We start from the raw sequence: 44818 nt of genomic DNA on the forward strand, positions 1-44818 counted from the left end.
TACATCCTGTAGGCCCGAAGCCGTGCCCGCAGAAAGGGAGTATATTTCCTTTGTGGGTATGTGATAAACCTACACATTCTAACATCATTCGTATTTGGAGAGCATATTTTTGTTATGTCCCGGCCTCTTTTCGCGGAAACGGATAGGTCCTCATAAGGATTTGATTAGTCTTTTATCTCTTTAAATAACTCATATGCTTTTTTCTTTGCTTCTTCTAATACCCCTTCACCTAACTCAGTAATAGTGTAGTATTTACGTACTTTTCCGTGAATGGTTCGGTTTTCCTTCTTTAATAATTTTTTTTCTTCCATAGTGTGTAAGATCGGATAAAGTGTACCTGGACTCATATCATATCCATGTTCCTTTAGCTCTTCAATCATCCATGCCCCATAGAAGGGCTCCTCTTTGGCATGATGAAGAATGTGAATTTGAATGAATCCGAGGAAAAATTTTCGTAAAATTTGTTCTTGCATTTTGCATACTCCTTCGATAAGCTCTATACATAACTATCGATATCGAATTTCAATATCGGTGGTGATGATGTATATTTATCATAGCTTAAAAACAGAGAAGAATCAATGAAATAGCGAAGGGGGTAGGGGAATGAAGGCATTAAAACAAAACAAAGGGGAAAGCACAAACTGGGGATCATTTTTATGGAATATATTTATTTGTTCATTAGGTGCTTTTGGTGGTCCTGAAGCACATTATGGTATCTTTACCGATCAACTTGTTATAAAAAAACAGTATTTAACTGAAGAAGAGTTAGTCGAATTAATTGCTTTATGTAGTATCTTGCCGGGTCCATCAAGCACGCAAACAATTGTTGCTGTTGGACATAAAAAAGGTGGGCCATTACTAGCACTTTTGACGATGCTCGTTTGGTCACTGCCGGTTTTAACGTTGATGACACTTTTCTCATTTCTATATGTGTTTTTGGATCGTATGCAACTTTCACAAGATGGATTGCGTTATATCGGTCCGATGGCAGTCGGTTTTATTACGGTGGCTGCATTTAGGATCGGTAAAAAAGTTACTTCAGATCGAATCACCGTCAGTTTACTTATCTTTGGTGCGGTGATAACTTACTTTTTCAGACAAGCTTGGGTATTTCCATTTGTTTTGATTATTGGAGGTTTAGTTACGGTATTGACGTCTAAACAGAAAAAAATTTGGTATCGTGTGAAATTGAATCCGCCCTGGATTTATCTCATTGCTTTTATAATTATTGCTGCTGGATCAACTACTCTGGCTGTTTTCACTAACAGCACGTTGCTAACAATTTTTGAAAGCTTTTATCGTTATGGTTATCTTGTTTTTGGCGGTGGACAAGTTGTTATACCGTTTATGTTTAGTGATTTAGTTGAGCTTAATGGTTTGATGAGTGGAGATGAATTTCTAACAGGTTATGGATTGGTTCAAGGCATGCCAGGTCCCATGTTTAGTTTTAGCGCCTATGCAGGTGGGCTTGCAGGTCGAGGTGCACCGTTATATCAAGTTGCTAGTGCGATCGCCGCTGGGATAGGAATATTTTTACCGGGGCTACTCCTGATTTATTTTGTTTATCCTGTTTGGGAAAACCTAAAAAAAATTCAAGGGATAAAAGTATCCTTGAAAGGTGTAAATGCTGTTGCTGGAGGGTTGATCGCTGCTTCTGCCCTTATTATTATGCAAAGTAATGGTTTTTCAATTGATAATTTAATGGTGATGGTGGCCACAATTGTGACGTTATACACAAAAAAAATCCCTGCTCCATTACTTGTGTTAGCTGTTATCTTAATCGGTTATCTAGTATAGGGCTTACTTCTTAACAAGTGCCTTTTTAAATAAAAATCCCTTCTTTTGCAAAAGCTACTGGCGAAAGGAGGGATTTGATCATGTCTAAAAGAGATGATGCCTATCGAAATCAACCGGTAAATGATCAGCAAGCGAAGAAACAAACAATGTCTCGTCAATTTGATCATGAATTTGCCAATGAGCCGGTTAGCGAGATGGAGAAACACCATAATAAAAAAACAAAAAAGCATAAGTAAGATAGTTAAAAGAAATAAGCCGAGATAAATAGTCTCGACTTATTTCTCTATCCATATATATCATAGCTTTTTAACCATCAATAGCTAAGTCGATACTGACGTTATAAAGTTCGCCAGATTCGCTATTAATAAACTGTCCCCTCACTTGGTTGAAGGTTTTCTCCTCATTATAGTAACCGAGTTCTTGAATCGTTTGCTCTTGGTGGTTAAATCGTAAAAAATAATCAGGATAGGGAATATCAAGATTATCAGTTGAAGCTGATTCAGACGTTTCCAGTTGCCCAGTCAGTTCTGCTATCAAATCAGGGTCTGTTAATTCATCGACGTGCTCTTGATCATCCCATGTTAAAATGTCAATCGATGTTATTTCTTGATCGAAAAGCTCATGCTGTTGACAACCTATTAAAACCAAATTTAGAAAAACAAATAATAGTGCATAACTTAATCGTTTCATAAAAGCGGTCTCCTTTCGTGTTAGTTAACTATTTCCTATTTGTGCAGTTGATAAACAAATAGCGTTAGGTTTAACTTATACGAGGGGAGCGCTTAACGGTTGCGTTAAATCCCCATATTTGTTGAATGGCTAGCAAATGCCAGTTTTTCTAAAAACATAACTTACTTTATCGTAATCCATTTTCTCTTCGTAAAAACGATGGGCGTCCGTGCGCTGTAACCCTGATGATAATGCGACCGATTGGTAGTGATTATCTTTTGCCCATTGGTGGACAAATTGAAGTAATCTTTCTCCATAGCCTTTTGAACGGTGGACTTGATCAGTGATGAGATCACAAACCCAAATAAATCTCCCATAATACAAGGTAGTCATCGGTTTGAACCCAACAACAGATAAGACCTCTTCTCCATTAATTAAAGCAAATAGGTAATAACGATCCTTTTCTTGTGCTTCTTTAACAAGTTCAAGGTATGTTTGTTGATCCAAATGTTGACGAAGTTGTTGCATAATAGGGAAAGCACTAATGATTTCCTGATCAGTAATCAGCGCTTTCGTCTGTATATTATTGATAAATATCAGCTCCTCATGTTTATTTTTTAGTAAGTCAACTTTCTTATCTGAATTTTCAGGTTCAGCAAAAATAAGGGTAACCCTCATATTAGATATAAGAAGGGTTTGGCAAAGTGGATCTCAAGCTCACGCTACTCCTACAGGAGGCTACACATATCGCATCTGCTAAATAGTAACATCTATCTTAATGGATGTGCCGCATGCGCCTTTCTCATACGTTCAGAACGCTATTTCGTTCCGAAAAGCAATGGATTCGCTTTTCGCGGGGATGGCTTCGGCTAAATTGAGTCGCAAAGATCATGCCTCAAGTGGATCTTCAGCTCATCCTATTCCCGCAGAAGTCTCGCCCATTGCTTATCTCCACTTAGACTGGTGGTTCATACTGAGTAAGCCCAATCGCATGAAATAAAGCGGAGAAGATGTGACACTACTAAAGTTATCACGTCTGTTTAATTGTTAGTAATTCAAGTTTAACGACGTCTTTTTTCTACAGATTTAAGTTTACTTAGACGTGTTTGGCTGAATTGTTATAATCAATACTAACATAAGAGAGTAGGTGGTATGTTGAAGGATTTATTACAAAATGAACGGCTAGACTTGCTTTTGCTGTTCAACCCGATTATGATGAAATGGATTATCCAACGATTTATGCATGGCCTCATTTCAAGACAGTTGAGGTACTAAAGAAAAATAATAATGCATTGGCAATGTATATGAACAGATTACCTGAATATTTATAGTAAAATGATAATGGTTAATAGCTAATCATAGTAGAATATGTACATTCCAGTAGGGAATGATCTGATCAAGTTGACAGGTTAATGGAGGTTTGCTAGAGTTATAATCATTAAAATAAAACGCTGTTAGCTTTGCCGACGGGTAGAGCAAACGAAGCACGAAGCACGATACCTTTAGGCCGAAGTAGGTATCTGCTTGGTGCTTTTTACATGCATATTAGAAAATGTAAAAAGGTTAACAAAGAAGTACCAATGTATTATTGAGAAATTAACAGATTCGCTAGGAATGCGAGGCGAAAGTGGGGAACAAGTATGGAAGTTAGAGGTGATTTTCAGACCTTTTTTAAGTATGTCAGCATGAATGTGATTGGAATGATTGGCTTATCCGTCTATATTTTAGCGGATACAATTTTTATTGCCAATGGTGTCGGTGAATCTGGTTTAGCGGCACTCAATTTGGCCTTGCCAATCTTTACATTAGTATCTGGATTTGGCTTGCTTATAGGTATTGGTGGAGCAACTTGGTATACGATTTTACGCGCCCAAAATAAACCTCAAAGTGCGGCAAGTGTTTTTAATCATGCATTAGCTTTAGGTGCGATCTTAAGTTTACTTTGTATGCTCATTGGATTTATCGGATCAGATTTCTTAGCAAGTGCTCTTGGAGCTGATGAAGAGATATTACCAATGACCAGTATTTATTTGAAAGTCATTATGCTCTTTGCCCCTTTTTTTGTGTTTAATAATATGTTGGTTTCCTTTATTAGAAATGATCAAAATCCAAAACTAGCGATGACAGGGATGTTTGTTGGAAGTTTTGCGAATATTGTCATGGATTACCTGTTTATTATCGTATTAGATATGGGAATGCTGGGTGCAGCTCTAGCAACAGGGGCAACGCCGTTAATTAGTCTAGCTTTGCTAGCGTTACATTTTAAATCAACCAAAAACACATTGGTATTGCAAAAAATCAAGTGGAAAACAGCTGTTTTTGGGAAGATTGTCACACTTGGTATTTCTGCATTTGTGACTGAAATATCTACTGGTGTAGTGATTTTAATATTTAATATGGTGATTTTAAGATTGGCAGGAAATACCGGCGTCGCTGCGTATGGTATTATAGCCAATATTGCTTTTGTTGTTATTGCGATTTATACCGGAATGGCACAAGGGATTCAACCGATCGTTAGTCACTTGTTTGGCTCACGAAAATACAGCGAAATGAAAAAAATGCTAGCTTACGGTGTAGGCGCTGCCTTGTTGTTAGCGTTGATTATTTATGGCGTGGTCACGATGGGTTCGACATCGATTATCGGTATTTTTAATCGTGATAACAGTGTGGCTTTAGCTGAGATGGCAGAATCCGGTCTAAAGATTTATTTTATTGGTTTCTTTTTTGCTGGCTTTAATATTATTTCAATCGCTTATTTAAGTGCAATTGAACGTGCTGGTTTGGCATTTAAATTATCAATTATTCGAAGTTTCGTTTTAATGTTTCCTATTATTTTACTTTTTGCCTATCTTTTTAATATGACGGGTGTTTGGCTATCGTTTATTGCGACAGAAATGATTACAACCGCAATAATCGCTAAATCACTTTCGTGTGAATGCTCATATGATCGTAACTAATGATAGCGCAAGACAGGTATTTTGATTTTCAAAAAAAGGTGTTGATTTTAAATGAATAATATAGAAGTAACAGGTTGAAACTGAAGTGCTAAGTCTAAGAAAATGAATCCATTTGAGTGAATGTGATTTTTTGATCGCTTCTTTGTCATAGATAGCGCGATGACAAAGAGATGACTATAATAATAGAAGGAAGTATTTTTTTGTAGAAGGAGCAGAACTAATGACGCTCGGACAAATTCTTTTATTAGCAGTTTCTTCAAACCTAGACGACTTGGGTGTAGGCTTTTCATTGGGATTAAAAGAACGTCTTTGCAATCGAAGTATCACTGTCATTGCACTGATATCAGCTGTTACAATGATGGTCGGCTTACTTTTGGGAGAACAAGCATCTGCATTTTTAACAGCAGATACAGCAGCCTATATTAGCGCGTCTGTTTTTATATTATTAGGTGTTTGGTTCATTTGGCAGGGGACAAAAGCAAAAAACACAACATTCGATATTAAAACAGCTGTAAAAAGGGGCACGATCAAAAGAGCGATCGTTTTAGGTGTTGCTTTAGGCATCGATTCGCTGACCTTAGGCGTATCTGCGGGACTTGTTCATTACCCGATCTTTTTAACTAGCTTATTTGCAGGGATAACAAGTTTTTTGTTTATTTGGGCGGGGGCTAAATTTGGAAATAAAGTTTCAATAGGATTTATTAGTGAAAAGTCAGATTTCATAGCTGCGTTATTATTATTCTTTCTTGGCTTATCTCACCTTTAGCATGAAGTCAATTAAGCCTAACTAATCAGCTAATAACATTTATCGAATGTCTTTTATGGCGGATAACCGCGGGTAAAACCCTCGCTTCTAAATAGATAGTAGCGCCCATCTATTTTGGCATGAGCTAACGGGTGGCGCTCATATCCTCACGCACGCAACGACCCATCAGTGGAGAAGAACGAAAACGCCCACTGCTGGGTCGTTTTATTAAGTTTTTGTAAATTAGTTTTAAATGTTTGTCACTATATAGATAATCATTTATATTATATATAGATAATAATCTATGTAAGGGTGATGATATGAATAATCGGTATCAAACTTTCGCTAAGCTATTTAAGACGTTAGCTGATCCAAATCGCTTAAAAATCATTGATATCTTATCATGCGGTGAAAAGTGTGCTTGTGATATTTTAGAGGAATTCCAGTTTACACAGCCGACGCTATCACATCATATGAAAGTATTAATTGACAGTGGCTTAGTAAACAGTCGTAAGCAAGGTCTATGGCATTTCTATCGATTAAATCCTGAACGAAGCCATCAAGTGAAACAATTTTTAACGGAGCTTATCTCAGAAACAGATGCTTGTATTTGCCATGAGCAGGCGGTCTGCTCCAGTTTAGAGCAGGTACGTTGATGCGTATAGTGAATCTGTGATGAGATGATTTCTTCAGAAAAAGGAGTGTAATAATGAGTAGAATGGTGATTTTTGAACCAGCAATGTGTTGTGATACGGGAGTTTGTGGTCCTTCTGTTGATCAAGAATTATTAAGGCTATCAACAGTCCTTAACAATTTACGTGGAAATGGCGTCTTAGTCGAACGTTATAACTTGACGAATAATCCACAAATCTTTGTTGATAATCAAACGATTCATGCGATTCTTCATCAAGAAGGTGTTGAGGCGTTACCCGTGACTATGGTAGATGGCGAAGTGGTGAAGAAAAAGGCGTATTTGAGTAATGAAGAAATTTGCCAACATTTAAATCTGTCAACGTCACACTTGCAAGCGAAATTTAATGTAATATCTGATGATTGCGGTTGTGATGATGGCTGTTGTTAAAACATTGGAGGATCGATAACATGAAAGCTTTTAATCCAGCAGATTTGCATTTGACAAAATACATCTTTTTTACCGGAAAAGGTGGCGTTGGAAAAACATCAACAGCTTGCGCAACAGCCGTTACTTTGGCAGATGCCGGAAAAAAGATTATGCTGATTAGCACAGATCCCGCTTCAAATCTCCAAGATGTATTTGAAACAGAACTGAATAATAAAGGCGTGACGATTAAAGCTGTTCCTAACCTTGTTGTTGCTAATTTTGATCCTGAACAAGCCGCTAGTGAGTATAAAGAGTCGGTTGTCGGACCATATCGAGGTAAACTTCCAGATGCGGTCATTCAAAATATGGAAGAACAATTATCAGGTTCGTGTACAGTAGAAATTGCTGCCTTTAATGAATTTTCAAATTTCATTACTGATGAACAAGCAGCCAAAGAATATGATCATGTTATTTTTGATACTGCGCCAACCGGTCATACGTTAAGGTTGTTGCAATTGCCTTCTGCGTGGAGTTCCTTTATTAGTGAAAGCACGCATGGGGCATCTTGTTTAGGCCAGTTGTCAGGCCTGGAGGGAAATCAAGTGATTTACCAACAAGCAGTCGAAAATTTAGCCAATCAAGCTTTGACAACACTAATTTTGGTTACAAGACCGGAGTTAGCTCCATTGAAAGAGGCAGAACGAGCGGCGAAAGAATTAGCGGAAATTGGGGTAGTCAATCAGTGGTTAGTCGTTAACGGGGTATTAACTGACTATCAAGATCAACTATCGATTGCCCTTTTTGAAAAGCAACAAAAGGCACTCAAACATATCCCTAAGCAATTGAAAAGCCTCCCGATTTTTCAAATTCCATTACGTTCATATAACGTAACCGGTTTAGCGAATGTTCGTGCCCTATTAACTAAAGATCAAACTGAGGATAAGAAGGTAGAAGTCTCAATTGAAGTACCGCATTTGGAGAGAATAATAGAAGATTTAGCAAATACAGATAAGCAGGTTATTTTTACGATGGGAAAAGGTGGGGTAGGTAAAACGACCATTGCTGCCACGATTGCTTTGGGCTTAGCTGAGCGTGGTAAGAAGGTGCATTTAACAACAACAGACCCAGCTGCACATCTGCAGGATGTGATCGAAGAAAGTGATGATATCCGCTTAAGCCATATTGATGAACAAGTTGAATTGAAAAAGTATCAGGAAGCGGTTTTAACGAAAGCACGTCAAACGATGAAAGATGACGATCTTGCCTACATTGAGGAAGATTTACGCTCACCTTGCACTCAGGAAATTGCTGTATTTCATGCATTCGCTGAGATTGTTGATCATGCTGAAGACGAGGTGGTCGTTATTGACACTGCACCAACTGGTCATACGCTGTTATTGCTTGATGCAACGGAGAGTTACCATAAAGAAATTGAACGGACGCAAGGTGATACCCCTCCATCTGTTAGCCGTTTATTACCAAAATTGAGAGATCAAGCACAGACGGCTGTTGTAATTGTGACATACCCAGAGGCAACCCCTGTCTATGAAGCAACACGATTATCTGACGACTTGAAGCGTGCGGGAATAACGCAAAAATGGTGGGTCATTAACGCAAGCTTTCAAGCTACTCAGACCACCCACCCCATTTTGAAAGCAAAAGCAGGCAGTGAATTAAAATGGTTTAATCAAGTGGCTAAGCTTACTGATGGACATTATGCAGTGGTGAAATGGTTTGCTGATGATCTTAAAGGGGAACAACTAAAGCAATTGTTTAACTAATCGCAATAATGGGAGGATGAAACATGAAGTTAATTGTAATTGGTGCTGTAGCCGCGGGCACTTCGGCGGCTGCAAAAGCACGCCGGAATGATGACAATGCAGAGATTATTGTTTATGAAAAAGATCAAGATATCTCATATTCAGGTTGTGGTCTGCCATACTATATTGGTGGAGAAATTGAAGATATTGATGCGTTAACCCCAAGGGACCCCATTTTCTTTAAGAAAAAATACAACATCGATATTTTTACAAGGCATGAAGTTGTAGCAGTTGACCCAAGTGAAAAAAGGGTTACCGTTAAAAATCTTGCGACTGGTGAACAGTTTAATGATGCTTATGATAAGCTCGTGATTGCCACTGGGGCCTCACCGGTGATGCCACCAATCGAAGGTGTTGATCGTGACCATGTCTTTGCCCTGCGCCACGTTCAACACGCTCGTGATATTCGCCGATTTATTATAGATAAACAACCGAAATCGGCAGTTATTGCCGGTACAGGGTTTATTGGTTTTGAAATGCTGGAGAATTTAAGGGCTGAAGGCATTGATGTCACCATTGTTGAGAAAATGCCAAAGATTACGCCAAATCTCGATCAAGATATGGCTGAATATTTGGAAGATCAATTAAAGAAAAAGGCTATCACGATTAAAAAAGAAGCGACGATCACGGAAATTACTGAAAACCAAGTGTTATTGGAAGACGGACAAGCGTTTGATGCAGAGTTAGTGATTATGGCGACTGGTGTTAAACCAAACGTAAAAGTTGCAGAGCAGATGGGCGTAAAATTAGGGAGCACGGGTGCTATTCAAGTAAATACAACGATGCAGACAAATGTGCCGGATGTCTATGCATGTGGTGACTGTATTGAAACATTCTCAATGCTAACGGGTAAGGCTGTTTATCGTCCACTTGGATCGACTGCGAATAAAACGGGGCGGATTGCTGGTGACGTCTTGTCGGGAGGCACGCTTGAATATCGCGGCAATCTCGGTACAAGTATTTATAAATTGTTTGACTTGACGATTGCTAATACGGGCTTAACTGAACAAGAGGCTGAAGATGCGGGGTATAATGTAGTGGTTTCCCATAATATCAAGCCAGATAAACCTGCCTATTTTAATGGACAAGAGATGTGTATTAAATCGATTGCTGATCGTGAGACGGGTCGTCTTCTTGGTGCACAAATTGTTGGGCGTGAAGGTGTCGATAAGCGAATTGATGTGCTTGTGACACTGATCACATACGGAGCAAAGGCTGAAGATCTTTTCCATTTAGACTTGGCTTACGCGCCGCCATATTCAACAACAAAAGATCCCATTCATTACAGTGGCATGATTTTAGATAATGCAATTAGCAAAGGTAGACCAATCAGGACGTCAAAAGATATTCAAGCACAAATTGATCAACAACAAGATATTCAGGTCATTGATACGCGCGTAACGAAGCAATATGATACGGCGCATGTCGATTCAGCAGTCAATATTCCACATGCAGATATCCGTGCGAAGCTAGCTGAATTAGACAAACATAAACCAACGATTACGTATTGTAATAGTGGGACAACAGGTAATGCGGTGCAAAACATTTTATTAAATCATGGTTTTACAGATGTTTCGAACTTGTCAGGTGGTCATAAATTTTATCGAGCGACGAAGAAGGATCGTTAAATGATCGATCGGTACCTCATTTTGCCGCATCACGAACGTTTTGATCAACTTTAACTTTCAATCAGTAGGAAGGGGTTCTTCTCCCATTGTTGGGGCGTTGCATGGATCAGGGCATATGTGTCTGTTAGCTTTCACCTAAATGATTTACCCTGCTTGTAGTTTTATGGAAGCAACGATAAATAGTTAGCATAGGGACTCGTATTTGCTTACAAACGGCAAATACGGGTTTTTAAATCGTTGGGAATGGTAAAGCTACAAATGATGAAGTTTCTTTAAGTGCAGTCGCAAAAGGAGATGACCAATTTGACAGTTTATATAAAACCACATCAAATCCAAGTCGATCATATTGATCATGTGATTGATTTACTTTACTCGACAGATCCTCAGCTACACCAACTTGGCTTTGGAAAGAAATCAAGAGCAATGCTGGCTCAATGTATTGAGAAAGGTTGTAGTTATTTCACATCCAAATATTTATATACGGTGAGGATCAATCAGAAGTTTGTCGGTATTACGATTTTTTATCCAATTGAGATCGCTCCTGTATTAAATAAGCTTAATTATGCTGTTGTAAAGCAGGTATTAAGTAAATTTGATTATTATAGTAAAAAGCGTTTGAACACTAAAATATCCTATTTATTTTCAGGTGAAATACCAGACGATTACTATTACATTCATTGTTTAGCGATAAATCCGCAATTCCAAAGACAGGGGATAGGCTCTAAAGTTCTTCAATCCTTAAAACAAAGATATGCTAGATTAGCATTGTACGTCAATGCATCCAATGAACAAGCGATACGATTTTATCTGAAAAATGGGTTTAGATTTGCTTATCACGCACAGATGAGACATCGAGGTAAAAGCTATGGCGTCTATTTAATGTTGCTAGAATAATATGAAGTTTTTTTCCTATCGTTATTTATCACAGATAAATGTCCGCAAAACACTACTAATTAAAGTTTCATGTTAATTGATGATAGGTTATATTAAATACCGAATGATCAGACATTCGGCGTTTCTGTTGGTTACTTGCTTATTATCATCCTCTAAATCAGTGTTATCTCAACCAATGTCTTGCTTCATTCTCTTCTTCTGGTGAGAAGGTTTCAAGTTCCATATCTGTTAATGGGTCAACCAATTGTTTAACTGCTTTAGCAATTTTCATATCAGTGACGACCGCATACCTTTCAATTTTGTCTAAATGTTCTTTTGCAAAGACAAGTCGATCTTTTAGACCAGATGCATCAGTTAATGGGATATCATCTAACTTAACTAACAATTTGACTTCACCAAATTTATCAATGGTATGCTGAATATCCCTTAATAGCATATCATTTTCGGCTTTGCTGATATTCCCTTTAATATGGTACTCTAAAATGTTTGCTTCACTTGTGTCTAGTTTTTTTAACATAAATCTCATTCCTCCTTGCTCACTAAAATACCCAGATATAAATAAGTTAAAACATCGCTTATTTTTCATGGGTTTTTGCTCTGCTTTTTTATGTTTTATTTGTAACCGCTTTCTGTTACAGTATTATATAAGTGAATAATTGGGAGGAATAACCATGGTGAATAAATATCTAGGTATACCGCTAGAAGGATTTGCTCATTTTAGTCGAAAAGTTGCTGCTGACGGTGCAGTGTTGTTGAAAAATGAAAACCAAACATTGCCGATTGAAAATAACGAACGTGTCGCTGTGTTTGGTCGCGTGCAAAAAGATTATTATCGGAGTGGAACAGGGTCTGGGGGGAGTGTGAACGTCAATTATACCACCAATCTTATTGATAGCTTAAGAGAGAAGGCGTCAGTTGTCGTTAATGAAGAATTAGCAGCGTGCTATCAATCATGGATTGACCAAAACCCCTTTGACGATGGAGGGGGAGGTTGGGCTGCGGAGCCTTGGTATCAAAAGGAGATGCCTTTATCAGAAACGATAGTAGCAAAAGCAAAAGCGACATCAGAGAAAGCGCTTATTGTTATCGGGCGTACGGCTGGGGAAGATCAAGATAACGCCAATGCCCCGGGAAGTTATTTATTGACTGCAGATGAGAAGCGCATGATTCAATTGGTCACCAGTTATTTTGATCAGGTTGTGGTTGTGTTGAACACATCTAATATTATTGATATGAGTTGGCTTGATGATAACCCCGTACAAGCTGTTATCTACAGTTGGCATGGTGGGATGGAAGGTGGACATGCGATAGCTGATCTGCTAGTTGGAGAAGTGACGCCAAGTGGTAAGCTCACGGATACGATTGCTCATTCGATTGAAGATTATCCATCTCATATCAATCATGGTAACGATACACAAAATATATATCAAGAAGATATTTATGTAGGCTATCGTTATTTTGAAACATTTGCACCAGAAAAAGTGCGCTTCCCATTTGGATTTGGTTTGTCTTACACCACATTTGAAACGTCAGATCAGTCTGCCCGTATCATTGATAAAGAGGGAATTGAACAGATAGAAGTTGAAGTTACCGTTAAAAATACCGGTCATCGTTTTGCAGGTAAAGAAGTGATTCAAGTGTATGTCGAAGCGCCTCAAGGGAAGCTTGGTCAACCTAGTCGATCGCTAGTTGCTTTCAAAAAAACAAGACGATTAGCACCTGGTGAAGCAGAGAAACTGCTTATTTACTTTCGAACAGATGCCTTTAAATCCTATGATGATACGGGAGCAACCGGTTATCGATCCGCATATGTATTAGAACCGGGTACTTACTTTTTGCATGTGGGCGCAAGTGTTCGTGATACGAAGCGGATTAATATTAATGATGAAAAAGGTTATCTTGTAGAAAAACTTCAAATCATTGAGCAATTGGAAGAAGCGATGGCACCTGTTCAGTCGTTTCAGCGAATAAAACCAAGTCAAGAAAGGTTAAACGGTAGCTTTCAAGAAGAATATGAACAGGTTCCAGTTCGGCAAATCAGCATAGCTGATCGGATTCATGCACGGCTGCCCAAAGCGCTGAAGCAAACCGGTGATAAAGGATTTAAGCTGGAAGATGTCAAGCAAGGACGTGTAACGCTAGAAACCTTTATTGCCCAACTATCAAATGCTGACCTAGCGACTATTGTGCGTGGTGAAGGGATGAGTAGTCCCTTTGTGACACCAGGAACCGCCTCAGCATTTGGCGGTGTCAGTGACCAATTGCTTCATTATAATATTCCAGTAGCTTGTACAGCTGATGGTCCTTCAGGCATACGAATGGATAGTGGACATAAGGCGACGCAAGTCCCAATTGGTACCCTCCTAGCAGCCACGTGGGACGAAGAACTGGTGGAGGAACTTTATATATTAGAAGGTAAAGAGTTGGTTCGAAACCACATTGATTTGTTACTCGGGCCTGGTTTAAATTTGAGGAGACATCCATTAAATGGGCGGAATTTTGAATACTTCTCTGAAGACCCACTCGTAACAGGTGTATTTGCGGTAGCAACGGCCAGAGGAATCAGAAAAGGTGGCGCACATGCGACAGCTAAGCACTTTGCTTGTAATAGTCAAGAGCACCAACGAAACAAGGTTGATGCACTGGTATCAGAAAGAGCATTAAGGGAGCTATATTTAAAAGGGTTTGAAATGGTGGTGAAGCAGGGCGAAGCACTAGCAGTAATGACAGCTTATAACCCGATAAATGGGCATTGGTCTGCTTCGAACTATGACTTGAATACGACAATTTTACGGGGCGAGTGGGGTTTTACAGGCATTGTGATGACAGATTGGTGGGCGCAGATGAATGATCCGATTGATGGGGGGGAACCTGATCGGAAATATACCCATCATATGATTCGTGCACAAAACGATCTCTATATGGTGGTTAATAACTACGGTGCAGAAGTGAATGCGAGTCAAGATCATACCTTGCATGGACTAGAGCACGGACAACTGACACTTGGAGAATTACAACGTTCTGCCGCTAACATTTGTCGTGCTCTAATGGAACTGCCTGTAATGAAGCGTGAACACGTATTAGAAGATACGGTAGGGATGATCGCACCTATTCATATAGATACAAATACTAGTGATTTGATTCACTTAAACACAGATGGAATGGTAGAGTTCAAGTCAAAGTCGTCAATTCCTGTGAAAATCACAGCTCCGGGAACGTATCGAATGTTTACATGGGTAAAATCGTCTGGAACCGATTTGGCTCAAACGGCTTGTCATATCATTATAAATCACCAAACGGTTACGACCGTTCAAACCAATGGCACTGATGGAAAATGGTTAAAGCAAAAACTACAGAAAATTGAGCTAGAAGCAGGTTATTATCAACTCGAGCTTGAATATATCAAACCAGGAATCGACGTTAGGGCAGTTCAATTTAAGTATATGTAATATGTAAATACGATAGATTAAAAGAAAAGTAGGACGTTTAAAGTCCTGCACATAAGAAATCTGAGAATGGTATGATCATATACAAAAAGCCTTCTTTTAAGTGTTCTTACTTAATCAAGAGGACTTTTTCTGTTTCTAGTTCAAATGTCTTATGACGATGGAATTCGCTTAAATATCAGTCTTTAGTTTGATAAAAAAATGCATCTATTAAAAAATAGTAAGAAAATAGCATATAAAAAATCAATTTTTATGAACGATTAGTCCTAAAAATGAATACTGGTCTGGTTTGAAATTCCTGTTTTTGCTATATTCTATTCTTTTTCGCGAGAATTCATGTAAAATAGAATCGTATAAAAGGAATTATATGTATTGACATTGAAAAGGAGTGGATAATATGGCAGGAATGATTCGCGTTACGCCAGAAGAATTAGTTAGCATGTCTAATCGTTATAGTAGTGAGAGTAGTCAAGTCGGTGAACAAATTACCAGATTAGATAATATGATTCAAGAATTAGAAACGATGTGGGAAGGGCAAGCGAGTCGTGCTTTTAGTGAGCAGTATCAATCACTACGACCTTCGTTTACTGAAATGCAACAATTGTTAGAAGACATTTCATTACAATTGAACAGCTCTGCTAAAGCGTTAGAAGATGCTGATCAGCAAGTCGCAAGTCAAATTCGCAGCTAAAAATGAATGAAACAGTGAAGGAGCGCTTATCTTTGATGAGGGCTCTTTCCTACATTGAGGTGTTTTAAATGTATGTTGAAATTACAGTTAGTTTAAAACCATTTGATCAACCTGAACTTGATATTCGTTTATCGGATTACCATACCGTTAAGAAGGTGATCGAGATCGTCGGTCAAGCGATGGATTCGTTAGATAAACCCAATCCTACATCTTGGATAAGGGTATTGAATAAGGATAAGGTGATCACCAGTGATATCAGATTGGTTGATGCAGGAATTACAACAGGTGATTGTATCGAAATAATTCCCAATCAGAATGAGCCAATGAAGCAAAACCATTTGGTGATGGGATTAAACGGTGATCAATAAGGAGAATAATCATGAATGATGAGAACAGAAGCTATCTTGAAGAGAGAATACAAGCAAGCATTGATCAAAAACAAGATCAAGTTGTTTTTTCTTTTCAAAAAGAAACGATAAAGCTTGATCAAGTAGCTGAAATTAATTTTCTATCATCGATCGATGATAAGGTTAATCGGCAGATTGATATGGGTCAAGATGAATTACAGATTACTTATCAAATCAAACCAGGAAGTTACTATAATCATGACTGTGAACGTTTGACAAGAAAAGAGAGATGCGTGGTTGGCTATCAATTGATTGATAAAATTAACAATCATCATATGTCCAGACTTCATCTCGTAATCAGTCCTGAAAATTTAGTGATTAGCAAAGGATTATCACCGTATTTTCTTCATTATGGTGTGCAGGAGAGTTTACCGCCATATGAGAAAGAAGATGAACAGTGTTTGTTAGAAACAAAGGCAATGCTTGCTTATCTGGTTGATCCAAGCTTTACCTTCGAACGTTACTTAAAACATTATCAAACATTAAAGTTGTCAAAAGAGGTTAAGGATATCTTCGCTGCCAGTACATGGTCTGATTTAGAATCCATTCTTGAACTGGTGATGAAGCAAGAGGATCAGCAAGCAGGCAAAGTGAAACAAGTCCCGCTTAAAAAGTGGAAGGGCTATCGCTACGGGTTATGGTTAACGATAATATTACTCATACCGGTCTTAATTTATTCATTCTATTCTATTTTTATTATCGGACCTAGACAAGCCAATATTACCGAGGCACATGGTCGCTTTTTGAACCAATCATATAGTGAAGTTGTTTCGACATTACAATCCTATCAAATCGATCAATTACCAAAGATTACGCAATATCAATTAGCGTATGCTTATGTGATGACGGAATCTTTAACAGAAGATCAACGGCAAAATATTCGCAATACAATCACCCCACAATCTGATCAGCTCTATTACGAGTATTGGATTAATATCGGTCGTGGGGCGTCAGAAGAAGCACTTGAAACGGCACGCTTTATTGAAGATCGCGACTTGATTTTGTATGCACTTATTAAACAGCGAGAGTTAGTCAGAGCTGATCAATCATTGGCAAGTGATGAGCGCCAACAACAATTGAATGAAATTGAAACAGAAATTGACGCCTATCAACGTGAAATAGAGGAACAACAGGAAAGTGATATTGAATTAGACCCAGAAGAAGAACTGACCGAAGATGAGTCAAGTTAGGAGGTGTGACATGGGGATTGTATCAATATATGACCAAGACAAGTTCACCTACTACCCGATAAAAGTTAAACAAAAAATAACTGTAGGTCCAGAGTTGGAACATGCGGTGACTTTGACGGAATTAAAGGACGAAGATGCCTTTTCATTAATATGTACAGACCAAGGGCATTTAATGATTGAGTCATCAAGCTTAGCAGAAACAGTTGAGCTCGAACATGGACAAGAACAGACGCTACCATGTATCAATGGGAAGTTATATGTTTATTGGGAAAATGAATGGCTAACGAACGCTAGTTACTATGTCGATCCACTTAAGGAAATTCACCTCATAGAGAAGGGATCGACTGAGCAACAAGCAATCGTTAAACAGACGTATGATTCAACAGCTCCTTTTACCATTTATCCGAAGCAACAATTGATTCAGCTGCATAACGATGATGCTTATCTTTATTTAAATGGGAAGAGATGTGCTGACCAGATCCATTATCAAGTTGGTGATCAGATCGTATATAAACGCTTCCACTTAGCTTTTGTTGAAGAGGATGTACTTGAAATAAGACATCCTCGTTTCGTCGATGTTGAGTTAGAAGAGATGGTTGTTCCGCAGTCGGAAATGCAGAAACGCTACCCTGTTTATCGTCGAACACCTCGGATGATCTATGAGTTACCTGATAATAAGGTGAAATTTTCATTACCAGGGCAAGAGCCCGATCATACAGGCAAAAGTTTGTGGATGATTGTGTTACCGCCGTTAATGATGTTGATCATTATGTCATTAATTGCGATTTTGATTCCGCGTGGGATCTTTATGTTAGTGTCCGTTGTTATGTTTATGACGACATTAGTCACATCAACGGTACAATATTTTAAAGATAAGAGGCTAAGAGCAGAGCGAGAAGAAAAGCGCAAACGGATTTATTCTAACTATTTAGAAGAGAAACGAACAGAATTAGAAGCTGTCTCAGACAAGCAACGCTTTGTCATGCAATTTCATTTTCCTACGTTTGAGCGGATGAAGTATTTGACAGCACAAGTATCTGATCGGATTTGGGAACGAACACTCGACAGCAAAGACTTCCTTCAATTCCGATTAGGGACAGGAACTGTACCATCTAGTTACCAAATAACGGTTAATGCCGCAGATATGTCAAATCGAGAGATGGATGAGCTATTAGAAGAATCACAATTATTGGAACGTACATATCGTGAACTGAAAAATTTACCTGTCACGGCCAACTTAGCTGATGGAGCGATTGGTTTAATTGGTAAAGAGTCGGTATGGAAACGAGAATTGCATCAGATTATTGGTCAGCTTGCTTTCTTCCATAGTTATCATGATTTACGCTTTGTATTGGTTTTTGATGAAAAAGACTACCCAGAGTGGAAGTGGCTAAAACGTTTGCCACATTTCCAATTACCACAGTCTTATGCTAAAGGGTTTATTTATGATGAACGAACGCGTGATCAATTATTGACATCTATCTACGAGTGGATTCGCGAACGCGATTTAGAAGAAGATAAGGAAAAGATCAGATTTAAACCACATTTTCTATTTATTGTTATTAATCAAGAGCTCATTAATGAGCACGTTATTTTAGAATATTTAGAAGGTGAGCATCAAGATTTGGGCTTATCTGTTATTTTTGCAGCTGAAGCGAAAGAAAGTTTTTCAAATCATATCGATACGTTAATTCGTTATATTAATGCGAATCAAGGTGATATTTTGATCGAGAATAAGCGTGCTGTACAAATCCCATTTACACTCGACCAACACCAATTAAAAGATAATGAAACGTATGCACGCACATTAAGAACACTCGATCACCAAGTTGGGATGACGAATTCAATCCCAGAACGCGTCTCTTTTTTAGAAATGCTTGATATTCAAGATATCCACGCATTACCGATTAAGGAAAATTGGCTGACCAATGCGTCTGCTAAATCATTAGCCACGCCCATTGGACTAAAGGGAAAGAAAGATACTGTTTCACTTAATTTGCATGAAAAAGCCCATGGGCCGCATGGTTTATTAGCGGGAACAACAGGGTCAGGTAAAAGTGAGTTTTTGCAAACGTATATTTTATCATTAGCCGTTCACTACCATCCCTATGAAGTCGCGTTTCTATTAATTGACTATAAAGGGGGAGGAATGGCACAGCCGTTTCGTCATATTCCCCATCTATTAGGGACGATTACTAATATAGAAGGAAGTAAGAACTTTAGTGCACGTGCACTTGCGTCTATTAAAAGTGAGCTAAAAAGACGTCAGCGCTTATTTGATCAATACCAAGTTAATCATATCAATGATTATACGAAGCTATTTAAACAAGGCGAAACACGTGAACCTTTGCCACACTTGTTCTTGATTTCTGATGAATTTGCTGAGTTAAAGACAGAAGAACCCGATTTTATTCGAGAACTCGTTAGTGCCGCCCGAATTGGGCGAAGTTTAGGCGTCCATCTCATTTTGGCGACACAAAAGCCAGGCGGGGTGATTGATGATCAAATTTGGAGCAATGCCCGTTTTCGAGTGGCCCTTAAAGTGCAAAATGCTGAGGATAGTCGAGAAATATTAAAAAATGCTGATGCAGCTGCACTGACAGTGACTGGACGTGGCTATTTACAAGTAGGGAGTAATGAGGTCTATCAATTGTTTCAGTCTGCTTGGAGTGGTGCCCCTTATCAAGATGAGAGCTCAGCGAATGAAGATGAGGTCGCATTAGTCACTGATCTGGGACTCGTACCTTTGTCAGAGCTTTCAACTACCCAAGGGTCTGGTCATGAAGTGCGAACAGAAATGGATTTAGTCGTTGATAAAATTGAAGCTGTTCATAAGGAAATGGGCTTTAAACAGTTAGCGAGTCCATGGCTACCGCCGTTGGCTGAGCGATTATACTTTGATAACATTGAGCAACCTTCGACGCAAGAGGAGTTGATCTTTGCTATCGTTGATGAACCAGAAAAACAAAGTCAAACGCCAATCGGCTATCAACCTATGGCGGATGGAAATATTGGCATCTTTGGTTCTTCTGGTTATGGCAAAACGTATACGATTTATACGCTACTCTTGCAATTCGCTCGTCTTTACCGACCAGATCAATTGCACTTTTACTTAATGGACTTTGGTAATGGCGGACTTTTACCTTTTAAACAATTGGCTCACACAGCAGATTATTTCTTACTTGATGAAGAAAAGAAATTAAATAAACTCGTTAGCTTAATTCAAAATGAAATGAGTAGAAGGAAAGTACTATTTCAAGAGTTTGAGGTTAGCACGATTAAGATGTTCAACCATTTGTCTGAGGAGCCAATTCCGCTATGGTTTATCACGATTGATAACTTTGATGTTGTTAAAGATGAACTGCAAGATTTAGAGACTCAGATCAATCAATTTGCACGAGATGGTCAATCACTAGGGATATACTTTATTATCTCTTCAACGCGTGTCAATGCCGTAAGACAAGCATTGATGAATAATTTGAAAACTAAAATTGTTCATTATTTACTCGATCCGACTGAAGGTTATGCGATGCTAGGTAGGGTGCCATTTGCCTTAGAAAATGTACCTGGTCGTGCGATCGTAAAAATGTCAGATCCTTATTTAGCACAAGTGGTCTTACCTGTTGATGGAGAAGATGATTACCAGCAATTAGAGGAATTGAAGGCTGAGATTAAACAGATCAATCATAGTTATCACGATGCTGTTCAGCCAGATCCGATTCCAATGCTTCCGAAAAACTTAACGACAGAGCATTTCAAAGATTTCGTTAAACAAGACGATCGACCAGGCGTCATCCCAATTGGTTTACATGAAGAGCTCGTGAAGCCAATTATGCTCGATTTGAATAAAATCAATCATTGCTTGGTGATCGGCGGGAGCCAAAGTGGTAAGACAAATGTGATGCGTCATATCGTTAATCAGCTACTTACTACGACGTCAGATCGATTAACATTATTTGATTCAATCGATCGTGGCTTCTCTTATTTGGTTCAACATGAAAAAGTAAATTATATTGAGACTAAAGAAGCGATTGAGCAGTGGTTAGATGAAACAGAAGCAATGTTTAAAGAGCGAGAACAAGCTTATCTGTCAGCGGTGAGCTCGGGACAGCCATTGCCACAATTTGAAGCGTCTGCTTTTATTATCGATGGCTACGCTCGATTTTTACGGATGGTTGATAATCGTGTTCAAGAACGGATCGTACAACTGCTCAAATCTTATAGTCATTTAGGTTTCCAGTTGATTGTCTCCGGAAATAACAACGAGTTAACGAAAGGCTTTGATCCTTTAACTGTTGAAATAAAACAAGTTCGTCAAGCGATTTTATTAATGAAAAAGACAGATCAAACGTTATTTAATTTAGCATATGAACGGAAAGAACCGGATTTCCAAACAGGCTACGGTTACTTTGTAGAGAATGGCAAAGAAGTCCGGCTCCAAATTCCATATGTTTCGATTGAAAGAGAGAAGGTGAGTATATCCTAATGAAAAAGGACATGATTAAATTAATTGCTGCTTTACTTGTGATTATTGCGGCACCCGTTAGTTATTTTATGATAATCGGTGACAACCCGATGCAAGAAAGGCAAAACGCAACGCAAACCATTGCAGTTGTCAATGAAGATGGCGGTCTGGAAACAGACAGTAGTGAGATTCGATTAGGTGAGCAAATACTTAGTTTATTTGAGGAAGAATCTTCGTATGAATGGCGTGTTTTAGGTAGAAGTGCTGCTGAAAATGGTTTGCAATCACAGGAATTCGACGCGATTGTTTACATCCCGTCAGATTTCTCGGCTAATGTGATGCGTTATGACGAAGCAAACCCAACAAAAATAAATTTTGATTACCGTCTCCAAGATCAATTGAACACCGTGAACGCCCAACGCGCGCAACGTGAAGTGGAACGCGTCATTAACCGAACCAATGATAGTATTACCGAACTGTATTGGTACTACGTGTCAGCTGATATGGAAGACGTTCGGGACCAATTTGATCGGATCTTACAGGCAGAATTAGATTTCCAAGAGACCATGCTTGCTTTCTATCAGCCAAGTTCTGAAGATTTAGCTACTCAAATTACAGAACAACAAACGATGATCAATGGATTACAAAGTTCAATTGAAGACATGAGCGGGCAACAAAATGATCAGGAACAGCTAATTGATCAAGTGACTGATCAATTAACGCAATTTATTGACTATGTTAATGCATATGAAGATTATCAAGAACAGCAACAGCAATTACTAACTGATATCCAAGCTGATGCTATTGCACAAATTGATACAGCGACAGAAAACCAATTACCAACCTTTCAACAAGAGCAACAATTATTAAATGATCATCAAACAGAAATGATTGGTGATATGGGGACATTGGAAGATAATATCAAGAAAAATAAGGAAGTATTTTCGAATTTAGAGTCTTACCGGTACCAACATGTCGGTGACCAAACAGACGATCTTTTTAACCATCAAAGCCGTGTTTTGGATTATTATCAACAACTTGTCGATACAACCGCGCTAAATCGCTATCAAGATGAGATTATTGGCTTGCGCACAGTATTAGGTGAGGATGAGCAATTATTGATCCTTGATCCTCCTGATGACAATCCAATTTTCGAAGAAGATGAAGAAGACCAAAATGGTGAAGAGCAAGAAACGGAAGCAGGACAGGAACAAGATGAACTTGAAGATCCAGATTTGCCATCTTTTGAAGATGAGCTAGCGATGCTTGAAGATATTGAAGAACAGATTGAGTTGATGCTTGATATAATTGACAATCAATCTGAGCCCTTGTCTGATCCTTTACTTGAACTGCAAGGTCATTTAGAGGCGATGTTAGTCGATATACAACAGATTCAAACGACGTTAACAGAAAAAGATGATGCGCAACTACTTGTGTTGCAACAAATTGAATCACTTACACGAGCAAATCAAGCATTAGTAGATGAGTTGGAGCAATTAAGTGGTGCAGAGGAAAGTTTACTTGAAGAAAAGCAACGCTTAACAGAATATGCTGACGCGTTACTTGATGTTAATCACCAATTACGTGAACAACTTGACTATTATGTCAGTGGCTTAACAGATATTATTGAAGAAATTGAAGCGAAAGAAGCGTCGATTTTAAGATCGAATCAATTGTCGAGTCGTAGACGTGAAGCATTGAGTGATCTATTCGATCAACCATTGTATACAGGCCAAGTTATTGATCTATTAAGCTACTATGCATACCTTGATCAATATGAAGCGGTTTTAATCCGGATGGAGAATGATAATGAAATTAAAACACGCGTCATGGAACATTCAGGTTTAAACAACCAAATGGAACAGATCTTACGGGTAACGAATAGAGAACAGCGGTACTGGGATACGCTGTCTGATGATTTACCGACGACACGTGATGGTTTGTTGGCACTAGAAGATCGCTTCACGCAATTTATGGCTGACTATCAACTTGTGATCGAAGAAAATCAAGCTGATTTGACAGAAAGTTTAACAGAGGTAAGAACAGATGCTGAAGCGATTTTACAACAAATTCAGCAGCCAGAGACACAATTAGGTAGTCAAACACCTACACCAGAAACAGGAACAGCGCATGAACCGATTGTTCAAAATCAAATGCAAATTAATGATCAATTTGGCTCGATTCATACTTGGTTAGATGTGACTGAAGATAGTCAATCAACGATTACATCATACACGGATGACTTGCAACGCGAGGTCGCTTCGGTTCAAAGTGATGCAGATACATTAAATCAAAAGTGGTCATCTAATGTAGAAACAACTGAATATGTTCGAGATGATGTGTTTTCAGTATTAGGAAATACATTTGTTGATGGACAATCAAACGATGATGTCTATGATTTTCTAGCGCGTCCGCTAGAATTGACGAATTCAACAACGACTCAGCGGACAGAATCCCGTGTCCCACCAGTGGTGATCCTGTTTGGTGTATTGCTAGCAAGTTTATTGATTGGTTATTTGAGCTACTATTTTACGATGATGCCAATATGGTTAAGGGTGACACTCTTTGTTTTATTAAATACGCTCGTTGGTTTTATTATTAGTATATTTGGTTTAAATATCTATCAATTAGCTGAGTCTAGCATGATTGAATGGACAGTTTACACGATTTTATTATTGTTTGTCAGTTCAGCCATGGTTACAGTGGCATTCACCTTGCACCGCTTGTTTGGTTGGTTTATTGCGGTAGGTATGGTTGGATTTTTTGTTACACCGCTGCTAGCACTAACGACACCGAACTTTAGTTTCACCGACCCGATGTCACGTGTGTACATGTCGATGCAATATAGTGGCCGTTCCTTATTTCCAACAGCCATGATTGTTTTAGCATTATTACTTGGATTATTAGTTACTGCCCAAATTTTCATTGAACGTCATCGACTGGTTAACAATGAAGAAGGTAGATTAGATGAACAAACCGCTTAGATTATTAGGCTCAATGTTAGTGATAATTACTGTTTTGTTTATATCGTTACCTGATTTACAGGCGGATGTCGAATTTAACTTTGATGATTTAGTCCCAAACCAATATGAAGGGCGAAGAGAGCGGACGACGGAATTGATTCGTCGTCGTGCTGCTCAACCGATTGGTGAAATATCAGAAGAGCAGAGATCGTTGTCTTTTGAGGGAAATATTAGATTTGATCAAGATACGGTAATTGATCAGCTTTTCCTTTCTTCGACGACAGCAACGCATACGATTACCAATCAAGCACTTGAATTAGATCTGTTTAATGAACCGGTATCAGTGGCTACACAGCAACCCACTAACGAAACGGGTAGTGATGCGCCGTCCTTCTTGTTATTATTGGCAGTAGCGTCCATCTTATTAATTTTGGGTTTAAGTGTGACTCTTTATATTTATTACAAATCGACAGCACAAGATTAATCTTATGACGAATAAAGGGGTGGTAAATATGAGTTTTTGGTCTTCGATAAGTGGCTTGCAAAACGAAATAAATTTAAGAACAGATAATCTTGACGAAAGAATTGAACGACTAAATCAGGCTAAACTTAAGGTTCAGACAGAACAAGAAACGGTTTTACAAGAAATTAAAGAGCTAAAGAAGCCGGACTTACAGAATAGTTGGGTAGGTGATCGAGCGAATCAATTTGAAGAACAGCGAGAAGATGTTTATCAAGTAATGTTGTTAATTGGTAACAACTCTTATGATATATATCAGTCAACGATTCAATCGAAAATCAATTCACTAGAGCTCCAACGCTCGGGATTAAATGCGTTAAACAATATTGCCAGTGAAGTGAATCGACTACTCGATTTCGGTGAAGAAGTTTACGATGAAGTGTCTAGCAAAATTAGTCATATAAGAAGGGAGCTTTTCTTCTAATGCCAACGATACAGCTGAATCATCAACAAGTTGTTGCGAAAATTGAGCAATGTAAACGCCATATAGAAGCATTTTCGGTTAAAGCTCCACCTAATTCTAAATTAACGGGCAATCATTTAACTTATGCTGAACAATTTAAAGAACGCGAGCGCGATATCAATGATTTAATTAATGTCTACTTAGAAGTGACTATGTATAACCTTGAAGACACGAGGGCAAATATTGATTTAATCCAACAACAAGATGCATCGATCATCCGGTAGTGTATTATCGCAGATAACCGTCCGTCAATCGCTCGCCACAAAATAGAGGGCCGAGCTGAAATTAGTTAAGCAAGCGATAACGGACACTCATGGTCTAATTCACTAGGGCTAACAGGATGTTGGTCACACAAGCGTTTCGCACGCCGCAAAGACGTTAACTTGTGTTCCACCAGTGGGGAAAACGAAAACACCCACGTTTTGAAGGTTCGTTTTATTTTCTATCCAAGTGAGGTTAATCCGATGAAACAGTTAAATGCAGAGCGATTAAGTGATACAATGGAAGCAAGAGCCAAGCATTATAAAGATTATCGAGACCAATTTGAACAGCTTCGCGAATCCTTTGAAGAAATCGTCGAATTAGATGGCTTTGAAGGGCGAGGGGCTGAAGCAATTAAAGGTTTCTATCAAGGACAAATAGATGTGATCGATGCCTGGTATCGTTTTATCGATCATCAAATTGCCTTTTTCGAGGGCGTATCCGGTACCCTATCTGATTTTGAATTAGGTGATCAAACAAAAGTAGATAACCAGTTTTTAAGTGAAGACCTCGCCCAACGCGAAGTCCAGGCAGATGAAATGGTCAGTGATCAACACCAAACATTAGAACAGATCTTTAGTGAGATCGAAGACATCATGACGCTTCGGCCGTTTTCAAGAGAGCATTTTGATCAACAGATGAGTGACTTGCATGAGAAACGCGTCGAAACGATTGAGGCGGTTGAGGATGTCGATAGTGTCTTAGCCGAAGAGTATGAGACCTCTTTAGTTGAACAGCAATTTATGGCGGCATTATTTGATCAACTCCTGTTAGCAACGATGCAAGGTGGCGACGTGTCAACGATACATTTTGACGCTAATGCTTACCAGAACAGTGAGGTCTACAAAAATATTGAGGATGCCGAAACTTACACAGTCGAATATCTCGCGTACAAACAAGAACAAGCCCATGCAAGAGAACTGCAAGACCGTGCGTGGTATGAAGTGCTTTGGGACGGAACAAAAACCTTTGTTGGTGAAGTGACCGGCTATTACGACACCATCCGAGCCTCTACAGGGGTCGATCCGGTCACTGGCGTCGAATATACAGCTGGTCAACGGATTGCGTATGCAGGTCTAGCCGCTGCTGGTTTTATCCCGTTTGTTGGTTGGGCAGGCAAAGCGATCAAAGGTGGTAAAGGCATCTACGCGACGGCCAAAGGCGTCAAAGCGGTTAATACCAGCTTAGATATCTATAAAACAGCTGGCGCCTTTTCGGCGATTCAAAAGGCAGAGATGGGGCTTTACGGTTTAGCTGCTGCCAATGGTTTCTCAGAATATATCACAGGCAAAGATGTTTTTGGCAATGAGTTAACAGCCGAACAGCGCAGTGCGAGTCTTGGCACGGGCATCGCTGCCAGTCTCCCATTTGCACCAAGCATCGCCAGCCAAGGCAAATACCTAGGCAAACAAACGATGCAGAAAATCGGCAATATGAACCTGATCAGCGGTTCCAACAACACATTCCGCTCGTTTGGTCAAAAGCAAAGTGGTCTACAGAGATGGCTTGGCAATAACCAAGTCCAGCCCGCCTTCGCAGGTAATGTTCCAGACGTACCGATGCGTGTAATGGATAGTGGACATATCAACAAGAAGTTGGATGTTGTTTATTCGAAGCGTGTGGGTAGTGGGAATGTTGGTAAAGGTACGGGTAATGCTTTAGGTGGGGTCAGAATAATAAATAAAAAATATGCAGGAGAAGTCTATAAACTAAGTGGTGATTTAGGCAAAAAGTATCCTGAAGGGGTCAAGTTTTCTAAAGAAGGTTTTCCTGACTTTAGTCGGTATTCAAAAGCTAATTTAGAAATAAAAGGATTAATCGGCGACCATTATTATGATTTCAAAAAAGCTAATGAGGCACTAGGTCTCAAAAATACTCCAGCAGGATATACATGGCATCACGTAGAAGATGGAAAGACAATGATGTTGGTTCCAAGTGATATTCATGGAGAAGTAAGACATACTGGTGGCGCTTCATTGATTAAAAAAGGGCTTAGACCATAGAAAAATAACGGAGGTGTATTATGATTAATATAGTTTCAAATAAAGGATTTAATGAAAATGAATTAATTACATTTTCTGAAAAGATTGGTTGCGAGTTACCAAATGATTACATTGAATTTTTACGACATCATAATGGTGGCTATGTGAAAAATAGCATTAGTACTTATTATAAAAATGGAGAGCAAAAGTTTATTTTGACATCTATGTTTGGATTAGGGTCAGACGATGATTTAATAAACCAATTTGAAGCATATAAAAATAGAATACCTAATACTTGTATTCCAATAGGAAGAGATGCAGGTGGGAATTTGGTATGTTTAAATCTATCAGAATTTAAATATGGATATGTTTATTTTTGGGATCATGAAGAAGAATTTAAATATGAAGAAGGAAAAATAGCTATTAATGATTTGTATTTTATTGCAGATTCATTTAAAGAGTTTTTAAATTCTATTGAGAGAGATAGCATAAAGGAACCAGGAGTAGAAGGATATGAAGTGGAAAAAGTTTGGGTAGACCCAGATTTTCTAAAAGAGTTAGAAAACAACTCCGACAAATAGAGTTTTGAACTATTAATAAACGGTTATCTTTTGGGATAGCCGTTTATTTTAGATTTTTATTCATTTTTTATAAAAATAAAGGGATTTATATTTTAGGAACAAAGTAAACGATGTTATTTATGAAATTCAATACTCATGTTGGTTAAACTATCATGGAGTATCATTCTAATACTTGGATTGGCTGACAAGAACGAGAATTAGGCGAGTTGACATTTTATATGGCAGGGACAGTGATAAAAGTTGATTGAAAAATTCCAAAAAATCCTTGATAGTAACAAATATTCAATTATTGAAAAGGATAATTCTATAAAAATTCACCCTGTAGATAATAACTTAGTGATACCTGATCAACACGTTAATATACAAGAATATGATTCAAAATATTTCATTTTTTTGGTATCAAGAAATGAAAAAAAACAAGTAGCCGAGATAAATGTTAAAGATATTGATTTTTCTATAGCAATAGCAATAGTTATATGCAAAAGTAATTTTGAACAACCCTGTCAGGATTTAGCCTTTATAAGGAAAATTCGCGAGCTAATTAAAAATAATGAGATAGACAATGTAGAGAAATTATTTAAACAAGAAATTAACAATGATTTTTTTTCGATAGAAAATCATAAAGAGAATAATATTAATCTTTACAGAAATGGCGATAGAGCAAGTGTATATTATAATAAAGATTATATTGTTAAAGAAGTTAAATTGAGCAGGGCTTATGTTGTTTTATACAATTATGTGAAATTACTTGAGGAATTTGAACCCATATATAAAGAGCTTACTAATTATTTGAGGGTCAATAAGAACAATGATTATTTTGAGTTGCGGAAATACTATGTTTTTGGAGAAATTTGATTAAAGGGCATTTTGATAATAAAATTGGTGATTTTACAATTTATAATATAACAGAAGAACCGTATGAAATTTTTAATATTACATTTGATGCTTATCATTATCACATTGTGAATTTCAGTTATAATAGGGGAAGCATAGGTTGTGGTTTATCCCAAGGTAAATATGATATTGAATTGAAAACCAGCCAAGAATGGTATGATAAAGCAGATATGGATGTTTTTTGTAAAGAGCTTCAAGAACAATTAGAATTAAGAATACCTAATAAATTTTTAGAGCATTATGGTTGGAAATAAAGAATGGCGTGGGGAGAACCTAAAGATCAGCAGACTTTAGGTTCTCTATATTTATGTTTTAAAAGAAATGTTAAACATGATTCCAAAGAGTTTGCAAGACAATTGAAAGAACAGGAAAAAAGGTATGAATGAACTTACAGTTGATAAGTATTGAAAAAGATCGTGAGAACTATATTGAGAAAGGGTGTACATTTGAAGAAAAAGGATCGAGTTTCGAAGCGTTTATGCATGCACTGGCGGTTGATGGGAGCGTAAAATACCATGTGACAAGAGCAATAAATGGTGCCATTTTACACTATTTATTAGTGCTTTAAAAAGGTATAGTAATATTATCTGACAAAAAACGTCGTTTAACTTCATTATCAATGGAAGTGTGCTCGTTTATCGCATTACATAAGGTTTTGATGAACATAGTGCGCTAAAAGCTATCGTTTTTTGGGATAAATGTTCCATACTACATCACTGAGGAGTGAAGCAATGAATATGATTCGAAATATTAGGAAGTTTTTTGGCACCCTGAAGTTTAAATTTATGCTAAGCATGCTGTGCCTCGCACTTATTCCACTTCTATGTTTGGCCGTTTTGCAATCAAGTCAGTTTAGTTCTTTTTTACAAAATAATATTAAGGTGCAACAGACAGAACTGGCCGAGATGAATAGGAATTCATTAAGCGATTGGCTTGACAATAAGGCACTGCAACTTTCAAACAATCTTGATGCGCATCCGGAGTTTCAAGAGATGGACTTCGACTATATAGATTCTGTTCTGGATTATTTGCAAATAAGTGATTCAGATGTAGAACTTTCAAGCGTTATCAACAAGGATGGCAATATCCGTACCCCCGGTATCAATTTGAAGGATAGAGATTATTTCCAGGAGGCCGCTGAAACGAAAGAATATGCAGTGAGTGATATCATTGAAAATGCAGAAACGGGGAGCGAGCAAATCGTTGTTGCTGTACCTGTACTTGATCAAGATGATAATTTTAATGGTGTCATTGCCAGCTTTGTCGGACTGGATGTGCTTTCGGATACGATAGGGAAAATTCAAATTGCCGATACCGGATTTGGTTTTTTATTATCGGCAAATGGTGATTTCATCTATCATCCCGATCAGGACATCAGAGGTCAGAATTATAACGATCTTGATTTAAACGAGGAAACATTTCAAGCTTTTGAGGGAGAAATATTAGCGAACGATACTGGGCACGTGACCTACACAGATAACTTAGGGGATGAGAAGATTGCAACATTTTCCACTGTCGGTAAATCTGGATGGAAAGTCGTAGTAACGGCGCCTACCGACGAAGTGTATGCAGAAGTTAATGCTATGACTCGTTTATCAACGCTTTTTATATCAGCTGCGATCTTGCTTGTCATTGCCGCGGCCTTTTTTGTAGCGAATTTCCTTGCCAAACCGATTACACAGGTATCTAAACATTTAAACATACTTGCCAATGCTGATTTTACGCAAGAAGTGCCTGAAAAGCTTATGAAAAGGAAAGATGAGATTGGTGATCTCGTAAATGCTACAGACAAAATGCAAGGTTCATTAATTGATGTTATAAAAAGTGTTTCAGATGCAACGGATCATTTGTCAAGGAATAGTGAAGACTTAACGCATTCAGCAAACGAAGTGACTGAAGGAAGTAAGCAAATTGCAACAACCATGCAGGAACTGTCTTCAGGTGCTGAGTCACAAGCCAATACCTCTGGAACAATATCTGAATTAATGGAAGGTTTTGTTAAAAAAGTAACTGAAGCTAGTCATAATACGGTACAAATGAGCAAAGAATCAAAAAGTATTATTGAACAAACCGAAAAAGGCCAAGAATCAATGGGTGAATCCGTAGCTCAAATGGATACGATCTATCGCATAGTAGAAGATGCCGTTGAAAAAGTAGGCAAGCTTGATCAACAGTCAAAAGAAATTTCAAAATTAGTTGAAGTGATTCAAGGGATTGCAGAACAAACGAATTTACTCGCACTTAATGCAGCTATTGAAGCCGCACGGGCAGGTGAGCACGGTAAAGGATTTGCAGTAGTAGCTAGCGAAGTCCGTAAGCTTGCTGAGGAGGTTACATCTTCCGTTGGTGATATTACAAACATTGTCACTGGTATTCAGAAGGTATCAAATGATGTAATGGACTCGCTTCAAAATGGTTATCAAGTGGTGGAACAAGGCTCAAAACAAATAGCTGTCACGGGTGAAAAGTTTACAGGGATTAATCAAGCTGTAAGTGATATGGTAACCAAGTTCCAAAGTATATCCACGCATTTAACTAAAATTGTGGGTGATAGTGAAAAAATGAGCAACTCAATTGTAGAAATTGCATCTGTTTCTCAAGAATCAGCTGCAGGTACTGAACAAACAGCTGCTTCCTCGGAACAATTACTAGGCTCAATGGAAGAAGTGACACACAGTGCTGATCAATTAGCTCGACTCGCAGAAGACCTAACAAAGAAGGTTAGTCACTTCAAAATATCAGAATAATTATAGAAGTTTTTTATATAGATATTACCCCGCACATAGTTTTCATAAACGAAGGTGCGGGGTTTTTGATCAATAAATTAGAAAAGGTAAAAGCACGTTATTATTTAATTAAAATTGAATCTGCTGTTAAAGAAGTTGATAAGGTTGAGTGACCTACCTAGGTCATGAAATTATTGGTCACAGTGCAGGAACTCACAAAAGTGCTTAGTTCACCGCGCCTTCGCATCCGTCCCATACAATCCTCATCATCTGGAATTGTTTCACAGTGATAGAGGCAAACCAGTTGATTGATCAGGCATTAGAAACGTTTGCAATAAGCGATTAACTCTCGTCCTTTCACACCGCCGTATGTACCATTCGGTATACGGCACTTTCATTTAAGTCAAACGTGCATGCTCATATCTGCCAATTAGATTCTCACCCCCCTGGTTTGGCCAGTATTTATCATCAAGCGCTTGACTTAATAGCGGACGACGTCAGTCCACCAATAGCTTCTCCTTCTGTGTTAAAATAAGATAAACACAATGACAAGTTTATCACAGATAACCGTTCCAAAACGCTAGGGTTAAAATAGAGCGTAGCGTTCATCCCTTTAAGAGATAGTAGTAATCTGATTCGGGTAGCGACCTATTATGGGGGAAATAACTGTAACGGCTACTGATTGAAGTTTTTGTTACAAAATGAACGGTATAAGAGAAAGAGGTCGGTGGAGAACAGTGTAAGTTAATTTTTGGATGATTTAACGTTCGTGAGGGGAAGGTTACATATGGTAGAAATATTATTTATGATGCTTGAGCGCTTAGGTATTATTGTGACAATTGCCTTTGTCGTTACGCGATTACAGTTTTCACGCAATATGTTAACGGTGCCAAAAATGACTGCTAAGCAAGGGTACGCAGCGATGGTTTTCTTTGGGGTGTTTGGCATTATTGGAACGTACTCTGGCTTTGCGCTGAGTTTAGATACGCTTCAGTATGAACGATCACTCCTAGGGATTGAAGCGAATGAAGCAATCGCTAATTTTCGAGTGATTGGTGTTGTGCTTGCTGGTATTTTTGGTGGATACAAAGTAGGTGCAGGTGCTGGTTTGATTGCGGGCGGTCATCGTTTTTTATTAGGTGGCTATACGGGCTTAGCGTGTGGGCTTGCTTCAATTATAGCAGGGTTGTTAGGTGGGTTATACAACCAAAAATACAAACAAATGCCTTCAATCCCGAGCGTTATTCTACTTGGTGCCTTAGCAGAGACGATACAAATGGCGATGATCATCATCCTCTCCAGACCGCTTGATCAAGTATTCGCATTAGTGCAGATGATTGGATTTCCAATGATTATTGCTAACGGACTGGGTTGTGGTTTGTTTTTACTCATTATCAAAAGTGTTCAGGAGAAAGAGGATCGTGTGGGTGCTTCGCATGCGCAACAAACATTGCGGATCGCAGACCAAACGATTAAGCATCTTAGAAGCGGTTTGACTGCTCAGTCAGCAGAAGCAGTCTGCAACATTCTTTTTTCTGAGACCAAGCCGATTGCAGTAGCAATTACTAACGAATCTGATATTCTAGCGCATATGGGTCAGGGAAGTGACCATCATCGTTCAGGTGATCCGATTCAAACGGAAGCGACAAGAAAGGTTATTCATAATGGCAAGATTAATGTGACGACTAAAAAAGGCATACACTGTGATCATCCGAATTGCACATTAAAATTTGCGGTCATCGCCCCACTAAAAAGTAGAGAGAAAACGATCGGGACATTGAAAATTTATTATGCAGATCAGCACCATATGAAAAATGCCGCGATTGAATTAGTCAGTGGCTTAAGTGTTTTATTAAGCAATCAAATTGAATTATCAGAGGCAGAGGAAGCTTATCAACTCGCTCAAAAAGCGGAAATTAATGCGCTCCAAGCACAAATGAGTCCGCATTTTATGTTTAATTCGCTAAGTGCCGTCAATGCTTTGATTCGAATGGATCCGAATAAAGCAAGAGAGATGATTCAATCGTTATCGCAGTTTATCCGCCAAAATATTATGGCCTCAAATCAGCGCATGACAACAATTGAAGTGGAATTAAGTCATATAAAATCCTATTTAACCATTGAAGAAACGCGATTTTCGGAAAGGCTACAAATCAACTATGATATTGACGCTACGGCTTTGCAAACAAAGCTCCCCCCTTTAACGTTGCAACCGATTGTAGAAAATGCCATTAAACATGGAATCAAAGATATCGAAAGATCGTGTTCAATTTTAATCGCAGTTAAAACCATGCTAGATCATGTAGAGATCATGATTAAAGATGATGGTAAGGGGATTGCTCGTGATCAACTCGCTTGTATTGGAAAAAAAATCATAGATTCAAAAACAGGTACAGGCGTAGGGTTATACAATATTAATAGGCGTTTAGAACTGATATTTGGCCATGCTTCAGCATTACAGATAAAGAGTGAAGAAAATCGTGGAACATCGGTATCATTCTCTGTTCCAAGGTTGGAGGGAAGCTTTGATGAGTGATAGTATTCGAGCGATCATTGTTGATGATGAATCGTACAATCGGGAAGAATTAAAATACTTATTAAGTTATGATCAAGATATCGAAGTCATTGGTGAAGCAAGTTCGGGCAAAGAAGCCATTCTCAAAATCATTGATCAAGAGCCAAGTGTTGTCTTTTTGGATGTTGACATGCCAGGCATGAATGGGATGGAAGTAGCCAAAACAATTACGGGACTTAAAAAGCCACCACTGATTGTTTTTGCCACAGCTTACCCTGAATTTGCGGTTGAAGCATTTCGTTATCAAGCCATTGACTATTTACTAAAACCCTATGATGAAAAACAACTGCTTCAAGCCATTGAGCGGATTAAGGATAAACGATATCCAAAGGAAAATAATCAGAAACAGCGCATTGGTAAACTGGCTGTAGATGATGATGAAAAAACGATCTACATTAATCCTGATCATATTAAATATATTTATTATTTGGATAAGCATGCGCAAATTGTTACCACATCTGGTCATTATCATAGTAAGTTGAGCTTAAAAGCAATCGAAGCCCGATTAGAGCCCTATCCTTTTTATCGCATCCATAAGGGCTATTTAGTCAATATCACATTTGTTCAAAGTATCTCACCGTGGTTTAATGGTGCTTATCATTTAAAAGTTTCGGGTGAAAGTGATCAATTACCAGTCAGTCGAAATTATATTAAAGGTTTACGGGATCAATTAGAACTTTGAACTACTCCTCACTTACCAACCTTACAGGTTGCTCGAAGAGGGAGTTTTCTCGCCTATTTTAGATAAAAAAGATGTATGTTGTCTTGTAAAATGAACATGTCAACGTTCGATTAGAACATGTTGTCCTTCGTATAGACGGTTAAGTCATTCTTTCTTTTATACTTTGTGTAAGCGGTTTAACACAAGAGAGAGGATGATTATCGTGTATACTTTTTTGGCAGGTGTTTGTTTTTTAATAATCGGGTATTTCACTTATGGAAGAATGATTGAGAAAGTTTTTGGTATAAATGATAGTCGACAAACGCCAGCGTATAGCAAGCAAGACAATGTTGATTATCTACCAATGAATACAAAGAAGAATGCTATGATCCAATTAATTAGTATAGCGGGTGTGGGACCAATCTTTGGTCCAATTATGGGAGCGCTCTATGGGCCGATAGCGTTTCTATGGATTGCCATTGGCTGTATTTTCGCCGGTGGTGTACATGATTATTTGACGGGCATGATTTCAATTCGGAATGGTGGTGCGCATCTTCCAGAATTAACGGGTAAGTTTTTGGGAAAAGCGATGCGTCATGTTGTCAATTTCTTTTCGGTATTGTTGCTATTACTTGTGGGGACAGTATTTGTTTCGTCTTCAGCAGAGCTCATTTATAACATGTTTGACGGCTTTACACCATTAATAATCCTGATTATTCTTATTTTTTGTTACTATATTTTATCAACGATGATGCCGATTGATAAAGTCATTGGCCGTATTTATCCGTATCTTGGGGCGACTTTGCTCTTAGGTACAGTGTTAATGGGAATCGGACTTGTTTTACAGCAAGCCCCTATTCCCGAACTTAGCTTAAACAATCAACATCCAGAAGGGACAGCAGTATTTCCTTTACTATTCTTAACCATTTCCTGTGGAGCGTTATCTGGCTTTCACGCTACGCAATCGCCTATTATTGCTCGGACGGTGAACAAAGAAAGCAACGGGCGGAAAATATTCTATGGGATGATGGTGGCAGAAGGTTTTGTGGCAATGGTTTGGGCAGCTGCGGCGATGAGTTTATTTGACGGACCAGTTACACTAAATGAACTCATTCATACCATTGGAACGGGTGGTATTGTATCAGAAGCTGCTGGTGCAGTATTAGGCTCAGTGATTGGAACGATTGTTATTATCAGTGTTATTACTTTGCCTATCACTTCTGGTGATACAGCATTCCGAAGCGCTAGAATGGTGATTGCAGATTATTTTAAGCTCGGGCAAAAAAAGATCATAAATCGCCTGTTAATTGCAATTCCAATTTTCGGTTGCGCGATTCTTTTAACGACAATTGATTTTACGATGTTATGGCGTTACTTTTCTTGGGCGAACCAAACCATGGCTGCGATTGCACTGTGGATTGGTACGGTCTATCTTTACAATGAGAAGAAGCATTACATTGTTGCCTTAGTGCCAGCGCTATTTATAACGATGGCGGTTATTACCTATATTTTAACTGCACCAATTGGTTTTGGCTTACCTATCCACACATCATATCTTATGAGTTCGATTTTGACAGTGGGTATTCTTAGTTTGTTTTATCTAAAACGATCAGCTGCTGTAGGACATCCTTTCAACAAAAATTTAGAGAAATCCTCGTAAAACCATAATGTTAAAGGTTATCCATGTGTGTGTTTGAAAATCAGTTAACGATGAGACAATCACATGCCTATAGATATTATCTATCAAAGGTAACCGTCGGTAAAACGCCCGCCATAAAAATAGAAGTAATTTAGGCGGGCGCTAATTACCAATCAGCGGGAGAAGAACGAAAACACCGCCTGACTGGAGATTCGTTTTATCACTGCTTAAAAAGATGTTGCTTTCCTTCCATTTATGGGCTAAGGTAAATTATAGAAGGTTATTCTTGTTTATTTTAAAACAGGTAATGAATAGAGGAGTGGAGCACATGATTATTGTAACGACTGATTTTGTACCGGGTAAAGAAGTGAAAGCGTTAAAGGGCTTGGTAAGGGGAAGTACGGTGCAGTCAAAGCATATAGGTAGAGATATTGCCTCATCATTTAAGACAATCGTCGGTGGAGAAATAAAGGCTTACACAGAAATGCTGGACGATGCGAGGAAAAAAGCGCTTGATCGAATGACAGCCGAGGCAGAGCGTTTAGGTGCGAATGCAGTTATTTCTATGCGGTTAGAATCTTCAACCGTTATGGGCGCAGCATCAGAAATTATTGCTTATGGAACTGCTGTCACAGTTGAATAGAACTAATTTAATTTTTTAGATCATAATACGCTGTTTGTAGAGTTATAACATCGACAAACAGCGTATTTGTTATTCAATAAAAGCGCTGGAAAAGCGTATGAAATTCTATTATTCTGTCTATATCATCCATGTAATACGGCAGCTTGATCTATTTGTAGGGTTTACTCTGGCAGATTAGATGTAATATAAGTTTTAGCTAACAAATCATGAATTGAACGTTTATCTGCTCTCGTTGAGATAAGATAAATACTTATAAGCGAAAGCACACCAAATCCAGCCCCATAAAGAATCGTTTTAACAAAAAACTCTCTGATTACTAATGTTAGTAAAGTTAATTTTTTACACGCCACAGGAGCTATTCTTATACCAACCACACGCTTTCCTATTGTATATCCATTCCATAATAGAGGAAGGGAAATATCATATAACACTGAAAAAATGACGAAGGTAACGAAAAAAAAGGTCAAAAATGCCGAGTTTTCAGTGTATAAACTTAAGCTGATGATTAAAGATGCAAATGAATTGACGGTTAAGTCAATAAATTGGGCAAATCCGCGTTCATAAACGCCGACAGGACTTGCTCTTAAAACATCGATATGAAAACACCTCTTTTTTGTGACATATAATGATGAACGTGGATGTAAACATTTCTGATTATTAAGTGAGAATTATTTTTTATGCCCTATTCTCATTGATTGTTCTTATCTAGCTCACTTTACTTTCAAAGCTTTGTCTTTAGCCAAATAAAAAGGACGTAAGTAAGCAACAGTATTAGACAATGGTAAAACATCAGGACTTACTTCAATATTAAGCACATCTTGCAAATACGTTTTTCTAGAGCTAATTCTCTCCCATAATTCGGGATATTGCTTTTTAATATCAGCTTGCAAAGTTTGATCGGCTAGCGCAACACACTCTTCTGCACTTACCCCTGTGTACCCTGGAACAGATGGAATAATATCAATTTGAAAAATCATTCCGCTCTTTAGGATCTCTGAAGATTGATTATAAATAGGTGAAGCCATCCATTCTTCATCAGCTACTAAATGACCAGGGTTTAGATGCCAATGATACTTTTCTTTAGGAAATACACGTTCAATCGCTTGATAAAGCTGATCGCCTTTTATCCCTGTTTTTATCGTTTCAAGCCAAGTAACGACGGCCTGATAGTACGGCTTTGCCACTGCTTCTAAATAATCTGTTTGATCTTCAGGCAATTGTTGATCATTTTCCACCACCAAACCTGCTCGACTAGATAATCCGCCCTTATAGCCAACGGTTAGAGACATCGGATCCCCGCGTTTTACTTGTTTATAGCTAGGATAAATATTAGCTTTTTCAAATCTTTTCCCGGTAGCAGCAATGGTAACGACAGAATTATATTGACCTTCAGCATTCAAATGTGCGCCAATTTCAGTTTCTTTTGCACCAATTTCAATGGCGTTTAAAGCTTTTAACATGTGTGTTGATGCTAAATTCGCTCCATATTCATAATGGGCAATCTCATTTGCGTTATTAGTTGTTCGTGCGCCGCGATCGCCTATAAATAAATAAGCACCGTTCACTAATTCGACATCATCCTTTGTTACATTTTTTAATGCGTCGACGATAAAATAAGGGATATCTAACATTTGTTCAGTTGGCTGGACAGATGTTGTGAACATTTTCCATCCAATTAATCCGATCCGTTGTTTGTTTTGTAGGTTTAAGCGAGAGAAAATATTTTCTAATTTATCGTCATTTTCCATCGGTTGATTAGGTAATGAAAATAATGGGCTATGAATAAGATTTACTTTAATGCGTGATAAATTTGCTAGTTTTAAATTTTCATTGCCAAGAACGACGGTACTTTTTCCTGATTTATCGATCACTAATAGCCCTTCTTCAAATCTGGGGATGAAGCCTGTTAAATATTCAAAATTACTGCCGTGTTCTTTGTCGGCATAAATAATTAACACATCGATGTTTTCTTCTTGCATGCTTTGTAATACTTTATTTTTTCTTGCTTCTATCGTTTGATCTGTTAAAGTTACCGGTGCTACATCGGCATATGTGCGAGGTTCAGGACATGTTTCAAAAGTAATAAGGTTGGTTTTCATTTAGACGCTCCTTTAATCTAACGTTATAATGTTTACATTGTTATTTTGTAAACTTGTCAAAAATTCTTGTTGTGGTACTTGATCAGTGATTAATACATCGATGGCATTTAAATCGCAGACTTTAAACAAGCCGGTCGTGTTTAATTTAGTATGATCAGCTACAGCAATAACGGTATCGCCTTGCTCGATCATTTGGCGCTTGACTAAACCTTCTGCCTCTGTATGGATGAAAAGCCCATCTGCAGAGATAGCGAAAACGCCTAAAATGGTGTAATCCGTATGATAGTGTTCAATTTTTTTAACTGTTTCAGAGCCATATAGAAAAAGTTGTTCTTTATGCAATGCACCGGGTAATACGGCTACTTCTGTTTTTTTGAATTGGGCTAACAAAATGGCATGTGTTAGCGAATTAGTGATCGCATAGATCGTTTTATTATGTAATTTCCGAATCACTGCCTCAACTGTTGTAGAGGAATCAAAAATGATCGAACAATTGTTTTTAATCAATTCGGCAGTCTTATAAGCAATCTGTTCCTTAATTTGATTGTGTTTTTTCGATCGTTGCTGATAATTAAAGATAGCAGCCTCTCGATCTAATGAAACTGCGCCGCCATGTGTTCTTCGCAAAATGTTCTGATCCTCTAACTTAATTAAATCTCTACGAATCGTATCTTTTGACACCTTTAATTTTTCTGCTAAATACGCCATTGTGGCGCTTCGTTCTACCTCAATAATTGCCTTTATTTTTTCCAATCGCTGTTCAATTAGCATGATCTTCTCTCCTTGCCTTTAAATTATCACAACTCGCAATCTTTTGCAATCTTTTGCATTTTTTTGAAAGGTAAAATTTTTATCATGCCTAACCGTCTGTAAAGCCTCCTCTCAAAATAGAAAGTAAAGCAAATTTATTAAGGTGGATGGTAAGGTTGCTAATGTTCTGATTCACTCCTAATAATCAGTGGGCAGGTAAGACCGTAGACTAAAACCGCCACGTCTGCAAATATTTTACCCTTTTCATTTTTATTTACAATTGATAAAGCGCTTTCTTTGTTTTAGAATGGCAGTGATCAGTAAACTTAAGGAGATGAGCGCGATGAATAAGTTAACATTTTTAGGGGCTGGTAGTACTGTTTTTGCTAAAAACATTCTAGGAGATTGTATGGGGGTGGAGGCACTACAAGACTTCGAATTTGCTCTGTTCGACATTGATTTAGAAAGGCTTGAAGATTCGGAATCGATGTTAAATAACTTAAAGAAAAATTTACGATCGAACGTCACGATAAAAAGTTACCGTGATCGAAAAGAGGCGTTACGTGGGGCGAAGTATATTGTTAACGCCATTCAAGTAGGCGGTTATGATCCGTGTACAATTACCGATTTTGACATACCAAAAAGATATGGATTGCAACAAACGATTGCTGATACATTAGGGATTGGTGGCATCTTTCGTAACTTAAGAACGATACCTGTTATGCAAGAATTTGCAAAAGATATCAAAGAAGTTTGTCCAGATGCTCTGTTTTTAAATTACACTAATCCAATGGCGGTATTAACAAATATCATGATAAGCGAAGGCATTCAAACAGTGGGACTATGCCACAGTGTTCAAGTATGCGCTGACCATTTACTCGATCATTTGAATTTGCCTAAAGATCATGTTCAGTGGAAGATTGCGGGTATCAATCATATGGCGTGGTTATTAGAAATTACTAGAAATGGTGAGGATCTTTATCCGGAAATTAAACGCCGTGCAAAGCAAAAACAGAAAGATAAGCATCATGATATGGTACGATTTGAGTTGATGGATAAGTTCGGCTATTATGTGACAGAATCGTCAGAGCATAATGCTGAATATCACCCGTATTTTATTAAGAAAAATTATCCTGAGTTAATTGACGAATTAAATATCCCACTTGATGAATATCCAAGAAGATGCATTCATCAAATTGAAGGTTGGAAAAAAATGCGAGATGATATTGTTAACAACCAAAATCTCACCCATGAGCGTACGAGTGAATACGGTTCACACATCATTGAGGCTATTGAGACAGACCAACCTTTTAAAATAGGGGGGAATGTTTTGAACACCGGTGGATTAATTTCTAACTTGCCTGAGAATGCTGTGGTAGAAGTGCCTTGTTTAGTTGATGCTAGTGGGGTAACCCCAACATATGTTGGCGCTTTACCTGAACAGCTGGCTGCTTTAAATCGAACCAATATTAATACACAACTGTTAACAATAGAAGCAGCAAAAACGTTAAAGAAGGAAAAGATTTATCAGGCTGCTTTACTTGATCCGCATACAGCAGCGGAATTATCGATTGACGATATCATTTCACTATGTGATGATCTAATTGAAGCGCATGGAGATTGGTTACCGCAATACAGCTGAGTCAATTGAGTTGACGAAAACTCCATGAGTGTTTGTTCAAACTTAACTGTTTAAACAACTTTTATAGACCATCAGTTAACGAAAAGCAGCGATTAATGATTCGTTTTATCATACATTAACGTGTTAATGATAAGAAAAATTCCCGACTTACTTATAAAATCACAACGCCTATCCATACTAAGCTTAAACATTATTTGGAGGTTAGTCTAATGGATGACAAAAACAAGCATGAACCAAATAACAATAAAATAAACAGAAACAAAAATGATGGTCTTGACATTGAATTTTCTGAGGAATTAGCAGATCAAGAGGATAGACAGGCAAAAGCACGAGCCGATGCGGCAGATAAACGTGCGCAGTTACGCAAATAATAACAGCATATGTCTTGCTGGCCTGTTGGAATCGAATGGACATTCCTACAGTGTCTTAAATAAAGTTAAGTAGTTGTCCTTTTTAATGTTGTGTCACACCATTGATGTGTAGTCATTCTCAATGGTGTGACGTAGCTAAGATCGTTTATTTTCAAGTAATTGTTTATTGTATAAAATCCGCTCGTCTTCTGGACGGTAAACGCGTGCTCTTTCATTGTGTTCAAAGGCTTTTTCAAAGTTCCCCAGTTTATAGTAGCATACACAAAGTTGTAAATGTGGATACCAAGTTGAGTAAGCAGGATAAGTAAAGCTCCATTTATTGGGATCTGTCTCTAGTTGGGTCGCTAGCTCATACCAAAAAACGGCTTGTTGATAGGCATGTTGGCTTTGAAAGTGGAAGCCTAAACGACTGCATATTTCTGGTCTTGGAACTTTAGCGTAATTTAATGATTGAAAGAGAGCAGCAAGTTCCTGTTCTGCTTGATTTAAAAACCGGTAACAATCTGCTTTATTAATACAAGCGTAAACTTTGTCTTCTATCCACCCTGTTTTTAATTCAAGGTTTTTATTGTAGCTATCGATTGCTTCTTGATAATGGCCATTTTCACGTAATTCATTACCATAATAGAAATAATCCCGAGCTGTAAATGTATCCCCTCTTTCTTTGCGTTTTTGATAAATATTAAGATTTCTCCCAACAGAATGTTGCTGTTTTTTATGTGTAATAGCAATATCTGAATTAATAATATGCCCACTGACATTAAGATAATTATGGCAATCCCCTTGCCACTTAAAGCCTTTCGTACGCTTTAGTAGACGATTTAGACGATATTTCAGTGTAACATTGCCAAATCCGTCCGTACCGGCATGATAGTACATCGAAACTGCATCTACATTAGGGTTTAATGTCTCTTTTAATTTGAGGAATTTCTTTTGATCTTCTGGTAGAATCACATCATCTGCATCTAAATAAAGGATATAATCTTTCGTTGCGTACTTCATCGATTCGTTTCTTGCCGCCGAGAAATCCCCCGTCCACTTATAAAAAAACACCCGATCAGTAAAGCCTTTGGCAATCTCAACGGTTTGGTCGGTTGAGCCTGTATCAACAATATTGATTTCATCGACAATATCCTTTGCGCTTGCTAAGCATCGCTCTAATACATCTGCTTCATTTTTGACAATCATACATAAACTAATCGTAATCATCGATCATGCTCCTTTTTAAAAATAGGGGGAAGGGAAAGCCCCTCCCCTTTTTGATTATTCGGTGAAGACAATAAGATTTAAATCTCTATTCACTGCATTAACAAGGTTAACGTTAGTAGCTGTTGTCACAATGACCACTACACTGTACTCAAACGTACCTGTACTAGGAGCAATATCAACATAAGTGTTACCTATAGGGAAGTTTTGCGTTCCTGCTGACGAAAGTAATCTAGTGAAGTTACGTGTTTGAATAAGGGTTGCATCTCGGTAAGTTCTGATCTCTAAGACTAAGTTATTATCAACAATATTGTCTGATTCAATTGATAAAGCATAGTCAATTTTCACTTCTTGAGCTTCTTCCAAACTGACGTTATCAACGGTGACAACTGTAACTTCTGTATTTAATGGAACAGTATCATCATCAAAAACTATAATTGCTCCATCTTCATTATTAAATAATAGGTCTGCGGCTGCAGGTCCAGTCGGTCCAATTGGCCCCGTAGGTCCAGTAGCGCCGGTAGGCCCAGTGGCCCCCGTAGGTCCAGTAGCGCCGGTCGGTCCAGTTGCTCCAGTCGGTCCAGTGGCCCCTGTAGGTCCAGTAGCGCCGGTCGGCCCAGTGGCACCGGTAGGCCCTGTAGCGCCGGTAGGTCCAGTGGCCCCAGTAGGCCCGGTAGCGCCGGTAGGTCCAGTGTCACCAGTAGGTCCGGTAGCGCCGGTAGGTCCCGTAGCTCCGGTAGGCCCAGTAGCGCCGGTAGGTCCGGTGACACCAGTAGGTCCCGTAGCGCCAGTAGGTCCAGTTGCTCCAGTCGGCCCAGTAGCGCCGGTAGGTCCGGTGACACCAGTAGATCCAGTCGGCCCAGTAGCTCCGGTAGCTCCAGTTGCTCCAGTCGGCCCAGTAACGCCGGTAGGTCCAGTAGATCCAGTCGGCCCAGTAGCGCCAGTAGGTCCGGTAGCGCCGGTAGGCCCAGTAGCGCCGGTAGGCCCTGTAGCCCCTGTAGGTCCAGTCGGCCCAGTAGCGCCAGTAGGTCCTGCAGGCCCCGTAGGTCCAGGTGCACCGTTTGCGCCATCCG

General features: G+C 38.5%; 39 protein-coding genes and 1 pseudogene. 31 read left to right on the forward strand and 9 right to left on the reverse strand.

The features are described 5' to 3' along the window. Positions 1 to 164 precede the first annotated feature (164 nt). Entirely contained in the window at positions 165 to 473 is a 309-nt protein-coding gene (locus B494_RS0113660; RefSeq protein ID WP_017472947.1) for a PadR family transcriptional regulator, read from the reverse strand. A 130-nt stretch (positions 474 to 603) separates the two neighbouring features. Between B494_RS0113660 and chrA the strand changes: the two genes are divergently transcribed. Together chrA and sspO are read left to right on the forward strand one after the other, a co-directional pair. Beyond that, the gene (gene chrA / locus B494_RS0113665) at positions 604 to 1797 is read left to right on the forward strand and encodes a chromate efflux transporter (protein ID WP_017472948.1); all 1194 of its coding nucleotides are present in this window, start codon (positions 604 to 606) and stop codon (positions 1795 to 1797) included. A gap of 80 nt (positions 1798 to 1877) precedes the next feature. Further along, positions 1878 to 2033, forward strand: coding sequence for a small acid-soluble spore protein O (sspO, locus tag B494_RS0113670; protein WP_017472949.1), 156 nt, complete (start codon positions 1878 to 1880; stop codon positions 2031 to 2033). A 70-nt stretch (positions 2034 to 2103) separates the two neighbouring features. On the opposite strand, the gene B494_RS0113675 is transcribed toward sspO, so the two are convergent. Together B494_RS0113675 and B494_RS0113680 are read right to left on the reverse strand one after the other, a co-directional pair. After that, a complete protein-coding gene (locus B494_RS0113675) occupies positions 2104 to 2487 on the reverse strand; it encodes a hypothetical protein (RefSeq protein ID WP_017472950.1) in 384 nt (127 codons plus the stop codon). 129 nt (positions 2488 to 2616) lie between these two features. Next, entirely contained in the window at positions 2617 to 2994 is a 378-nt protein-coding gene (locus B494_RS0113680) for a GNAT family N-acetyltransferase (RefSeq protein WP_241211427.1), read from the reverse strand. Positions 2995 to 4106: 1112 nt separating this feature from the next. Between B494_RS0113680 and B494_RS0113685 the strand changes: the two genes are divergently transcribed. From B494_RS0113685 to B494_RS20210, 7 genes are all read left to right on the forward strand, one after another. Continuing rightward, positions 4107 to 5423, forward strand: coding sequence for an MATE family efflux transporter (locus tag B494_RS0113685; RefSeq protein ID WP_017472952.1), 1317 nt, complete (start codon positions 4107 to 4109; stop codon positions 5421 to 5423). A 220-nt stretch (positions 5424 to 5643) separates the two neighbouring features. Continuing rightward, the gene (locus tag B494_RS0113690) at positions 5644 to 6189 is read left to right on the forward strand and encodes a manganese efflux pump MntP (protein ID WP_017472953.1); all 546 of its coding nucleotides are present in this window, start codon (positions 5644 to 5646) and stop codon (positions 6187 to 6189) included. Between the two features lie 299 nt (positions 6190 to 6488). Further along, the gene (locus B494_RS0113695; protein ID WP_017472954.1) at positions 6489 to 6824 is read left to right on the forward strand and encodes an ArsR/SmtB family transcription factor; all 336 of its coding nucleotides are present in this window, start codon (positions 6489 to 6491) and stop codon (positions 6822 to 6824) included. Between the two features lie 53 nt (positions 6825 to 6877). Further along, positions 6878 to 7249 (forward strand): arsenite efflux transporter metallochaperone ArsD, encoded by a 372-nt coding sequence (arsD, locus tag B494_RS0113700; protein ID WP_017472955.1) that lies wholly within the window; start codon positions 6878 to 6880, stop codon positions 7247 to 7249. Between the two features lie 20 nt (positions 7250 to 7269). Then, on the forward strand, positions 7270 to 9009 hold the full coding sequence (gene arsA, locus B494_RS0113705) for an arsenical pump-driving ATPase (RefSeq protein WP_017472956.1): 1740 nt from the start codon (positions 7270 to 7272) through the stop codon (positions 9007 to 9009). A gap of 23 nt (positions 9010 to 9032) precedes the next feature. Next, complete coding sequence (locus B494_RS0113710; protein WP_017472957.1) at positions 9033 to 10676, forward strand: FAD-dependent oxidoreductase; 1644 nt, start codon at positions 9033 to 9035, stop codon at positions 10674 to 10676. A gap of 303 nt (positions 10677 to 10979) precedes the next feature. Next, positions 10980 to 11570, forward strand: a complete 591-nt coding sequence (locus tag B494_RS20210; protein ID WP_017472958.1) for a GNAT family N-acetyltransferase — start codon at positions 10980 to 10982, stop codon at positions 11568 to 11570. A gap of 163 nt (positions 11571 to 11733) precedes the next feature. Here B494_RS20210 and B494_RS0113720 read toward each other — a convergent pair whose 3' ends face one another. Continuing rightward, complete coding sequence (locus tag B494_RS0113720; RefSeq protein ID WP_017472959.1) at positions 11734 to 12087, reverse strand: SpoIIAA family protein; 354 nt, start codon at positions 12085 to 12087, stop codon at positions 11734 to 11736. A 154-nt stretch (positions 12088 to 12241) separates the two neighbouring features. Between B494_RS0113720 and B494_RS0113725 the strand changes: the two genes are divergently transcribed. The 20 genes and pseudogenes from B494_RS0113725 (at position 12242) to B494_RS0113825 (ending at position 37677) form a co-directional block, all read left to right on the forward strand. After that, positions 12242 to 15019: a glycoside hydrolase family 3 protein gene (locus tag B494_RS0113725; RefSeq protein WP_017472960.1), complete on the forward strand. Its 2778-nt coding sequence runs from the start codon at positions 12242 to 12244 to the stop codon at positions 15017 to 15019. A gap of 394 nt (positions 15020 to 15413) precedes the next feature. Continuing rightward, positions 15414 to 15707: a WXG100 family type VII secretion target gene (locus B494_RS0113730; protein ID WP_017472961.1), complete on the forward strand. Its 294-nt coding sequence runs from the start codon at positions 15414 to 15416 to the stop codon at positions 15705 to 15707. Between the two features lie 68 nt (positions 15708 to 15775). Then, entirely contained in the window at positions 15776 to 16075 is a 300-nt protein-coding gene (locus B494_RS19450) for an EsaB/YukD family protein (RefSeq protein WP_017472962.1), read from the forward strand. Positions 16076 to 16086: 11 nt separating this feature from the next. Further along, positions 16087 to 17304 carry a type VII secretion protein EssB gene (gene essB, locus B494_RS19455; RefSeq protein ID WP_017472963.1) on the forward strand — a complete coding sequence of 406 codons (1218 nt, stop codon included), beginning with the start codon at positions 16087 to 16089 and terminating at the stop codon, positions 17302 to 17304. Between the two features lie 10 nt (positions 17305 to 17314). After that, positions 17315 to 21790, forward strand: coding sequence for a type VII secretion protein EssC (gene essC, locus B494_RS0113745; protein WP_017472964.1), 4476 nt, complete (start codon positions 17315 to 17317; stop codon positions 21788 to 21790). After that, complete coding sequence (esaA, locus tag B494_RS0113750) at positions 21790 to 24753, forward strand: type VII secretion protein EsaA (RefSeq protein WP_017472965.1); 2964 nt, start codon at positions 21790 to 21792, stop codon at positions 24751 to 24753. The genes essC and esaA overlap by 1 nt, the downstream gene beginning before the upstream one ends. Then, complete coding sequence (locus tag B494_RS0113755) at positions 24737 to 25216, forward strand: type VII secretion EssA family protein (RefSeq protein WP_017472966.1); 480 nt, start codon at positions 24737 to 24739, stop codon at positions 25214 to 25216. The genes esaA and B494_RS0113755 overlap by 17 nt, the downstream gene beginning before the upstream one ends. 28 nt (positions 25217 to 25244) lie before the next feature. Continuing rightward, positions 25245 to 25676: a DUF5082 family protein gene (locus B494_RS0113760; protein WP_017472967.1), complete on the forward strand. Its 432-nt coding sequence runs from the start codon at positions 25245 to 25247 to the stop codon at positions 25674 to 25676. Then, entirely contained in the window at positions 25676 to 25939 is a 264-nt protein-coding gene (locus B494_RS0113765) for a DUF5344 family protein (RefSeq protein ID WP_017472968.1), read from the forward strand. The genes B494_RS0113760 and B494_RS0113765 overlap by 1 nt, the downstream gene beginning before the upstream one ends. Before the next feature lie 240 nt (positions 25940 to 26179). Further along, the gene (locus B494_RS20215; RefSeq protein WP_017472969.1) at positions 26180 to 27979 is read left to right on the forward strand and encodes a T7SS effector LXG polymorphic toxin; all 1800 of its coding nucleotides are present in this window, start codon (positions 26180 to 26182) and stop codon (positions 27977 to 27979) included. 20 nt (positions 27980 to 27999) lie between these two features. Next, positions 28000 to 28539: an SMI1/KNR4 family protein gene (locus B494_RS0113775; RefSeq protein ID WP_017472970.1), complete on the forward strand. Its 540-nt coding sequence runs from the start codon at positions 28000 to 28002 to the stop codon at positions 28537 to 28539. Positions 28540 to 28779: 240 nt separating this feature from the next. After that, the gene (locus tag B494_RS0113780) at positions 28780 to 29394 is read left to right on the forward strand and encodes a hypothetical protein (RefSeq protein WP_017472971.1); all 615 of its coding nucleotides are present in this window, start codon (positions 28780 to 28782) and stop codon (positions 29392 to 29394) included. Next, positions 29391 to 29687: a hypothetical protein gene (locus B494_RS0113785; protein WP_017472972.1), complete on the forward strand. Its 297-nt coding sequence runs from the start codon at positions 29391 to 29393 to the stop codon at positions 29685 to 29687. Before B494_RS0113780 ends, B494_RS0113785 begins: the two co-directional genes overlap by 4 nt. Positions 29688 to 29815: 128 nt before the next feature. Beyond that, on the forward strand, positions 29816 to 30001 hold the full coding sequence (locus B494_RS21480) for a hypothetical protein (RefSeq protein WP_017472974.1): 186 nt from the start codon (positions 29816 to 29818) through the stop codon (positions 29999 to 30001). Between the two features lie 163 nt (positions 30002 to 30164). Continuing rightward, positions 30165 to 32180 carry a methyl-accepting chemotaxis protein gene (locus B494_RS0113800; protein WP_017472975.1) on the forward strand — a complete coding sequence of 672 codons (2016 nt, stop codon included), beginning with the start codon at positions 30165 to 30167 and terminating at the stop codon, positions 32178 to 32180. Between the two features lie 163 nt (positions 32181 to 32343). Beyond that, positions 32344 to 32496, forward strand: a pseudogene (locus tag B494_RS21735) (IS3-like element IS655 family transposase); the annotation flags it as partial. A 450-nt stretch (positions 32497 to 32946) separates the two neighbouring features. Then, positions 32947 to 34695, forward strand: coding sequence for a LytS/YhcK type 5TM receptor domain-containing protein (locus tag B494_RS0113810; RefSeq protein ID WP_017472976.1), 1749 nt, complete (start codon positions 32947 to 32949; stop codon positions 34693 to 34695). After that, on the forward strand, positions 34688 to 35416 hold the full coding sequence (locus tag B494_RS0113815; RefSeq protein ID WP_017472977.1) for a LytR/AlgR family response regulator transcription factor: 729 nt from the start codon (positions 34688 to 34690) through the stop codon (positions 35414 to 35416). Before B494_RS0113810 ends, B494_RS0113815 begins: the two co-directional genes overlap by 8 nt. Positions 35417 to 35618: 202 nt before the next feature. Further along, positions 35619 to 37055, forward strand: a complete 1437-nt coding sequence (locus B494_RS0113820; RefSeq protein WP_017472978.1) for a carbon starvation CstA family protein — start codon at positions 35619 to 35621, stop codon at positions 37053 to 37055. A gap of 307 nt (positions 37056 to 37362) precedes the next feature. Beyond that, entirely contained in the window at positions 37363 to 37677 is a 315-nt protein-coding gene (locus tag B494_RS0113825) for a YbjQ family protein (protein WP_017472979.1), read from the forward strand. A 161-nt stretch (positions 37678 to 37838) separates the two neighbouring features. Here B494_RS0113825 and B494_RS20625 read toward each other — a convergent pair whose 3' ends face one another. The 3 genes from B494_RS20625 to B494_RS0113840 form a co-directional block, all read right to left on the reverse strand. Then, entirely contained in the window at positions 37839 to 38273 is a 435-nt protein-coding gene (locus tag B494_RS20625) for an RDD family protein (RefSeq protein ID WP_026065259.1), read from the reverse strand. 114 nt (positions 38274 to 38387) lie between these two features. Further along, entirely contained in the window at positions 38388 to 39776 is a 1389-nt protein-coding gene (locus B494_RS0113835) for a M24 family metallopeptidase (RefSeq protein ID WP_017472982.1), read from the reverse strand. A gap of 12 nt (positions 39777 to 39788) precedes the next feature. Then, positions 39789 to 40547, reverse strand: a complete 759-nt coding sequence (locus tag B494_RS0113840) for a DeoR/GlpR family DNA-binding transcription regulator (RefSeq protein ID WP_017472983.1) — start codon at positions 40545 to 40547, stop codon at positions 39789 to 39791. Between the two features lie 322 nt (positions 40548 to 40869). Here B494_RS0113840 and melA point away from each other — a divergent pair, with 322 nt between their 5' ends. Both melA and B494_RS20630 read left to right on the forward strand, forming a co-directional pair. Beyond that, positions 40870 to 42168 (forward strand): alpha-glucosidase/alpha-galactosidase, encoded by a 1299-nt coding sequence (gene melA, locus B494_RS0113845; protein WP_017472984.1) that lies wholly within the window; start codon positions 40870 to 40872, stop codon positions 42166 to 42168. A gap of 209 nt (positions 42169 to 42377) precedes the next feature. After that, positions 42378 to 42539 carry a YfhD family protein gene (locus B494_RS20630; protein ID WP_017472985.1) on the forward strand — a complete coding sequence of 54 codons (162 nt, stop codon included), beginning with the start codon at positions 42378 to 42380 and terminating at the stop codon, positions 42537 to 42539. 135 nt (positions 42540 to 42674) lie between these two features. Here the strand turns inward: B494_RS20630 and B494_RS0113855 are convergent, their stop codons facing one another. Both B494_RS0113855 and B494_RS19465 read right to left on the reverse strand, forming a co-directional pair. Then, entirely contained in the window at positions 42675 to 43748 is a 1074-nt protein-coding gene (locus tag B494_RS0113855) for a glycosyltransferase (protein WP_017472986.1), read from the reverse strand. 54 nt (positions 43749 to 43802) lie between these two features. Beyond that, on the reverse strand, positions 43803 to 44818 hold a 1016-nt coding region (locus B494_RS19465; RefSeq protein ID WP_017472987.1), incomplete at its 5' end, for a hypothetical protein.

The organism is Amphibacillus jilinensis Y1, assembly GCF_000306965.1.
GTDB classification, from domain to species: Bacteria; Bacillota; Bacilli; order Bacillales; family Amphibacillaceae; genus Amphibacillus_C; species Amphibacillus_C jilinensis.

Coding starts and splice junctions, on each gene's coding strand:
- B494_RS0113690 (WP_017472953.1), top strand. CDS start 5,644: ATGACGCTCGGACAAATTCTTTTATTAGCAGTTTCTTCAAACCTAGAC.
- essB (WP_017472963.1), top strand. CDS start 16,087: ATGAATGATGAGAACAGAAGCTATCTTGAAGAGAGAATACAAGCAAGC.
- chrA (WP_017472948.1), top strand. CDS start 604: ATGAAGGCATTAAAACAAAACAAAGGGGAAAGCACAAACTGGGGATCA.
- B494_RS20215 (WP_017472969.1), top strand. CDS start 26,180: ATGAAACAGTTAAATGCAGAGCGATTAAGTGATACAATGGAAGCAAGA.
- B494_RS20630 (WP_017472985.1), top strand. CDS start 42,378: ATGGATGACAAAAACAAGCATGAACCAAATAACAATAAAATAAACAGA.
- B494_RS0113755 (WP_017472966.1), top strand. CDS start 24,737: ATGAACAAACCGCTTAGATTATTAGGCTCAATGTTAGTGATAATTACT.
- B494_RS0113730 (WP_017472961.1), top strand. CDS start 15,414: ATGGCAGGAATGATTCGCGTTACGCCAGAAGAATTAGTTAGCATGTCT.
- melA (WP_017472984.1), top strand. CDS start 40,870: ATGAATAAGTTAACATTTTTAGGGGCTGGTAGTACTGTTTTTGCTAAA.
- B494_RS0113720 (WP_017472959.1), bottom strand. CDS start 12,087: ATGTTAAAAAAACTAGACACAAGTGAAGCAAACATTTTAGAGTACCAT.
- B494_RS0113835 (WP_017472982.1), bottom strand. CDS start 39,776: ATGAAAACCAACCTTATTACTTTTGAAACATGTCCTGAACCTCGCACA.
- B494_RS0113660 (WP_017472947.1), bottom strand. CDS start 473: ATGCAAGAACAAATTTTACGAAAATTTTTCCTCGGATTCATTCAAATT.
- esaA (WP_017472965.1), top strand. CDS start 21,790: ATGAAAAAGGACATGATTAAATTAATTGCTGCTTTACTTGTGATTATT.
- B494_RS0113825 (WP_017472979.1), top strand. CDS start 37,363: ATGATTATTGTAACGACTGATTTTGTACCGGGTAAAGAAGTGAAAGCG.
- B494_RS0113675 (WP_017472950.1), bottom strand. CDS start 2,487: ATGAAACGATTAAGTTATGCACTATTATTTGTTTTTCTAAATTTGGTT.
- essC (WP_017472964.1), top strand. CDS start 17,315: ATGGGGATTGTATCAATATATGACCAAGACAAGTTCACCTACTACCCG.
- B494_RS0113725 (WP_017472960.1), top strand. CDS start 12,242: ATGGTGAATAAATATCTAGGTATACCGCTAGAAGGATTTGCTCATTTT.
- arsA (WP_017472956.1), top strand. CDS start 7,270: ATGAAAGCTTTTAATCCAGCAGATTTGCATTTGACAAAATACATCTTT.
- B494_RS0113685 (WP_017472952.1), top strand. CDS start 4,107: ATGGAAGTTAGAGGTGATTTTCAGACCTTTTTTAAGTATGTCAGCATG.
- B494_RS0113765 (WP_017472968.1), top strand. CDS start 25,676: ATGCCAACGATACAGCTGAATCATCAACAAGTTGTTGCGAAAATTGAG.
- B494_RS0113695 (WP_017472954.1), top strand. CDS start 6,489: ATGAATAATCGGTATCAAACTTTCGCTAAGCTATTTAAGACGTTAGCT.
- B494_RS0113710 (WP_017472957.1), top strand. CDS start 9,033: ATGAAGTTAATTGTAATTGGTGCTGTAGCCGCGGGCACTTCGGCGGCT.
- B494_RS0113760 (WP_017472967.1), top strand. CDS start 25,245: ATGAGTTTTTGGTCTTCGATAAGTGGCTTGCAAAACGAAATAAATTTA.
- arsD (WP_017472955.1), top strand. CDS start 6,878: ATGAGTAGAATGGTGATTTTTGAACCAGCAATGTGTTGTGATACGGGA.
- B494_RS0113800 (WP_017472975.1), top strand. CDS start 30,165: ATGAATATGATTCGAAATATTAGGAAGTTTTTTGGCACCCTGAAGTTT.
- B494_RS21480 (WP_017472974.1), top strand. CDS start 29,816: ATGAACTTACAGTTGATAAGTATTGAAAAAGATCGTGAGAACTATATT.
- B494_RS0113840 (WP_017472983.1), bottom strand. CDS start 40,547: ATGCTAATTGAACAGCGATTGGAAAAAATAAAGGCAATTATTGAGGTA.
- B494_RS19450 (WP_017472962.1), top strand. CDS start 15,776: ATGTATGTTGAAATTACAGTTAGTTTAAAACCATTTGATCAACCTGAA.
- B494_RS0113680 (WP_241211427.1), bottom strand. CDS start 2,994: ATGCAACAACTTCGTCAACATTTGGATCAACAAACATACCTTGAACTT.
- B494_RS0113775 (WP_017472970.1), top strand. CDS start 28,000: ATGATTAATATAGTTTCAAATAAAGGATTTAATGAAAATGAATTAATT.
- sspO (WP_017472949.1), top strand. CDS start 1,878: ATGTCTAAAAGAGATGATGCCTATCGAAATCAACCGGTAAATGATCAG.
- B494_RS0113855 (WP_017472986.1), bottom strand. CDS start 43,748: ATGATTACGATTAGTTTATGTATGATTGTCAAAAATGAAGCAGATGTA.
- B494_RS0113810 (WP_017472976.1), top strand. CDS start 32,947: ATGGTAGAAATATTATTTATGATGCTTGAGCGCTTAGGTATTATTGTG.
- B494_RS0113815 (WP_017472977.1), top strand. CDS start 34,688: ATGAGTGATAGTATTCGAGCGATCATTGTTGATGATGAATCGTACAAT.